57 protein-coding genes and 3 pseudogenes are annotated in these 50469 nt (G+C 55.3%); 34 read left to right on the forward strand and 26 right to left on the reverse strand.

The window, feature by feature from the left end:
* Window positions 1-100: 100 nt before the first annotated feature.
* Window positions 101-352 (reverse strand): winged helix-turn-helix domain-containing protein, encoded by a 252-nt coding sequence (locus tag EAO80_RS20795; RefSeq protein ID WP_122089733.1) that lies wholly within the window; start codon window positions 350-352, stop codon window positions 101-103.
* A 179-nt stretch (window positions 353-531) separates the two neighbouring features.
* On the opposite strand from EAO80_RS20795, the gene EAO80_RS09790 reads away from it, so the two are divergent.
* Together EAO80_RS09790 and EAO80_RS09795 are read left to right on the forward strand one after the other, a co-directional pair.
* The gene (locus tag EAO80_RS09790; RefSeq protein WP_122089734.1) at window positions 532-1005 is read left to right on the forward strand and encodes an SWIM zinc finger family protein; all 474 of its coding nucleotides are present in this window, start codon (window positions 532-534) and stop codon (window positions 1003-1005) included.
* A gap of 56 nt (window positions 1006-1061) precedes the next feature.
* A complete protein-coding gene (locus tag EAO80_RS09795) occupies window positions 1062-1646 on the forward strand; it encodes a SprT family zinc-dependent metalloprotease (protein ID WP_122089735.1) in 585 nt (194 codons plus the stop codon).
* A 125-nt stretch (window positions 1647-1771) separates the two neighbouring features.
* Here EAO80_RS09795 and EAO80_RS09800 read toward each other — a convergent pair whose 3' ends face one another.
* From EAO80_RS09800 to EAO80_RS09810, 3 genes are all read right to left on the reverse strand, one after another.
* The gene (locus EAO80_RS09800) at window positions 1772-2077 is read right to left on the reverse strand and encodes a cupredoxin domain-containing protein (RefSeq protein WP_245998554.1); all 306 of its coding nucleotides are present in this window, start codon (window positions 2075-2077) and stop codon (window positions 1772-1774) included.
* A 141-nt stretch (window positions 2078-2218) separates the two neighbouring features.
* Window positions 2219-3469: a ZIP family metal transporter gene (locus EAO80_RS09805; protein ID WP_122089737.1), complete on the reverse strand. Its 1251-nt coding sequence runs from the start codon at window positions 3467-3469 to the stop codon at window positions 2219-2221.
* A gap of 1 nt (window position 3470) precedes the next feature.
* The gene (locus EAO80_RS09810) at window positions 3471-4730 is read right to left on the reverse strand and encodes a multicopper oxidase domain-containing protein (protein ID WP_122089738.1); all 1260 of its coding nucleotides are present in this window, start codon (window positions 4728-4730) and stop codon (window positions 3471-3473) included.
* 589 nt (window positions 4731-5319) lie between these two features.
* Here EAO80_RS09810 and EAO80_RS09815 point away from each other — a divergent pair.
* Both EAO80_RS09815 and EAO80_RS09820 read left to right on the forward strand, forming a co-directional pair.
* Window positions 5320-5883 carry a plastocyanin/azurin family copper-binding protein gene (locus tag EAO80_RS09815; protein WP_122089739.1) on the forward strand — a complete coding sequence of 188 codons (564 nt, stop codon included), beginning with the start codon at window positions 5320-5322 and terminating at the stop codon, window positions 5881-5883.
* 404 nt (window positions 5884-6287) lie between these two features.
* Window positions 6288-6473 carry a DUF7333 family protein gene (locus tag EAO80_RS09820; protein ID WP_092635601.1) on the forward strand — a complete coding sequence of 62 codons (186 nt, stop codon included), beginning with the start codon at window positions 6288-6290 and terminating at the stop codon, window positions 6471-6473.
* A 204-nt stretch (window positions 6474-6677) separates the two neighbouring features.
* Here EAO80_RS09820 and EAO80_RS20010 read toward each other — a convergent pair.
* From EAO80_RS20010 to EAO80_RS09835, 4 genes and pseudogenes are all read right to left on the reverse strand, one after another.
* Window positions 6678-6926, reverse strand: a pseudogene (locus EAO80_RS20010) (multicopper oxidase domain-containing protein); the annotation flags it as partial.
* Window positions 6927-6950: 24 nt separating this feature from the next.
* Window positions 6951-7199 (reverse strand): annotated as a pseudogene (locus tag EAO80_RS09825) (disulfide bond formation protein B); the annotation flags it as partial.
* 52 nt (window positions 7200-7251) lie between these two features.
* Window positions 7252-8238, reverse strand: a complete 987-nt coding sequence (locus EAO80_RS09830) for a DsbA family protein (RefSeq protein WP_122089740.1) — start codon at window positions 8236-8238, stop codon at window positions 7252-7254.
* 105 nt (window positions 8239-8343) lie between these two features.
* Complete coding sequence (locus EAO80_RS09835) at window positions 8344-8859, reverse strand: COX15/CtaA family protein (RefSeq protein WP_122089741.1); 516 nt, start codon at window positions 8857-8859, stop codon at window positions 8344-8346.
* Window positions 8860-9031: 172 nt separating this feature from the next.
* On the opposite strand from EAO80_RS09835, the gene EAO80_RS09840 reads away from it, so the two are divergent.
* From EAO80_RS09840 to EAO80_RS09855, 4 genes are all read left to right on the forward strand, one after another.
* Complete coding sequence (locus tag EAO80_RS09840; protein ID WP_122089742.1) at window positions 9032-9994, forward strand: transcription initiation factor IIB; 963 nt, start codon at window positions 9032-9034, stop codon at window positions 9992-9994.
* 60 nt (window positions 9995-10054) lie between these two features.
* Entirely contained in the window at window positions 10055-10282 is a 228-nt protein-coding gene (locus tag EAO80_RS09845; RefSeq protein ID WP_122089743.1) for a transcriptional regulator, read from the forward strand.
* 151 nt (window positions 10283-10433) lie between these two features.
* Complete coding sequence (locus EAO80_RS09850) at window positions 10434-10811, forward strand: winged helix-turn-helix domain-containing protein (RefSeq protein ID WP_122089744.1); 378 nt, start codon at window positions 10434-10436, stop codon at window positions 10809-10811.
* Entirely contained in the window at window positions 10808-11086 is a 279-nt protein-coding gene (locus tag EAO80_RS09855) for a DUF7521 family protein (protein ID WP_122089745.1), read from the forward strand. Before EAO80_RS09850 ends, EAO80_RS09855 begins: the two co-directional genes overlap by 4 nt.
* Window positions 11087-11187: 101 nt before the next feature.
* Here the strand turns inward: EAO80_RS09855 and EAO80_RS20630 are convergent, their stop codons facing one another.
* Complete coding sequence (locus EAO80_RS20630) at window positions 11188-11487, reverse strand: heavy-metal-associated domain-containing protein (RefSeq protein WP_122089746.1); 300 nt, start codon at window positions 11485-11487, stop codon at window positions 11188-11190.
* Window positions 11488-11844: 357 nt separating this feature from the next.
* Between EAO80_RS20630 and EAO80_RS09865 the strand changes: the two genes are divergently transcribed.
* The 7 genes from EAO80_RS09865 (at window position 11845) to EAO80_RS09895 (ending at window position 17211) form a co-directional block, all read left to right on the forward strand.
* The gene (locus tag EAO80_RS09865) at window positions 11845-12120 is read left to right on the forward strand and encodes a hypothetical protein (RefSeq protein ID WP_122089747.1); all 276 of its coding nucleotides are present in this window, start codon (window positions 11845-11847) and stop codon (window positions 12118-12120) included.
* 97 nt (window positions 12121-12217) lie between these two features.
* On the forward strand, window positions 12218-12967 hold the full coding sequence (locus EAO80_RS09870) for a helix-turn-helix domain-containing protein (RefSeq protein ID WP_122089748.1): 750 nt from the start codon (window positions 12218-12220) through the stop codon (window positions 12965-12967).
* Window positions 12968-13038: 71 nt separating this feature from the next.
* A complete protein-coding gene (locus EAO80_RS09875; protein ID WP_122089749.1) occupies window positions 13039-14943 on the forward strand; it encodes a heavy metal translocating P-type ATPase in 1905 nt (634 codons plus the stop codon).
* Window positions 14944-14955: 12 nt separating this feature from the next.
* On the forward strand, window positions 14956-15687 hold the full coding sequence (locus EAO80_RS09880) for a type IV secretion system DNA-binding domain-containing protein (protein WP_122089750.1): 732 nt from the start codon (window positions 14956-14958) through the stop codon (window positions 15685-15687).
* A gap of 166 nt (window positions 15688-15853) precedes the next feature.
* The gene (locus tag EAO80_RS09885) at window positions 15854-16102 is read left to right on the forward strand and encodes an antitoxin VapB family protein (RefSeq protein WP_122089751.1); all 249 of its coding nucleotides are present in this window, start codon (window positions 15854-15856) and stop codon (window positions 16100-16102) included.
* Window positions 16099-16491: a PIN domain-containing protein gene (locus EAO80_RS09890; protein ID WP_122089752.1), complete on the forward strand. Its 393-nt coding sequence runs from the start codon at window positions 16099-16101 to the stop codon at window positions 16489-16491. Before EAO80_RS09885 ends, EAO80_RS09890 begins: the two co-directional genes overlap by 4 nt.
* A gap of 417 nt (window positions 16492-16908) precedes the next feature.
* On the forward strand, window positions 16909-17211 hold the full coding sequence (locus EAO80_RS09895) for a ribbon-helix-helix protein, CopG family (protein WP_122089753.1): 303 nt from the start codon (window positions 16909-16911) through the stop codon (window positions 17209-17211).
* 630 nt (window positions 17212-17841) lie between these two features.
* Here EAO80_RS09895 and EAO80_RS09900 read toward each other — a convergent pair.
* Together EAO80_RS09900 and EAO80_RS09905 are read right to left on the reverse strand one after the other, a co-directional pair.
* Entirely contained in the window at window positions 17842-19623 is a 1782-nt protein-coding gene (locus EAO80_RS09900) for a transposase (RefSeq protein ID WP_122089754.1), read from the reverse strand.
* Window positions 19616-19804 (reverse strand): hypothetical protein, encoded by a 189-nt coding sequence (locus tag EAO80_RS09905; protein WP_162993953.1) that lies wholly within the window; start codon window positions 19802-19804, stop codon window positions 19616-19618. The genes EAO80_RS09900 and EAO80_RS09905 overlap by 8 nt, the downstream gene beginning before the upstream one ends.
* Before the next feature lie 186 nt (window positions 19805-19990).
* On the opposite strand from EAO80_RS09905, the gene EAO80_RS09910 reads away from it, so the two are divergent.
* Window positions 19991-20461, forward strand: a complete 471-nt coding sequence (locus EAO80_RS09910) for a hypothetical protein (protein WP_122089756.1) — start codon at window positions 19991-19993, stop codon at window positions 20459-20461.
* Between the two features lie 585 nt (window positions 20462-21046).
* Here EAO80_RS09910 and EAO80_RS09920 read toward each other — a convergent pair.
* Complete coding sequence (locus tag EAO80_RS09920; RefSeq protein ID WP_049998757.1) at window positions 21047-21580, reverse strand: hypothetical protein; 534 nt, start codon at window positions 21578-21580, stop codon at window positions 21047-21049.
* Between the two features lie 18 nt (window positions 21581-21598).
* Window positions 21599-22183, reverse strand: a complete 585-nt coding sequence (locus tag EAO80_RS09925; RefSeq protein WP_005041100.1) for a DUF7437 domain-containing protein — start codon at window positions 22181-22183, stop codon at window positions 21599-21601.
* Between the two features lie 111 nt (window positions 22184-22294).
* Here EAO80_RS09925 and EAO80_RS09930 point away from each other — a divergent pair.
* The 7 genes and pseudogenes from EAO80_RS09930 to EAO80_RS09960 all read left to right on the forward strand — a co-directional run.
* Window positions 22295-22546: pseudogene (locus EAO80_RS09930) on the forward strand (glutathione-dependent formaldehyde dehydrogenase); the annotation flags it as partial.
* Window positions 22547-22703: 157 nt separating this feature from the next.
* Window positions 22704-23282 carry a type 1 glutamine amidotransferase domain-containing protein gene (locus EAO80_RS09935; RefSeq protein WP_049998759.1) on the forward strand — a complete coding sequence of 193 codons (579 nt, stop codon included), beginning with the start codon at window positions 22704-22706 and terminating at the stop codon, window positions 23280-23282.
* Between the two features lie 275 nt (window positions 23283-23557).
* The gene (locus EAO80_RS09940) at window positions 23558-24223 is read left to right on the forward strand and encodes a hypothetical protein (RefSeq protein WP_049998760.1); all 666 of its coding nucleotides are present in this window, start codon (window positions 23558-23560) and stop codon (window positions 24221-24223) included.
* Window positions 24224-24333: 110 nt separating this feature from the next.
* A complete protein-coding gene (locus EAO80_RS09945; protein ID WP_049998761.1) occupies window positions 24334-25293 on the forward strand; it encodes an NADPH:quinone reductase in 960 nt (319 codons plus the stop codon).
* A 253-nt stretch (window positions 25294-25546) separates the two neighbouring features.
* Window positions 25547-26686, forward strand: coding sequence for a zinc-dependent alcohol dehydrogenase (locus tag EAO80_RS09950; RefSeq protein ID WP_049998762.1), 1140 nt, complete (start codon window positions 25547-25549; stop codon window positions 26684-26686).
* Between the two features lie 117 nt (window positions 26687-26803).
* On the forward strand, window positions 26804-27559 hold the full coding sequence (locus EAO80_RS09955; RefSeq protein WP_049998819.1) for a TrkA C-terminal domain-containing protein: 756 nt from the start codon (window positions 26804-26806) through the stop codon (window positions 27557-27559).
* A gap of 285 nt (window positions 27560-27844) precedes the next feature.
* Window positions 27845-28728, forward strand: a protein-coding gene (locus EAO80_RS09960) for an IS1595 family transposase (RefSeq protein WP_122089757.1) whose coding sequence is annotated in 2 segments (ribosomal slippage) — window positions 27845-28307 and window positions 28307-28728 — 885 coding nt in all. Because the reading frame shifts where the segments join, the coding sequence is not laid out codon by codon here.
* Window positions 28729-28882: 154 nt separating this feature from the next.
* Here the strand turns inward: EAO80_RS09960 and EAO80_RS09965 are convergent.
* From EAO80_RS09965 to EAO80_RS09975, 3 genes are all read right to left on the reverse strand, one after another.
* Entirely contained in the window at window positions 28883-29335 is a 453-nt protein-coding gene (locus tag EAO80_RS09965) for a ferritin-like domain-containing protein (RefSeq protein ID WP_049998763.1), read from the reverse strand.
* 325 nt (window positions 29336-29660) lie between these two features.
* Window positions 29661-29927, reverse strand: a complete 267-nt coding sequence (locus EAO80_RS09970; RefSeq protein ID WP_237561208.1) for a DUF433 domain-containing protein — start codon at window positions 29925-29927, stop codon at window positions 29661-29663.
* A 109-nt stretch (window positions 29928-30036) separates the two neighbouring features.
* Window positions 30037-30342 carry a putative quinol monooxygenase gene (locus tag EAO80_RS09975; protein ID WP_005041122.1) on the reverse strand — a complete coding sequence of 102 codons (306 nt, stop codon included), beginning with the start codon at window positions 30340-30342 and terminating at the stop codon, window positions 30037-30039.
* Window positions 30343-30850: 508 nt separating this feature from the next.
* Between EAO80_RS09975 and EAO80_RS09980 the strand changes: the two genes are divergently transcribed.
* The 4 genes from EAO80_RS09980 (at window position 30851) to spt4 (ending at window position 35029) form a co-directional block, all read left to right on the forward strand.
* Window positions 30851-31828, forward strand: a complete 978-nt coding sequence (locus EAO80_RS09980) for a formate/nitrite transporter family protein (protein ID WP_049998764.1) — start codon at window positions 30851-30853, stop codon at window positions 31826-31828.
* A gap of 629 nt (window positions 31829-32457) precedes the next feature.
* Window positions 32458-33390 (forward strand): transposase, encoded by a 933-nt coding sequence (locus EAO80_RS09985; RefSeq protein WP_245998556.1) that lies wholly within the window; start codon window positions 32458-32460, stop codon window positions 33388-33390.
* Window positions 33391-33809: 419 nt separating this feature from the next.
* Window positions 33810-34832 carry a transcription initiation factor IIB gene (locus EAO80_RS09990; RefSeq protein ID WP_122089758.1) on the forward strand — a complete coding sequence of 341 codons (1023 nt, stop codon included), beginning with the start codon at window positions 33810-33812 and terminating at the stop codon, window positions 34830-34832.
* Complete coding sequence (gene spt4, locus EAO80_RS09995; RefSeq protein WP_122089759.1) at window positions 34832-35029, forward strand: transcription elongation factor subunit Spt4; 198 nt, start codon at window positions 34832-34834, stop codon at window positions 35027-35029. Before EAO80_RS09990 ends, spt4 begins: the two co-directional genes overlap by 1 nt.
* A 19-nt stretch (window positions 35030-35048) precedes the next feature.
* Here spt4 and EAO80_RS10000 read toward each other — a convergent pair whose 3' ends face one another.
* Together EAO80_RS10000 and EAO80_RS19690 are read right to left on the reverse strand one after the other, a co-directional pair.
* Entirely contained in the window at window positions 35049-35714 is a 666-nt protein-coding gene (locus EAO80_RS10000) for a DUF4396 domain-containing protein (protein ID WP_122089760.1), read from the reverse strand.
* 149 nt (window positions 35715-35863) lie between these two features.
* Window positions 35864-36007 (reverse strand): hypothetical protein, encoded by a 144-nt coding sequence (locus EAO80_RS19690; protein WP_162993954.1) that lies wholly within the window; start codon window positions 36005-36007, stop codon window positions 35864-35866.
* A 315-nt stretch (window positions 36008-36322) separates the two neighbouring features.
* Here EAO80_RS19690 and EAO80_RS10005 point away from each other — a divergent pair, with 315 nt between their 5' ends.
* From EAO80_RS10005 to EAO80_RS20015, 3 genes are all read left to right on the forward strand, one after another.
* On the forward strand, window positions 36323-37231 hold the full coding sequence (locus EAO80_RS10005) for a cation diffusion facilitator family transporter (RefSeq protein WP_122089761.1): 909 nt from the start codon (window positions 36323-36325) through the stop codon (window positions 37229-37231).
* 82 nt (window positions 37232-37313) lie between these two features.
* Window positions 37314-38990 carry a transposase gene (locus tag EAO80_RS10010; RefSeq protein ID WP_122089762.1) on the forward strand — a complete coding sequence of 559 codons (1677 nt, stop codon included), beginning with the start codon at window positions 37314-37316 and terminating at the stop codon, window positions 38988-38990.
* Between the two features lie 320 nt (window positions 38991-39310).
* Window positions 39311-39607 carry a hypothetical protein gene (locus tag EAO80_RS20015; RefSeq protein WP_211330674.1) on the forward strand — a complete coding sequence of 99 codons (297 nt, stop codon included), beginning with the start codon at window positions 39311-39313 and terminating at the stop codon, window positions 39605-39607.
* Between the two features lie 434 nt (window positions 39608-40041).
* Here the strand turns inward: EAO80_RS20015 and EAO80_RS10020 are convergent, their stop codons facing one another.
* The 3 genes from EAO80_RS10020 to EAO80_RS10030 all read right to left on the reverse strand — a co-directional run bounded on the left by EAO80_RS10020 (window position 40042) and on the right by EAO80_RS10030 (window position 42537).
* Window positions 40042-40668 (reverse strand): peptidase associated/transthyretin-like domain-containing protein, encoded by a 627-nt coding sequence (locus tag EAO80_RS10020; RefSeq protein WP_162993955.1) that lies wholly within the window; start codon window positions 40666-40668, stop codon window positions 40042-40044.
* Window positions 40665-41516, reverse strand: a complete 852-nt coding sequence (locus EAO80_RS10025) for a ParA family protein (RefSeq protein WP_122089764.1) — start codon at window positions 41514-41516, stop codon at window positions 40665-40667. The genes EAO80_RS10020 and EAO80_RS10025 overlap by 4 nt, the downstream gene beginning before the upstream one ends.
* Before the next feature lie 376 nt (window positions 41517-41892).
* Window positions 41893-42537, reverse strand: a complete 645-nt coding sequence (locus tag EAO80_RS10030; protein ID WP_122089765.1) for a hypothetical protein — start codon at window positions 42535-42537, stop codon at window positions 41893-41895.
* A 71-nt stretch (window positions 42538-42608) separates the two neighbouring features.
* Here EAO80_RS10030 and EAO80_RS10035 point away from each other — a divergent pair, with 71 nt between their 5' ends.
* The 3 genes from EAO80_RS10035 (at window position 42609) to EAO80_RS10045 (ending at window position 45853) form a co-directional block, all read left to right on the forward strand.
* The gene (locus EAO80_RS10035) at window positions 42609-43046 is read left to right on the forward strand and encodes a helix-turn-helix domain-containing protein (RefSeq protein WP_162993956.1); all 438 of its coding nucleotides are present in this window, start codon (window positions 42609-42611) and stop codon (window positions 43044-43046) included.
* A gap of 849 nt (window positions 43047-43895) precedes the next feature.
* Entirely contained in the window at window positions 43896-45197 is a 1302-nt protein-coding gene (locus EAO80_RS10040) for a Cdc6/Cdc18 family protein (protein ID WP_122089767.1), read from the forward strand.
* Window positions 45198-45541: 344 nt separating this feature from the next.
* Window positions 45542-45853, forward strand: a complete 312-nt coding sequence (locus EAO80_RS10045) for a hypothetical protein (protein WP_122089768.1) — start codon at window positions 45542-45544, stop codon at window positions 45851-45853.
* Between the two features lie 70 nt (window positions 45854-45923).
* Here EAO80_RS10045 and EAO80_RS10050 read toward each other — a convergent pair whose 3' ends face one another.
* The 5 genes from EAO80_RS10050 to EAO80_RS10075 form a co-directional block, all read right to left on the reverse strand.
* Window positions 45924-46355: a TRAM domain-containing protein gene (locus tag EAO80_RS10050; protein WP_122089769.1), complete on the reverse strand. Its 432-nt coding sequence runs from the start codon at window positions 46353-46355 to the stop codon at window positions 45924-45926.
* A 505-nt stretch (window positions 46356-46860) separates the two neighbouring features.
* Entirely contained in the window at window positions 46861-47151 is a 291-nt protein-coding gene (locus EAO80_RS10060) for a PadR family transcriptional regulator (protein ID WP_122089771.1), read from the reverse strand.
* A 158-nt stretch (window positions 47152-47309) separates the two neighbouring features.
* Window positions 47310-47663 carry a PadR family transcriptional regulator gene (locus tag EAO80_RS10065; RefSeq protein ID WP_122089822.1) on the reverse strand — a complete coding sequence of 118 codons (354 nt, stop codon included), beginning with the start codon at window positions 47661-47663 and terminating at the stop codon, window positions 47310-47312.
* A gap of 390 nt (window positions 47664-48053) precedes the next feature.
* Window positions 48054-48236: a hypothetical protein gene (locus EAO80_RS10070; protein WP_122089772.1), complete on the reverse strand. Its 183-nt coding sequence runs from the start codon at window positions 48234-48236 to the stop codon at window positions 48054-48056.
* Between the two features lie 393 nt (window positions 48237-48629).
* The gene (locus EAO80_RS10075; RefSeq protein WP_162993957.1) at window positions 48630-49418 is read right to left on the reverse strand and encodes a hypothetical protein; all 789 of its coding nucleotides are present in this window, start codon (window positions 49416-49418) and stop codon (window positions 48630-48632) included.
* Window positions 49419-49640: 222 nt separating this feature from the next.
* Here EAO80_RS10075 and EAO80_RS20020 point away from each other — a divergent pair.
* Window positions 49641-50469, forward strand: an 829-nt coding sequence (locus tag EAO80_RS20020; protein WP_211330675.1) for a hypothetical protein, incomplete at its 3' end; no start/stop codon positions are given.

The following is a 50469-nucleotide window of genomic DNA, read 5'->3' on the forward strand; positions in this document are numbered from 1 at the left end:
CGGGAGATTTTCGACATGGATCATCGGCAATCTTCCGCTTCAATTCCTTTGAACTAACGGACGAATCCGACGCCGTCTAGTGATTCACCAGAGCCGACTGTTATGATATCGGCTCTTCCGACTTGTCGGTATCGGGCGGAAGAAACCAGACGAGTGATGCTCCGATCTTTTTGCGCCTGACTCGCCCAGCTTCATCGAGCTTTCGCAATCGTTGATCCGCATTCTGTCGTGTGACACCGAGTTCGTTTGCGACCTCGCTTGTCGCCGCTGGTTCATGAGCATGGACTGCAGCCACGAACTCATCATCGCTGTTGGATGGGGTAAATTGGCCGCCTGGTGTTCGATTACTCATACCGATTGCTATGTGAGTCCCTCACTTCAACCTATGGCTACCAAAGCAATCCGGTGGTTTTATACTAGTTGCTATTATAGCAATAGGTAGAAACAGACTCGCTCCTTGGGGCACTTCGAAGTTAGAAGGATGCCCGCCTGCGCCAACAGGCGAGCTGGTCTGTTTCAGCCCAACAGACCATGTGCACGAATACAATCGACGCACTTGAGTTCGACGCATCGACCAGAAAACGCGCCCAGTACGAAGCCTTCGACTTTGAACTCGACGCACCCGGTCTCGTGACCATTCGCAATGAGAGCCACGAGAATGCCGACGAGCACAGCTATCGCGTCAACGTCGAGGACGGGGTTCCGGTCGCTTGCGAGTGTCCTGCAGATACGTATCACGATGGGGCCTGTAAACACCGCGTTGCGGTTGCGATTCGTGAGCCTGTGCTCAAGGCTGCAAGCGACTACGAGAGGAGTGAAAAGCAGGAAGTTGCGACCGACGGCGGGACGACTGTCGAGCATTCGGGGATCGGTGAGCGCTACACAGAGACTCGCCCGAGCGATTGTGACTGCCTACCGACGTTTGAGGATCTTCCCTGCTGGCCATGCTATCGTGAGGGATTCCGCACGCCGAATCCACTTTTGGAGGCTGATACCGAGGACTAACGCAGCGTCCGGTAGTTGAATCGCTCGCTAGCGAACACGAAGTCACTAGTTGATCAATGAAGCAAGCGCAATTGACCGATGACGACTGGACTGCTGCGGTAACTGAGAGCCACTCAGCGCCCGCTCAGAATGAGGAGAACAACAGAAGTAGTGAGAGTCGTCCAGCCACAAAAGCGACACTGTGCGAGTGCGCAGCGACCCATGCTAGTGAGGTGGCGGCCGAGCACTTTCCGGAACTACCCATCGAAGCTATCGACTGGGAAACCTCAACGCGGATGCAGCGCTCAGCCGGTGTCGCAATCTACGACCAGCAGAGTGAGCAGATCACGATTCGGCTCTCGTGGGATGCGTACGAGGCGTATGGATGGGAGCAGTTTTCCCGAGTCGTTCGCCATGAGTTGATTCACGCATGGCAGTATCACGAGTATGGAGAGGCCGACCACGGATCGACGTTTCGCCAGTGGATTGAACCGCTGGAGACGGATCGTCACTGTGAGCAGTACGCTGAACCGAACTACTGGGTCATTTGTGAAGCATGTGAAAGTCGTGATCCGCGATATCGCTGCTCGAAGGTTGTGAAACACCCCGAGAAGTATTCGTGTAGGCAATGTGGTGGGGAGATCAGTGTTGAGAAGGTGTAGTACGCGTTCGTTTGGCCTTATGCAACATCTCGTCTTCACCGAGCGCTGATGTTGCACAAAGTGATCGAAATGGTCGTAAAGATCTCTCGTATGACCCCCATAGAAATAAGAAATAGGTTGTTCGATCACTTCACTCGAACTGTCCCGACCATCCCAGAACCCTCATGTGGGATACAAAAGTATCCGTACGTTCCAGGTTGATCGAACGTGTGCTTGTAGTTCTCGCCCGGAGCGATAAGCCCCTCACTGATGCGGTTCCTCGCAACACGCTCTGACTCGAACCCCCCACTTGCGAAGTAGGCGGCCTCGTCTGGAATCTCTTCCTCATAGGCAGTGACTGTGTGCTCAATGTCGCTTTCGTTCGTCCACGTTACCGTCTCCCCAGTTTCGATCGTCGCAGTCTTCGGCTCAAACGTGAGATTATCGGGCATCGTGACGGGCTGAGCCGTCGATGACTGCCCAGTAAGGCAACCAGCGGTACTGAGAGTCGCTAGGGTCGCAGTGGAAAGTCGCAAAACCGTCCGTCGATCGTAGAATTCGAGTGACATTGTAACAGAAATGGATGGTACCTATTAGAGCGCCACGAAGAGGTCGGTCACGTACATAACGCTGAGACCGAGCAGGAATGCAAGCAGATTCGTGGCGCTGGCCACGCGACCACCTGCATCCCGAACCATTCGTGTAATCTCCCAGTCGACCTGCAGGATTGCACCAACCCCGATTGCGAGGAAGAAGGCACCGATCGTCGGTGAGTATGCGAGACTACCGATCCAGCCACCGAGGATCACGGGTGCGCCGGCGATGACGCCGAGCGCGGCAAAGTGCTTAAGTGACGGGCGTTTTCCGCGGGCGACCGGCGCAACAACAGCCGGACCTTCCGTCACGTTGTGGAGCATGAACCCGATCACGAGGAATGCGCCGAGCGACACGCGCCCGAGTGCAAACGAACTCCCAATCGCCAACCCCTCCGCGAGGTTGTGCAGACCGATCCCTACCGCGACCAGATAGGCGATCCAGAGACCGCTACTCGCTCGGCTATCACCAGCGGCGACACGGCCCTCACGCCACGCACTGATCGCCTGGACTAGGAGGAGTGCGCCGAAGATTCCGAACACGACCAAAAGATTCCCCTCATACGCGCCTGGAACCCGCTCGGCGAGTTCGAACGCCTCGAACCCGGCGTCGAACGCCAAGAAGCCCAGTACGCCGGCTGCAAATAAGAGAACAGCATGCAGCCAGCGATCGCTCATCGTCTTGATATAGGGGAACCAGAGCATTCCCAATGCGACCGGGATCACCCCGACGAACAGCCCGATTACTGCAAGCGTCCCGAGAAGACTGAGGCTAAAGCCGGGTGACTGACTCGGAGCGACAATCGTGTTGTGGAACGTCGATCCGTCAGACAAAACGAGGGCAACTTCGAGATCCCACCCTGGATTCCAGTGATACGGAATCTCGATCTGTGCGCTTTCCATCGGAGCGAGTGTTTGATCACCGCCGGCCCCTTCGACCTGGAAATTCCAGTAGGCTTCATCGACGAGGACCTGTGAAATCGTCACGGATTCCGGCCCGTTATTCGTCACGTGAAGCACGACTGTTTCGTCGCTCGGAAGTGTCGTGTGCGTGACCGTCACGTCCGGAAGCGGTTCACCGCTCTGAACACCGGCGAGCGGTGACGTGAACGCGAACACACCCAAAACGAGCGCGAGTAATACGATCGGGAGTAACGCGCTGACCCATCGCGGTAGTCCGAGGGGTTGTGTAATCTCGTTCTTGGCTGGGACACCACCGTCAGTCGTCGAATTTTGTCTTTTGTCCGCCATGTTAGACCACCTCGAAGAAGCTCATCCAGCCGAGTTCGGCAAACTCCGACTGATGCGCGTGAAACATGTACAGCCCAGGCTCGTGGTCGGAGTAATCGATCTCGAGGATGCCGCGCTGGGCTTGGCACTGCATGATCGTATCTACAGTCTTGAACGTCGGTGTCAGCGTCGTCCCGTGGTCATAATAGTCGAAAAACTGCGAGTGTGTGTGGAACGAATTGATGAGATCGAACTCCGTCGCATTGGAGAGATACACGCGCTGAAGTTCGTTCTTGTCGATCTGGATAGGGCGTTTCGTCTCTCCCGCCGTCCAGTTGCCGTTACCGTCGGTGTCACCAACTCCGTATCCAAACGCCCGTGTATTCGCCGCGTAGACCTCATTGCCGCCGTCGAAGTTAGTGTCGAACGAGTTCATCACCATTACCATCTCGTTGACAGCGTCGTTTTCGGCGTACTCGTGATTCCGGCTCCTCGCCTCTTCGACGAGTTGCGTCCGAAAGTCGTCGGTAATTGGCCCGGGATAGTTGATGTAATCGCGTGGGTTCTCCCTGACGCGTTCGGGGTCCGGATCGACGATGATTGTGCCGTAGAGTCCTCGATGGATGTGTTCTTTCAGCGGGAGCGAGTGGCAATGATAGAAGTGCGTGCCGGCGGGCTGGGCGATCCACTCATAGGTGAAGGATTCACCCGTGTTGAGTACTCCGGGGCCGTTCTGAGGGATCCCATCCATTCGCGGGTTGAGATTCTTCAGGTGCGGATGAATCGTATGAGCGTGCCGCCCGAAGTTCGTGAACTTGACGCGGATCAGATCACCCTCAATGGCGCGGATCGTCGGGCCCGGCACCTGGCCGTTGTACGCCCACGCCTGGAACTCGACGCCCGGCGCGATGGTGATCGTTGTGTCGACGGCAGTGAACTCGAACTCCCGTACGGTTCGGCCATCCTCCTCGTAGATTTGCTGAGGGACGTTATCCTGCCCGCTGTCCCCAGTATTGAACGCGGTGAGGAACTCGTGCGGGTCGAAATCTAAATCCCGGTATTCGCCCACCGCACCGAAACTGCCGTGTTCATCCTCGTCCTGGTGGTCGGACGAAGCACTTGTTCGAGTACTCCCGAGCCCGACTGCTGCACTTCCGGCGACACCGAGACCGCCGAGTACTGTGCGACGACTGACGCTCGTTTCACCAGTGAGTGATTCGACCAGTCGCTGTTCGAGTCGTTCTGTGACGTCCGCTGCACTGTCGTAATCTATCGATGGCATGATCTCCTCCCCTGGTCACGCCTTCGGATACCCATATGCACTAGTTGACCGCCCCAATATATAAATTAGACTTATCTAATCTTAGATTGAGTCTAAACTAATACTGTGGTAGGGACTTTCAAGCTTCTCAGCTAGGACTCCGTGCTTCGTTGGTGTGAACTGTTAGTCGGTAGGTCGGTCAGCCGTGTTTTGGTGTTCCTGCCCCGCAGCAGCCTCTGATCGGAGGGTTGCTGCGTGCTAGATCCGTCGGTTGAGATACTGCCGTTTGAGGATACCAGTTCGATCGCGGCCCTAGTCACCCAGAGCGATTCAGCTCGCCATCAGTCTGAAGAGTTCTCTGGCGACGCTAGGAACAGACACTTCCTTTGATGACTCGTCTGCAACACTCCCGCAGGAAGGGTAGTTGTTGAATGGTCATCTTCCTTGCCGGCGGTCGCGGCTTCACTTGACGTGAGATGCCGAGATGATTAGCCGAGCTACACCAACGGAGCATCTCTAACTGGGGGCCTCAGTACTTCAAATACGACCGGTATCCTACTCAGTGGGAATCCGCCGTTTCCCCTTATGTTGGGGTCTTTGATAAAGCGGTATGGAGCGTCGACAGATTCTCAAGACAGCTGGAATTCTCGCTACAGGTGGCGTAACTGGTCTCGCCGGATGCAGTAGTTCGGGGAACGGAGATGGTGGCGGTGAGCCGACCGCGACTGAAACGCAGGAGACAGCTGGTGGGTCAGGAGACTCGAATACCGTCATGATGGTCACCGAAGGGAGCGAGTACTATTTCGATCCCATCGGTCTGTTCATCGAATCCGGGGAGACAGTCACGTTCGAAATCCAGAGTGGGAGTCACTCGGCAACGGCCTACAAAGAGGGAACAAGCACAGCATCAGTTACCCGTATTCCTGAGAGCGCAGAACCGTTCAACAGCGAAACGCTGAGTGAACAGGGCGCAACGTTCGATCACACGTTCGAGACTACGGGGACGTACGATTATTTCTGTATCCCGCACAAGTCCCTGGGGATGGTCGGTCGTATCGTCGTTGGAGAACCCGGCGGTCCCGCGGAGGGAAGTATGCCACCGGACGGAGACGTTCCCGAAAGCCAGACCATCGTCGATCAAAGCAGTGTGTCCTATAGCTCGTTCTCTGGGTAGGCAACCGCGTACATTGCGAATTGCGGGATCCGGAGTCGCTTGTGCACTACATGGCCGACATTGACTGTGCTTCGGACCTACAGTATGGAGACATCCGCTGGCGATGACACTCGCACAAGACTCGTGGCCGACATATACGCCAGGAACCATACCCAACGATGAGGTTGGAAACTAATCCTCAGCAAGGATTTTCCCGAGGTCTTGCGGTTAACGGAATCTGTTGAAGTAGTGAGGCTCTAGCAGGATTGGCAAATACATGTTGCCGATCCAGAGAATCTATACGGCACCCGATTACTGCCGGTTTCCAGTAAATCTACAGAGGAAATAAGGCGAGTGCCTCGTGGCTTGGCCCCGAGGCGGTTCACTTTGTTAACGGTTTTGTCTATCCGGTCACAACAGTACATATGGAATTCGACTTCGTGCGCTCGGTGGCTCCCCTCGTCGTAATTGTCGCCGTCGCAGCGATTGCGCTCACGACAGTGATGACCTCCTCGACAGTCTTCATGATGGTTCTGCCCTCGATGATTGTCTTCTCGGTCATCGCGTTCTTCTTCGGGATGAAACACGGCGAGTTCCGCGCCAGTCCGTAACAGGCCGACCTAGTAGCCGAAATCCACCGGGTTGCGGTCCATGCTAGCCCCCAGCTGTGTTGATTCCGATTCATTTCGATGACCGATCGCAGTCCTAGCGACGACTGTTTCAGCGGGACAGTGTCGAACCAACAGGAATCCACCAGAGCCGGTTAACCACTATCGTTCAGTTAGATCCAGTCCTGGTCGTCGTGTAGAGCGTCTCTACGCGGAGTAGCCGGCGTACTCCATAGGCTGGTTGAAGATGTCCGTATCCATGACGGACCGATAGACCACTCCAGTAAGCATCCCACCGGGATAGAACGTGCCGTTCATCACGTGGTTGACCTTGTGGCAGTGCATCAAGTAGATACGGGGGTCTGCATCGGCAGTAAATTCGATCGTGTGTCGTTCAGCAGGGGCAACGTTCGTGACGTCCATGTCGTGTCGGGCAGCCTCCGGAATCGTGAGTCCGAGCACCGGAGCCTGCCACTGGACGACTGTACAGGAGCCAGCAAAGGTGCATGAGGCCGTCGTTGCTTGGAGTACGGAGTGATAGCCCGCGATTGATGCTCCCACCACGGATAGTGGCACGACTATTCGCCAGATTCTGTTGTGACTCTCGAGGGCGGCAACGCCGAGAACGACGACAAGCGAATACATGGGGATACGTTGGTACCAGCAGAGGGTACACGGAACGAGACCGAGGCCGAGACTGAACCAGAGGCTTCCGAGGGTCGCAACCGCTGCGACGCCTGCCCCGCCTGCAAGCTAAAATCGTCCATCGGACATCCATGACTCAGTTTGATCCAGCTGCATCTTCGATCAACTGTCTTGTTCGCTCTTCGTTTCCGAGTGGATTGACCGTCGTGCCATCGATGAGGAGCGTCGGTGTGGCGTCGACACCGGAATCGTTCGCAGCCCTGTCGGTCGCCCGAAGCGCGTCGTCGTACTGGTTTTCTTGGATCGCCGTGCGGATCGACGCTGTCTCGGAGACGCCTGCTGCCTGAGCAAACTCGACCAGCCTCTCGGCGGTCGCCCACTGGTTGCTCTCGGGTGGTTGATTCCGGAACACGTATTCGTGAAAAGACCAGTACGAGGCTGGATCAGTGTTCCAGACGGCTAATCCAGCCTGACCGGCTGCCGGTGCATCGGGGCCCAAAAATGGGTCGCCATCGATATATGCGAGAGTGCGGAACTCGAGCGCGATTGTTCCTGGTTCCACGTAGTCCGTTACGAGCTGTGAGAGCATCTCCGTACTGAACTGGGCACAGTACAGACACTTCCAGCTCCCGAAGTACGTGACCGTGATATCGGCATCGGCGGAGCCCATCGTTGCATACCGGAAGTCACTAGGCGAGTCGGGAATCGAGGCAGTGGCGACGGCACCCGCATCATCTCCAGCATTCGCGCCGACATCCGGTTCAGTACCCGTATTGTCGGACAGGGCGGTGGCGCCGATTACGAGACCGGCAGTAGTGGCACCACCGCCGGCGAGGAGGAGTTGTCGGCGGGTCAGTCCTCCGATAGCAGCTCCGACACCTCCCTCGGAGAACCGCTCTGAGAACGTGAGTGAATCGACGGCTACGTCCGCCCGTTTGTAGTCCACACGTGAGAGGTCGTCGGGATGCGCGGCGAGCCAGTGTTTGTACAGTTGCTCGTCGGTTTCGCCATCAAGCTGGTCACCACAATAATGGCAGGCGCTGTGAGCGTTCCATGTGTGGTCACGCGCTGCTCCAGCTGTTTCGAAGTGATCTGTACAGATCGGGCAGGTATGGGCAGTCATTCGTAATCACTACTCCAGGTGGCAAATTTCATAGGCTCCGTGTTCTGCTCTCGTAGTGAGCTGAATCGTCGGTATCTGTGGCATTGTTTTATACGCAAGGTGTCATCAGCGGAGGAGATATGCGACAAGGCAGGTCGTCAGGAGACAGAGTAGAATGAGAATTGCCACGCCGAGATGGGTCGTCACGATGATCGGTTGGAGATCTTCCGTGACGGTCAGTCCTCCGAGGATAACCTGTAACGGAAGGAAGACGAGAGCGGCCGTGGCTGACCATTTGACAACCGGGGTATTACGGTGTGTTACCCACGCTCCGAGGGTCGTGCCGGCGATCAGAATCCCGGCCGTCATCGCCAGTCCGCGATGAGCCCACTCTGCGAAAATTTGGAGTGCAGAGTATGGCGAGTTAGCAATGATATCGGGCTGGAGGAACGGAACCCACGTCCCGTAGCAGGTCGGCCAATCCGGACAGGAAAGTCCAGCACCGATCGCACTGGTATAGGCTCCGAGAAGCATCACAATGTACGTCAGAAGTACCGTGAAACCGGCGATATGCCTATACCTGACCGGAGGCTTTGAAATCGTGGCTCGCAAGTCGTGCCAGCGGAGTCGGGCTTGAGACATAATATTGGGTAGGGCCTCTGACTTGCGGTGTGACGAGTTGATGTCTTGGAGACAAAGTGTTAGGCCGGATTCCCATTAAGTGGGACACCGCCAGCTATTCATTGAGGAGCCGTCCCATACCATTGTTAAGAAGACCCACGGCTTGTAGGGAAAACCCCTATACGCCGATAGTATGATGTTTCAAGAACATACCCAGGAACGGTCGATAGATGAAAGAGATCGTGAAGAGAAGTTTACCAACGACAACACCTGTCCCGAGTGTCAGGGTCATATTACCCGGAACAGCGACAGCGGTGAGGCGACCTGCGAAAGCTGTGGGTTGGTTTTTGAAAACGACCCAATCGACCACGGCCCGGAGTGGCGTGCATTCACGTCGGACGAACGCGATAAAAAGAGTCGGGTCGGTGCTCCGACGACGCAGCTGATGCACGATAAGGGCCTGAGTACGACTATCGGCTGGCAGGATAAGGATGCCTACGGACAGGCTATCTCCGGTCGCAAACGCGCTCAATTACAGCGTCTCCGGACGTGGGACGAGCGGCTCCGGACGAAGGATGCCCACGAGCGGAATCTCAAGCAAGCGCTCGGGGAGATCAGCCGCATGGCTTCCGCTCTGGGACTTCCGGAATCGGTTCGAGAAACTGCAGGCGTCCTGTACCGGCGTGCTGTAGAGAAGAATCTCCTCCCCGGTCGCTCAATCGAGGGTATGTCGACGGCGTCGTTGTACGCGGCTGCCCGACAGCACGGAATGCCACGGCCGCTGACTGAGTTCGCCGATGTCAGCCGTGTCGAGAAAATCCGGATCCAGCGAGCGTACCAATATCTGTCCCGAGAACTTGGGCTGGAGATCAAGCCGGAGGATCCCCGGCAATATCTCCCACAATTCGCGTCATCGCTTGATGTGAGCGACGAAGCACAACGGCGCTCTCGAGAACTGCTTGAGGTAGCTACAGATAATGCCGTCCACAGTGGGAAGAGTCCAGCCGGGTTAGCGGCCGCCGCTCTGTATGCTGCGACCCACCTCACGAATGAGCAGCTCACACAGGAGACAGTGAGTGAGGTCGCCCACGTCAGTCGAATCACGATCCGAAATCGATACCAAGAGCTTCTCGAGGTGTACGCGCAGCATGACTGACTGGATAGCCCCTGCCGGGCGAAATACAGCTACAGATGTACCAATGACACGTTATCTACTATGAGCGAGTTCTCAATACAGACCGAGATCGAAGTATTGGAGGTGCTCGTTGACGAGTCACCTTGCCATGTGATAGAGATCACTAACGCCGTCGATGGACACCCGATCACCATTGACCAAACGTGTTCTCACCTCCATAGTGAGGGCTGTATTGTTCCAGTGGGTAGAGGTCTCTACGAGATCACAGACGCAGGCGAACAACGACTCGAAATTCAGCACGATTCATAACTGCTTCACAACTGTGTCACCATGTCTCCCCTCTTTCGATGGATCGGCCGTCATGACTCTGGAACCACGATCCCGGCTGAATTCGTGGGACCGATGGGATGCCTCTCCAACAATCGGACGCCATATCCCGAGAACCACGTATTATCGAATAATGGGAGATAATTCAGTGTCGTCCGAGGACACTTTGGAGGTACAGGATGTCCTTGATGCGCTGGATGATCCCGCGTGTCGGGCTATTCTCCGAGAAACTATCGAACCAATGACTGCGAACGAACTCCTCGACGCATGTGACATCCCCAAGTCGACGCTGTATCGAAAATTAGAACTCCTCAGTTCCGCTACCCTCGTTCGAGAACAGGAGACGATCAACCCCGGAGGTGGACGGGTTACCTACTACGAGCGATCGTTCGAGGACGTCACAATCTCTATGGACGACACAGGTACGTTTTCGGTGAGTGTTGATCGGCCGCCGCAATCGACCGATGAACGGCTTGCCGATATCTGGTCGATGATGGGGGATGAAGTATGAACGGCGTCATCACGGCGATTGCAGTCGTCAAGTTTGTAATCCTGCTTCTCGGTGGCGGGATTACCCATATTGCATTTAAAGCCTATCGACGTACGGGTGAGGACTCGCTACACGTCCTTGGTGTCGGGTTCGGTATCATCACACTCGGAGCAATTCTGACTGGCGTGGCCAATCAGTTCTTTTCTGTCGGATTGGCACTTGGCGTGCTCATCAACAGTCTATTCGTCGCCCTTGGCCTCGCGGTCATCATGTACTCGCTGTATATCCAGAAATGAACTGTTCCGACTGTTGCTGTTCCTGATCTCAGTCGAGGTAGCTATCTCCTTTCTACGTAGGTCAGAACGAAATTACGTCAAGGACGCCGACGGCCACGACACTAATGTAAACGAGGTAGAGTAATTTCGGCTTGTGTCGTCAGATTGTCTTCGTATGAGACGGTTAGCACTCCAGAAGTCACCTGTGGCTCGACGTCATTGATACCGTCGAGCTTCTGGACACTGTTCTTGACTTTGCCGGCACAGGACGGACAGTCCATTTCGGAGACGGTAAACCGGGCAACGTTGCCTTGATCTAGTGATATGCTACTAGATCCTTCATTCTGATGCTCGTCGTGGTGGTGATCGTATGAGCGGGAGTCCTGACCAGAGGTGTCTGGATCCCGCTGAGACGAAGTCATTACCGAGAGCTAGATCCTGCTATTTTATTAAACCAGCTGCCACAATCGCCCAGTTAGTACATCATATTTAGTAATTTATCCGCGATAAGTCATTAACTCGTTCGTTGCTGTATGGATTCGCTGGTTAAGGAATAGTCTCGAGCATAGGAGGCTACAAGCAGCTGTCGACCGTTTGTTGACTCAATCCGAACGATAGCAGGGAGGATAGGGTATTGGGCAAAGGTTGCGGCGCAGGTTCGTTATCAATATCATGAAATAGCGTGCGGTCGGCGATGGCTTGCTCTGTCTCTCAATTCCAAGTTGGAATAAAACAACTGAAGCTCTATCACATTGTCTTGTTAAAAACAGCAATGAGATATGGAAGACGAAAAAGAACGTGTCTGGTTAGTTGAACGGACGTATTCTGACGATGAGCAGAATCTGATCATTCTCATCTACGCGACTCCCGATGGAGAGCGCTACTTCAGAAAAGAACGCGCTCTTCCGAGCTTTACTGATATGCGTGATACGACAGCTGCAGTGGACGTTGATCCTGACAATTTAGGTACTGTTGGTGATGAGAACGAGCGAGAACAGTATGCTGCTGAAGCCAGCCGAGTAGCTGAAAACCACGATCCTGACGATCCGATCTAATGTCCTCCTTGTCTCTAATCCGTATTTAGAGGAGTGATAAAGGCCAAACGGAGTAGGATTCCATTGTATTTTATTGCTGGTTATCCTACCGCGGAGTATGAGAGAACTCGTTTTCGCCCTCGAGTACGACGCTGAGAGAAACACGCTTGCGGATACGCTTGTCGACTTCCCTGACGCTTTGGTGAGGTCGTTATCGCTTCATGCGACAGCGGATAGCCTCTGGCGTGTTGATCACGCAACTGGCTCACCGACGGCTCTCTCTGCAATCGAAGATGCATTTCTTGCGTCCGACTATTATGCAGACTGTCTCGCCACAGAACCATGTGGTGCAGATTCCGAAACGCAAATCCTTGATCGAACAGATGATACAGTAGTCCTCTATACGTGCTGGCAACGCACGTCAATCTGCACGTCCATCCCTCATCTCGCACTTGAGTATCTCGGTGACGGATTATTATTCGAAACGCGGCACAAACAGCGCCGTCACACATGGCGAATCATCCATTCGGAAGACGCTGACATTCACGGCTTCTTCGATGCATTACGTGGAGAACTCGCTCCAGATATCGACATGGATATCGTTCGACTCACGGGCCTTTCCTCATCACCGGCGAGTAACTCCACCACTGACGAAGGGATTTTGTCCCGTGAGCAGCATGAGGCACTGACCGCTGCTGTCGAACACGGGTATTACGAGGCGCCTCGAGAAATCGATCTTGGAGAGCTCGCTGAGAAACTCGATGTGCCCCGTTCAACACTCACGTATCGGGTGCGGCGTGCTGAGGCACAGATCGCAAAGCAGTTTCTCGAAAACGGATCAGTAGCAGATCCGCTCTCCACTGCGTAATTGGCATACTCTAACTTTTGTTAGAATATTCCAAATCAAGTCTTATTCTGGCGGTTACCCTTTATACTACTATGAGCAATTCAGATGACGAGGAAGGTAGCCATGCGCAGTGGAGTGGGCCGTGGTATCTCTTTCCTCCAATTCGGAATGCACTTATCGCAGCTGTTATAGCAATCCTCACATTCGGTCTCAGTCTCTTCGATTTCCTTCCGCTGCTGGTTGAGAATAGTCTATACGCGGTAGCAATGCTACTCGGGGGATTCCACTGGCTACAAGAAGGATTTGAGGAATTGATTGACGAGTATGAAATCGGTATTGAGATTCTGATGTTAGCTGCGGCAGGTGGGGCGGTAGCTCTCGGATTGTGGGAGGAAGCCGCGTTCCTTGTCATTCTCTACGGCGCTGCAGAAGGTGTTGAGGAATACACGTTCGCACGGACCCGTGCCTCGATCCGAAGTCTGCTCGATCTCGCCCCCGAAGAGGCGCGACTCATCACGAACGGGAGCACGCAGATGATCCCAGCACGGGAGCTCGACATCGGGGATCTGTTTCGTGTCAAACCTGGCGAATCCATCCCGACTGACGGGCAGATCGTCGATGGCCGCTCCACGGTCGATCAGGCGGCGGTCACCGGCGAATCCGCCGCTGTTGATAAACAAGAGGGGGATCAGGTATTTGCCGGGACGGTTAATCAGGAAGGGGTCCTCGATATTGAAGCGACGACACCCTTCGAGGATAACACCCTCTCGAAGATGATCCATCTCGTTGAGGAGGCACAGGAAGAAAAAGGGAAATCGCAGTTGTTCATCGAGAAGTTCGGCGGCGTCTACTCACCGATTGTACTTCTAGTTGCCCTCGGACTCATGATAGCGCCCTTCGTTGTTGGTCTCCAGTCCGTCTGGGCGAGACGCGCTATCGTTCTGCTCGTCGCAGCTGCACCCTGTGCCTTGGTTATGTCCACGCCGATTGCGATTGCGTCCGGTATCGGGCGAGCAGGTCGAGAAGGCGTGCTCGTCAAGGGTGGTATCCATCTCGAAAACCTCGGGAAAATCGAAGCTATTGCCTTCGATAAAACGGGGACTCTCACTCGAGGCGAGCCAGTAGTCACGGATGTCGTTGCGTTTGAGGGAACCGAAGACGACGTTCTCAGGCAAGCAGCAAGTGTCGAACAATACTCTGAGCATCATCTCGGCGAAGCAATCATGAACGCCGCGGCTGAGCGCGGGCTTGAACAGACCGAGGTATCTGAGTTTAGTTCAATCACCGGGTACGGGGCACAAGCCCAGCTCATGGAGGAAACCGTCTACGTTGGAAAGCCAGGGCTGTTCGACCGGTTCGACCTCGACATAGAGGAGATTCAGGAAGCCGAAAACCTTCAAAGCGAAGGGAAGACTGTCGTCCTTGTTGGAACGCCGAATCGAATTATCGGGGTGATTGCGCTCCGGGATGAGCCACGGCCAGAAGCAAAGGACGTCATCGATGACCTTCATGAGATGGATGTTGATGTTCTTATGCTTACTGGCGATAACGAGGAAACGGCGCAGGCAATCGCAGCAGAACTCGGGATTGACGATGTCCGGGCGGATCTAAAACCGGAAGAGAAGGTCGAAGCTGTCAAAGAACTCACTGCGAAATACGAAGCGGTCGCGATGGTCGGCGACGGGATCAACGACGCACCAGCGCTGGCCCAAGCGACCGTTGGGATCGCTATGGGGACCGCAGGAACAGATGCAGCGATTGAGGCTGCCGACATTGCATTGATGGCTGACGACATCACGAAGGTCACGTACGCACTTCAACTCGGGAAGCGAGCACAGGAGATTAGTCGCGAGAACATCGTGTTTTCCTTGCTCGTGTTAGCCGCGCTCATTCCCGCTGCGCTGCTCGGTGTAATCGGGATCGCCATCGCAGTCGTCGCGCACGAGGGCTCTGAACTGCTGGCGATTGGGAACGGTCTTCGGGTGAGACGAGGGTGATGGAGCAGGAGTATGACTGAGAGCGTCCTCAAATTGCTGTACGACGTGCGCACGGCCAGAAAACACGCCCCCAGTGCAATTTTAAAGCGGCAATGCGACCGTCTCGCCGAGATGGTGGCGTTCGCGCGAGCTAACTCACCCTACTATCGTGAGCTGTATCGGGGCTTTGCCGAATCGGGCGAGTTCTCGATTCGAGAGTACATGCAGGATCCAGACGGCCGCGTGCTCGGTTACCCGACGCGACAGTCGGGGACGATCGCGCCCGTGTTCCGCTACCTAATCGACCAAGCGATCATGCACGGGATGGACGACCCCGACCGGTCGGCGTACTACCTCCTCGACGAGATCGAGCACTTGGACGCGACGATCAAGCGCCTCGGCGAGCTGATCAACGTCGGCCGGGGCAATCAGTGTCAAGCGATTCTCTCGCTCCAGTCCGTGGCACAACTCGAGGATACATACGGGAAGGAACGCGCCCACGCGCTGCTGTCGGGCATGGTCACGGTGATCGGGCTTCGAGTGGCCGACGAGGAGAGCGTCGACTTTCTCCGCGAGACTGTCGGAACATCCTTCGAACAGTACACCCGGAATTCAGGCGACAGTCGTACGCCCAACGAGAGCGAGGAGAAAGAGGAATATTGCTTCGCGAAGGGCGACCTCCGGAACTTCGACCCTGGTGAGGCCGTGATCTGCCGCCAGGGGAAGGGCTGGGTCCACGGTCGGATCAAGATGCTCGAGGAGTAGGCCGTTCTCGAAAGGAGCCCCATGGCAGGGAATTTTCGCGGTGCTGTGCAGGCGCGTGAGGCTAATCCGGGACCAAACCACTCCATGGGATCTATGTCAACAGCGCTGAGTGTCATCCAAAACGGGCGAAAGATTCAGGTACGTCAACGTACAATGTCAACGCAGGATGGGCATTGCCGACAAACAAATTCGGGTCAGTGAAGCGGTGAAACGTGAGATCGAGCGCCGTCGACGGGAGGGGGAGAGTTACAACGACGTCCTCGAACGAACGTTTGCTACTCGCCCTTCAACTGATCGCGACCTGTTCGCTGGCTTTGGGATACTATCCGACGAGGAAGCTGACCGGGTCCGTGAGAACGTCGATCAGAGTAGAAAGAAATCGAAAGAACGCATGCGCCGCATAGACATCGAATGAAGGTTCTGGACGCGACGTTTCTGATCGACTATCTCAGTGGCGTCGAAACCACCCGTGAGTACCTTCAAAAGCATAGCGAGGAGGTGTTCATCCATCCCGTCCCTGCATACGCCGAAGCGCTTGTCGGAGTCGGAAACGGCCCCAAAGACAGCAATATTGATGAAGTGCGTGACTCCTTATCGTGGGGGGAAGTATACAGCGTGGATAAGCAGACGGCAGTGACCGCGGCAGCGATCGCTGATGAAGTCGGACCAGAAGGACCGTATCTTGCAGGAATGGACGCGTTGATTGCAGCGGTTGGGCGCGAGCTTGACGCACCAGTCGTCAGCGCTGATAGTGACCTCACCCACCCCGCGATGGCCAAGGTCATCGCTGTCGAAGAATACTGATTCTCATCCGTTCGAAGAGCATGAGGAGACATCTCTTTGAGCCTCATTCCCGATAAAATTCGAATAATGGCACAGAATCACGCCGATTGACCGATGACTAACGACGAACTCGCGGAAGTGAGCGAAGCGATCCGTGAGCAGCGCGATGACTATCTCGCAAGTGAAGGTGTCGACGTGAGTACGTAGGACGAGAATGTTGACGCTCTCACCCGTGGAGCTGATCGCGACGCTGCTGATTCCGACTAACGACGCTTCTACTTCAGCTCTCGTGAACAGAACAATCAGTACCGAAGCGTTAGCGACCGTACCTTGTGCAACATCGGCCGTACCTATAAAGACGGTTGTTGTACAAGGTGTGAAGGGGCGCAAGCCAAACGGCTGACAGAGCTACTTGTATACGGCTTCCAAGCGGCGGTCATGGAAGCGATTACGATCCGTCTCAAGGAAAGTACCCTCAAATCGCTCGACAGTGAGGCGGACGAACACAGGCGTATACGAGGCGAGCACATCCGCGAAATGATCCGAGCACGGGACGAGTACGAGGCGAAGCTCGCCGAATACGAGGACGAGATCGAGAAACTGAAACAAGAGAACGAACGGATCCGTCGCGAGAAGCGTCTGATCCTCGAGCAGCGAGAAGAGAACCACGAACTCCAGCGCTACGTCGAAGACGAACTCAGTTACCGAGAAGCGGGACTCGGGACCCGCGTCAAATGGTAGTTGTTCGGAAAAAGAGAAGATTAGCCCCCAGTGACCGATTCGGGGGACGCGTTCGTATTGGCAGGATCAGAGTCCCGATACAGTTCCGCTCGATTGAGGATCCGCCCGACAGTCGATTGGGGGATGCCGGCGAAGCGTGCGCGCTCGACCGTTGCTCTCGCCCTTCTCGATTCACTCGGGGATTTTCTTCAAGTATTTTCATGATACATATACGGGAATAATGCGATATGTTTATATATTTTTGAGTAACAAAACAAGATAATGTGGCTAAAATCGCTAATCAGTGATATTATCGCAGTCATCATGCTTTTTCTTGTACTGGTCTCTGTAGGAGTAATTGGGCTTATTATAATTGGGCCTAGTGCGTAAGCGGTATTGTCATTGTATTAATATATATTCGAGTTGACGGAGCTATCTAAGATCATAGATTTCGCAGCTGGCTGAACTACAACCGAAAACGGCGAAAACATACAGATTACTAGTCTTGATAGTGCGTAAATTACTCTACGGTCATATCGAGCGGAGTGAATCAGCCTCCGACCTGTTTACGGACTGAAAATCAGAGAAAATAACGATACAGCGTAGCGACGCCACTGCCGAAAACTCGAACCCAGCCGCGAAATCCGGTCGTCAGCCGACCGTTCGCAGGAAGGTCCCGATGAATCTGGCGAACGTCCGGCTACCGATCTCGGGATCGTCCCGAATCGGAATATCGAGTTTCCGCTTGAGCAGGTAATCGGTGAGCCGCCAGAGATTGTAGATCAACGTCGCGAACACGAAGTTCACGAACCGGACGCAGTAGTCCATCGACGACGTTCGCGGCATGAAATCCTTGATCGCCTTGTATTCGATCTCGATGTCCCACCGACGCCGATACTTGTTCACCACGCTGTCCACCTCGTCCGTTTCGACTCGCTGATTCGTGGCGAACATCGCGTATTCCCCGTCCTCGTTCCGCGACGGGACGTAGATGATGTTCAGCTCGTGACTTCGTTCGCCGTCGCTCGACTCCACGCCGTGTTCGACGGCGACGTTCGCTTCCGGATCCGATTCGAGATTGTCGAGGTATGGGATGTCTTGCTTGTACTCCTTTTTCGGCGTGATATACGTGACGTCGTGCTCATCGACCGTGTTGAACACGGCGTGACCGTAGAACTCGCGGTCGAACAGCACGGTATCGATATCGACGAACTCCTGAGCCTTCGTCAGCAGTCGATCAACGAGGTGGGCGAGTTCGTATGTCACCGCGTCTTCGGACTCCCAGCCGGAACATTCCTTGACGGGTTCGACGCCAAGGATGATCGGGACGTTGTCGCCGACGAGGGTGATCGTCGCGTATTTGAACCCGTATCGAGCCTCCTTCGGACCACTCCCGTCGTCGTCATCGGCCTGCTTGTTGTCGCCTTTCAGGTATCCGCTCGCCATCTTCGGGAACGCCTCGTTCGGAATCCTTTCCTCACGATCTTCCCATGGCGGAACGTAGATCCGCTCGTAGGTCATGTCGATAGCGGCGATCGTCTCCCGGTCGGCGAACGGCGTGTCGCCGTTGATTGCCGAAATCGTGTTTCGCGTCGAGAGATCGAATGCGGTGACAGCTGCATCGCGGATTGCAGCGATGTCGGGCAGCTCTTCGGCGTCGGTCAGGTAGTCGTCGAGTCCCGCCTGTAGCGCTTCTTCCTTGGGCGTACCGAACTTTTTGATGGCTCTCAGGATGGTCTTTCCGTCGGGCGTGTAGTCGTCGTCGGTGAGCCACCCGATCTCCCCTTCGGAGTTGGCAGAGCCGGTAGTCGCGCACATCCGCGCCAGCACGTCGAATATCTCTTCGTCGAGATATTCCTTGTTGTCGGCTCGACTCGTCTCGAAGTGTGGAAGGACGGTCTGGCGCGCGAACCGCACGGTCTGATGGGTGGCCTGACGCTTGCGCTCTCGTTTCGACGGCCCTTTGTCGGCATCATCGTCGGACTCCAGGAGGCTGGGTGCGAGTTCTTCGACGATGGCGTTGCGGTCGTCGGCTTCGCGTGCGATCGCCTCGGCAGCGATATCGAGCACTCGCTTGGTTTCGGGCGTGAATCGCTCGCTTTCGGTTTCCGAAAGCGTCTGCTGGCGTGGGACGCCGTCGGTGAACTCGAACCGAATCCGGAGATAGGGCTGTCGCTGTATTCGAGCGGTGACTGTTTCTTGCGAGAAGCCGCGCACGCGGCGGTAGAGGTACACCTTGATCATCTGCTCGAACCCGTATTTGCCCCGGTTCTCGTCATACGGGTCCTCGCCGATCGTCAGCGGGACCGTCGCGTTCGTGATCGCCCGACTGAGGTTGTCCACACCGTCGTCGAATTGTTCCTCGACACGCTCGATGAGCATCTCGACGGCCCGAGCGGCGAGGTTAGGAGGGGTTTCAGAGGATTCACTCATCCGTCGTGAGGCTCCCACACCGCTCGGCGGCGGTACTGTAACTCGTCGCGCTGGCACGGACGGTCAGGCGAGTGTGTTCAAAGGGGACGATGGCTCGTCCGCTCGACTGCTGTGAAAATTTGATCGGATGAGACGGGCGTGTGTTGGACGAGAGCTCGGGAGTGAGTGGCGTATCGGTCATGGTGGCGAGCGGGTGTTTTCGGCGATACTCGCGTGGTGGTCGGTACGAGGGCGAATCGTCGAGCACGACGGACTGAGACGCTCATCTGCGCCGCTGTCGTTGCATCGACGTATTGTTTAACTCGAACAACTGTGCGTATTCCTTCGTCACATATAAACCTTCGCAAACAGATGTTCGATTCAAACAATGGCCGAGAACGAGTCCGCTCATGAGATCAGCGCCGAGGTTGCTGACCTCCTACAACGGAAGGGAACTCTCGAAATCATCGTCCGGATCGGTGAAGAGGACTTCCTGCGCCACACTGACCTCCGCAGGGAACTGCTGATGAGTTCCAGCACGATTCAAAAACGGCTCAAGGCCGGTCGGGAACACGGTCTCTGGGACCAGCGACTCGAAGAATGGGGCGACGTTACCGCCAAGGTCTACGCGCTCACTCCGTTGGGTGATTCGCTCTACGTACGCGCTAATGAGCACGAACTCGTCGAGTTGTATCAATCACGCCGGGAAATCGTCCGGACGATTCAGAATCGGGAACGCAGAGTCGTGCTGGAGTCATCACCGGCTGATGCGAACTGGATATCGAACATTACGATGGAAGAACACGATGCCCAGCACGTCCAGAAATTCCTTCAGCAATTTTCGGACACCGAATCATGATAAGAAGATGCAAAAAACCACCAATATCTGACGGAGGCAGAAACAATAGATTAGACGACAAGGGAAATAGCGAAAAATCCTCGACTCCGTCCAAGCTCACGCCGATTAGCCCAACACCGACTGTTTGTGAGAGGTGCTCTGGATAACAGCAAGTTAAGTCCACGGAGCACCTCTTGGCTGGTATGTCCAGAGCCAGCCGGAAAATCGACCGTGACCCTGAGAAACCCCCTCGGGGAGCGAGTGGTACAGGGGCTCCAGATGGGTTCACTATCCCCGAGCGGTTCGTCGCCCGCGTTGTGAATATCGATTTGAGTTCGACCGAGAGTACTGATCGTTCAAGACGCAACTCCTCCGTCCCGCGGAATCCAGAGAAACCGGCACCGGACGAAAGCGGTGCGTGGAACAAACGCGGGTTCAGGACTGTTGATCGAATCGTCAACTGGATCGTCACCGGCGATCCAGATATGCCGTAGCGTCCGTTTCTGAGTCCGTCATCACAGAGCGGTGAATCACCTCGGCGCGTCGTTCTCGGAGTACGCTTAGTAGCCCTGTCGCTACGGGTCGCTGCTGCTCCAGAATCGGCTTCTACGACGTGATCTCCTCGATGAGTTCAAAGCCGTCAACGACCTCGATCTGGCCGTCGAATCCGGCGTCTTCGACAGCAGCAACGCTTCCCTCTCCGGCATGGGTGTCGGTCGTGACGAGGTAGATATACGCCGCCTCATCGGCGTCGAGAAGCTGGACGGCAACACCGGCGAGCGCTGTATCGGCTTTTTCGATGGTATCCTCGTTACGGTTCGAGGCCCGCGCGATGTAGCCGCGAACGCCGTCCATGACCGTCGCGACTGTGGGATTCGCGTAGTCGAGGGGATCAGCGACCCGGACCCAGCCAGCATCGATGGCAGTGTTGATCGGTGTTTCGTCGGGTGTACTTCGCTCGGGAGCCCCACCCAGCTCATCGTAGACGCGGTGGGGGATAACGAACGTCCTGTCGTGCCGTTGTGCGAAGCGGGCCAGTGCGGTATACTTATCGTTCTGCTGGCGTCCACACGCGATGAACAGGCCGGTATCGGCGATCCACGCCGAACTCCCGGCGTTGGCCGTGTCGAGTTCCGTCATCCGAGGATGAGTTCTCGTTTACCCGTCCTCGCGGGGTGGGTTGTCTCGCGCGTTCCGGATCCGATCGAAGTATGGATCGTGCTCTTGCATGTCGAGGACGACCTCTCGGAGAGCGTGCAGGACAGCGATCCCGAACGCAGGCTGGAGACCGAGTTCGCGAGCAGCAACGCGTTCGGACATTGTGCCCTCTGTATATGGAATCGCATAGGTGAGTGCGGCGGCGAGCTTGCCGATGCCATGCTTTTCGACGAGGAGGCTGAGATCCGGGTCTCGGGGGGCCCGGCCGATCGCGTCGATGAGTGTCGGGGTGATAGTGTACTCATCCTCGTCAAGAATCGTCGTGAGCACGACAGACAGCGCGGTGTAGGTATGGGTTTTCTGTGTCTCATCGCGGGTGAGCACGCCCAGTTCAACGAGCGACGCGGCGTCGGAGTAGGCCGTCGTTCGCGGAATGCCGAGGTCCGCGACGATCTCATCGATAGTCACGTCGTCGCTCCGAAGAACGTGTGTATAGAGACGGGCGAGGCGCGGCTCGTCGAGAAGATCTGCGACCGCGATGAACCCGTCGACGGCGCGTTCGGGATCGCCTTTGGCTGTCGACATACAATACATGATTCGTGTATTGAGTAATAACCCTTGGGGTGAGAGCTTCGGAGCACACCAGAAGGACCTCAGGGCGGTGTCGAATCCTTAGTAGTCACCGAAGTGCCGCCGATTCCCGGCGTCTATGTCGATTCCATGGACGACTTCCCGGCAGGTCCGCTGATGAACAAAGCCCTGACGGTGAATACGGGTCAAACACACGTTCAGCGCTACCTCGACCCGCTGTTGGAGCGTATCGAGGCCGGCGATATCGACCCGTCATTCGCCGTCACCCACGAGGAGCCACTGCAGAAGGGACCCGAGATGTACGAGACCTTCCGCGACAAGGACGACGACTGCATCAAGGTTGTGCTGACACCTTGATGAAGGGAAAACGACGATTCGATACATGAAAACCCGGTCAGTCAAGCGGCGTAGCGAACCGCCGATTCGGCGCTCCTCAAAGAACGAATTCCGGCGTTGCAAAATCAGGCGTTCGTTTTATTGAGAACGTATGCGTCGGTAGGGATGAGGACAAACAATGACAGATTCACTCGAAGGCAAGAGCGTCGCGGTCTTTCTCGCACCGATGGGCACAGAAGAGGTCGAATTCACCGACCCAAAAGAAGCCGTCGAGGACGCCGGGGCGAGCGTCGATGTGGTCGGAGCCGAGACCGGCGACGTCGAAACCGTCAACGGCGACATCAATCCCGGTGGCTTATACGAGGTCGAGAGGACGTTTTCCGAGGTCTCCGTCGAGGACTACGACGGTCTCGTGGTTCCGGGCGGTTGTGTGGGCGCGGACCAGCTCCGGGCCGACGACGACGCGGTGGGGTTCGTCCACGACTTTTTCGAGACCGAGAAACCGTTGTGTGTCATCTGTCACGGTCCGTGGACGTTGGTCGAGGCCGACGTGGTGGATGGCCGGACGCTGACCTCCTTTCACAGCCTCGAAACCGACATCCGCAACGCGGGCGGCGAGTGGGTCGATGAGGAAGTCGTCGTGGACGAGGGGCTGGTGACCAGCCGCAACCCCAACGACCTCGATGCCTTCTGTGACAAAGTGGTCGAGGAAATCGAAGAAGGCCCACACGAGGACCGCGAGACCGAAGACGTTTGAATCGGTGAAAACGAGCGCCGACCGACGAATTCTTCGGCACGTTCGGCCGGGTCTGGAACGCTTGCCTAAGTTAACACTGCTGCTCAGTGTAGCAGTAATCGCAGGTTGCAGCTTGCTGGCTGATTCTAAAGGTTAAAGACAGTCCCGGTGAGTACACCGTCCGCATTTGGTGATGATCGGGTTTCTGTGCGCTGTCACGCATCGATGCGAGTACGAAGCTATCGACCCGCCGACGCAGACCGGAGGTTCAATACTATCCCGGTCCCACGGCGAGTATGGGAGCACCCGACCGCGAACCGGAGGTGAGCGACGAGGCGATCCTGACGGTGTTCGTTCGGCGCGACGAATCCGACCTACACGCCCGTGAGGTGGCCGAGGACCTGCCGATGGAGCGCGACGACCTGAACGACCGCCTCGACGACCTCTACGAGCGCAGCCTCCTCGACAGCGAGGGCGTTCCGGGCGGGACGGTGTGGTCCATCGCGCCCGGCGTCGAAGACGACCTCTCGCCCTCTGACGAAGCAACCGAAACGAGTGTCGAGGCGCAGGCCGCAAGCGACACCGACCTCGAAACGTCGTCGCGCCGGACGGATACTCAGTCTGGAGGTGTGGGGATGGGAGAGGACGAATCGGTCGGGGATGCGGAGGAACCGACCACGGACCTGATCGCAGCAATCGACTTGCCGGGGACGCCCGACAAACAGGAGGACCGGCGCGCGGCGCTCCGGGCGGCGTATCGCTACCTTCGGGAGGGTGCCACCGCCCAGAAGGAGGACATCACGACGGAGGTGTTTCCCGACAACCCCGCTGGCTACGAAACCCCGGACGACGGCTGGTGGCAACAAGTCGTCCGTCCGGGCTTGGTTGCGCTGCCGGACGTAGAACAACAGGACGACGAATGGCGATTCGTCGGCGACGAGGAAGACGAAGAGCGCATCTGATAACAAGTCGTGTTTCTCTGAAACGAAAATCCCAGCAGAATCGCTGACGGAGAGGATCGTGGACCGGGTACCTCGACCGTTTTTATCCGCTGCCACCGAACCCGCCACGTATGCGAGCCGTTCGGTATCACGAGCACGGCGGGCCGGATGTACTGCAAGTGGACGAAATCGACCGACCGACCCCCGAGGAAAATGAGGTTCTCGTGGAGGTTCGGGCCGCGAGCGTCAACGCGGTCGATGCGAGGTTTCGGTCGGGAAGCTACGGCGACGTGTCGCTCCCGGCGATTCCCGGCGGCGACGCGGCAGGGGTCGTCGCGGAGGTAGGCGATGGAGTCGAGGAATTCGCGGCTGGCGACCGGGTTTTCGCCGGCGGGATGGGACACGGTGAGGGTGGGACCTTCGCCGAATACGCCACGATTCCAGCAATGAAGGTGGCACATCTCCCCGAAAGCGTCTCGTTCGAGGTTGGTGGTGCAATCCCGAACGTGGGCGTGACCGCGTGGATGGCGTTCGTGGAACACGCGGGTCTCAAACCCACCGAATACTGTCTCGTCCACGGCGGGAACGGCGGCGTCGGGCACGCCGCTGTCCAGTTGAGTGCGGCGATGGGTGCTGACGTGCTCGCAACCGCTGGCTCTGCGGAACTGCGCGAACAGGTCCGCGACCTCGGCGCAGTCGCGGCGTTCGACTACGACAGCGAGACGCTCGCAGATGAAATCCACGAGGCGACCGATGGCGAGGGCGTTGACGTGATTCTCGACCATCGCCTCGATGACTACCTCGGTCTCGATTTGACTGTTGCTGCCCAGAATGGACGCATCATCACCATCACGGGCGGCATTCCGGCGGTTGAGGACGCGCCGCTGCAAGCAAAGGAACCCACCATCAAAGGGATGGCCATCGCCAACACGCCTGATCGCCAGCCCGTTCTCCGTCGCATCGCGCGCCTCGTGGAACGCGGCGACCTGAACCCTGAAATCGCCGAGACCTACGATTTCGAGGGGGCCGGCGAGGCCCACCGCGCCGTCACCGAGGGCGGCTACGTCGGCAAACTCGTCGTCCGTCCGTAATTCAGGGATTTCGTGGTTGGTGAACGATGTCTCCCGTTGTTCGACCGGACTGCTTTCCGTTTCCGAACTGAGAACACGATCTGAAGTTCGATGGTGTGTACGAACGAAGCACCCCCTTGCAAGTTCAGGCCCTCTCTTTAGGTGACACCTGTGTGTTCTTCGATAACGAGGGCCATACAATGGAGGACATACGCACGAAACGAAGACGGCAGGGAGTGGAGACTCCGAGGAACGAGAGAAACGGGGGAAGCCAATGAGAGCACTGGCGTGGCACGGCGAAGAGGACGTTCGCGTCGATGACGTTCCCGAACCCGAGATCGAGAACCCGACCGACGCGATAATCGATGTTACAGCGACCGCCATCTGTGGCTCGGACCTCCACCTGTATGATGGGTATATGCCGTCGATGCAAGAGGGCGACGTGCTGGGTCACGAGCCGATGGGTGAAGTAATCGAAGTCGGCAGCGATGTCGAAACCATAGAAGAAGGCGACCGCGTGGTCGTCCCCTTTACGATTAGCTGTGGCTCGTGTTGGTTCTGCGAGAACGACCTCTACTCACTCTGTGACGAGTCGAATCCAAACGCGGAGATGGCCCGCGAGAATATGGGCCACTCACCGGCCGGGTTGTTCGGGTACTCGCATATGCTGGGCGGTTTTGCAGGCGGACAGGCCGAGCAGTTGCGCGTGCCGTATGCGGATGTCGGTCCGGTCAAAATCGATTCGGACCTGCCCGACGAGCAGGTACTCTTCCTTTCGGATATTTTCCCGACGGGGTACATGGGTGCCGAAAACGCCGATATCGACGAGGGTGATACCGTTGCGGTCTGGGGCTGTGGACCAGTCGGACAGTTCGCCATCCAGAGTGCTCACATGCTCGGCGCTGACAGGGTAGTGGCCATCGACCGCGTGCCCGAACGGCTGGAGATGGCACGCGAACACGGCGAGGCCGAAACCATCGACTACGAGGACGAAGACGTCTACGACCGTCTGATGGACATGACCGGAAATCGGGGGCCGGACGGGTGCATCGACGCGGTCGGGTCGGAGGCCCACGGTCTCGACGGGGATTATAGTGGGATGGACCGACCATACGTGCTCCAGCAGGCGGTCAAGTCCTGTCGCAAGGGTGGTACGCTCTCGATGCCGGGCGTCTATATCGACATGATGGACGACTTCCCGATCGGCCCGCTAATGAACAAAGCTATAACGGTGAAAACGGGCCAAACCCACGTCCAACGCTACCTCGACCCGCTGTTGGAGCGCATCGAGGCCGGCGATATCGACCCGTCGTTCGTCATCACTCACGAGGAGCCACTGGAGAACGGTCCCGACCTCTACGAGACCTTCCGTGACAAGGAGGACGACTGCATCAAGGTGGTGTTGACACCATAAGGGCGTCCGGTACACACCCGGTGGTCGATGCCACGGGAGCGAACGCGCCCATCGACGCCGAATGTGGCGATGGACGAGACGGATACCGTCATATCGATAGACCACCACTGTCACACGATGGTCGCACTCTACCCCATCCTATCGCTCCTCATCGTGTTCGCGCTCTCGGCGCTGATCGTCCGGATCGGGTCGATCGCGTTCAGGATGACCGGGATGTCGTCGGACGTCGCCTCGTTTCAAGCCGCGTCGGCGTACTCGGGCGCGGGATTCACGACCGACGAGGCGGAAGTCATCACGGAATCACTCGGACGCCGGAAGATCGCTCAACGGCTCATCCGCCTCGGAAGCGTCGGCATCATCAGCGGTATCGCCTCGCTCACGCTCTCGTTTACCGGTAGCGGGAACAACAACATCGGGACGATTGCACTCATCGTCGGTGGCGCTGTCGTGGTCTACCTGTTCGCGCGCAGTCGATGGGTCGAACGAGTCACCACACCCCTCATCGAGCGGACGCTCGCCCGCACGACAGACCTGCGTCTGCGTGATTATACGCAGGTGCTCGGGCTACGGAACGGTTATCGCGTCGCCGAGATCGACGTCGATGCGGAGGACTGGCTCACCGCGGGGTCGATAGCCGAGTTGGACCTCCCCGCCGAAGGCGTGCTCCCGCTGGCCGTCGAGCGCGCCGACGGCACGTATATCGGCGTGCCGGGGCCCGATGTGGAAAAACAGCCTGACGACACACTCGTATTGTTCGGACAGGAAGACCGATTACAGGAACTCTCGGGCCGTCACGAGACCGACACTCAAGCGCGCGAGGACGCGGTCGAAGACCACCAAGACCGCCTCGAAGCGCGTGATCAATCTGCATGACCGAGGTTCCAGAATCGTCTTGTCCAACGCAAACGAGACTCGTCCCTACCGCTTCCGTCCGTCCGCCACAGGTTGGGGGGAACTGTATGACTAAGAGGAGTAATCCCCGAACGATGAACAGGTGCGGGCGTGACCTACTACCGGACTGTGAAGACGCCTCCTCAAGCGAGACCTACCGCGAACAGGGGGACTCGGGACTCGATTTTTCACGATCACGAAAACAGTCTACGCTCATCCCGGTAGACCGTAACATCAATTCTGCTGGCGATCACATGGCGGTCAACGATGGACGAGGAGTCAGCTCAGGTCTTCCTTCCACCGCGTGAGCGATGCTTCGAGCGTCTCCGTCTCGCCCGATTCGGCGAGACGGTGACGTGTGTCCACTGCGAGAAAGATGCTGTCGTCAAGCGGGGTACGACCGGCAAAGACGCCCAGCAATACTGGTGTAAGGCGTGCGAGACCTACTTCAACGACCTCACGAACACGATCTTCGGCCAGCATCGCTTCGGCCTCGAAGAGATGTTCTACACCGTCAAGGAGATGCGATCTGAGCCGACTGCTCAGATCGCTCGGGACCTCGATCGAGACTACGAAGCTGTCCTCAACTTCGTCCACAAAGTCCAGGACGTGAGCGGTGAGATCGACGAGTTCGACCTCTACGGCGTATGCGAAGCCGACGAGGTCTACGTCACAGCTGGTGAGAAAGGGCTCGAAGACGAGGACGGGAGTCCGCGCTCGCGCGGACTCTCAAAAAAGGACGCGGGACCTTCGCAGCAGACAAACCGCCAGTCTTGACACTCGTCCGTCGTTCCGACGGACGAGTTCGGTTTCTCGTCTGTAAGGATCTGCAAAACGCCGATGAAGATATCGCCGAGTACGGCGACGGAAGCGTGATCCTTTGCACCGACGGCTACACGATCTACGACGACATCGAGGACAAGGAGGGAGTGGACGGCCATCTGGCCGTCACTCACTCCGACACCTACGTCATTGGTGATGCTCACACGAACACTTGCGAGAACCGCCATAGCTTCCTTCGCCAGTGGCTGGCGAAGTTTAGAGGGGTCTCGAAGCACCATCTCCAGAAATACCTCGGCTTCCTCGGACTGAAACTCAACTCACCGAACGACTGGTTCGAGAAACTGCTGTGTTACGATGTATCGGGATGAGCGACAGTCTATCTCAACTACTGATGCTCTTACTCAATCTGGAGTCGTTCCTAACTATCCTCCAACAGTAGTCATCATAACGATTCACGAAGCATTTTATCCCCTGAACGATATTGTTGTCACCCACGAGACAGGATGGTCATGTAATCGTCACTTAATCGTAGCCTTTCCGGAAACTGCGAAACTCGCTCCGATGGGATTCCTCGTCGCTGAGGATATCAATGGCGAGGTCTTCGGTGACCGGGTCGTCCGCCTCTCTGGCAGCTTCCATGAGCGACCGATACGTATCGATTGCGTCTTCTTCGTACTCGATCACCCCGTCGATGACCGAGAGCACGTCAGCCGTGTCTTCCGGTGGTTGGAGTGCCTCTTGTTCCGGCTCAAATTCGAATGAAGCCGGGGGCTGGGCATCGAGTTCCTTCAGTCGGTTCCCGATTCGCTCAGCGTGAATGAGTTCTTCCTGCTTCGCGTCGGCTCGGAGGCTCTCTTTGACCTCTTCTGCGCTGACCCCGTCGAGGATGGTCGCGTTCGTCAGGTAATTCATCACTGTCTCGATCTCGTCGTTGTAGGCGCTTCGGAGCAGCCCTATCACCTGTTCGTTTGTCATACGCTGTCGCTACTCAATGCAGAATCTTATAGATATGGGGTCCGTGCCCCATCTAAGTCGAGTGTTGATCTGCGGGTGAGCCAATCGTCTTTGAGAAGTGGAAAATCGCAGTAATTCGAGCAGCGAGTAGAATTCACTCACAGTGGTCCGTGATCAGTGAGACTCGTCAGGGACCGTTGGCTTCGGTGACCGCCTCGTCTGGGATTCGACCGTGCTTGCCATCAGTCCGGGTGTGACGGGCGCACGCCGGCTTTAAATAGTCGAAACGGGACAGGATACACCATTCACTCCTTGTGCGCTTCTCGTTCGAGTTCGGCCAGCGTTTTCATCCCGCGCTCCCGTGCGGCACGTATCTGCTCTCGGCGGCGGCGACGCACCTTGGCCATCTCGCGGGGTTCTCGTGGTAGTACGTCAGCGCGCGATACACGTCCGCGATGTCGAGGTCATAGCGGTCGGCGACGGTCTTCGCCGACAGGTCGCCCTTCTCGACCCAGCCTGCGACCTGTCGGACGCTGATGCGACGGCCCTCGATGCGCGGTTCGCCGCCCATCACGTCCTCGCCTTTCACGATGCGGGCGGTCTGCTGTGCCATCCCGTCGGTCGTTACGGTCCCGCCGGGATTAAAACTTCGCGCGGGGAAAGGATCGTCCGAATCGACCGGGGAACTCGACAGCGGGAGGTTCGAGTTCCGGTCCCTCGAATCAGGGAAGCTTCGCTTCCAGAACCTCGACTTCCTCTATCTGGGGCGGTTCCGCGAGGAGTTCGTCCGCGTTTTCCTCCAGCGCACCGGCGATCTCGCCCGAGAGGTGGGCTTCCCGGCCGGATTCGTCCGGGAAAGTATCGAAGATACCGAACGTCGATTCGCCCATCCGGAGCGCGAACCACGTGGTGGTGTCGGGTTCGTCCTCGGCCAGCGGGAGCGCCGAGCGAAGGAACTCCTCGACATCCGACTCTTTTCCGGACTGTGCCTCCATTCGAATGAGCAGCGCCACGTTCGCATCGGTCATGGTGTCGATTTACCTGTGGCGTTCTGAGTTGATAAAGCCACGGGGAGCGGGACCTCTGTGAGGGGTACTGAACCGAGGTGTGTAGACGGCGCAAGCTCAGCCTGCTGTGAGCAAATGGAAGCAGAATGGAGAGATACGTCGTTTCAGGTCCAACGAGCGAAGAAACCACGGTTTTGGCGACAGCCGTCGGCAGCTAGCGACGGCTGTCACTGGTGTCATCCAAAGGATATAGTCGGGATGATGATATTTCAGAGGAATTAGTCACCACTCAGTTAGCCCTAACCCGCATGCACGTGATAACGGAACGCTATACGTCCGAGCGCCGGAAGCCGTCCTCGCCCGCCGCACATAAACTTCATACTGCCACGTATTGTCACCCATATTCGGGGAGAGACATTATGGTACCACCATTTCATCTCGGTCCGGAATCCCGGACTATTCACGTCCGACGAGCGGACCCGACTCCGAATACAGTCGAACCGCGGCAGTTGCTGTCTGGAGTGCGTTCATGAGCGACGAACCCGAGGACTCGCCACCAGTCGTCCGGGACCGGGCTGCGTCCGGCGTCCCGACAGCGGGCTGGGCACTCGGTGATCGCTTCTCGTGGGATGAAATCCATCAACGGCTGCTCGCGTTCGCCGACGAGGAGATCGACAACACGCTCTCGGAACTGTTATTCAGCGGCTTCACAGCCGGCTTCGCGATCGTCTTGACGTTCATCGGCTACACGGTCGGGACCGCGACGTTCCCGAACAATAGATTCCTCGCCGCGGTGCTGTATCCGATCGGGTTCATGTATATTATTCTCGGACGGTACGAACTGTACACCGAGACCACTCTCCCACCGGTCAAGCTAGTGCTAACCCGGTTGGCCAGTCTCCCCTTGCTGTTACGCATGTGGAGCGTCGTCCTGCTGGCGAATGTCATCGGTGCCGCGTTCGGCGCGTTCATCCTCGCAAACACGCACGTACTTACGCCGGCAGAGATGGAGGTCGGAGCCGAATTCCTCCAGCACGGCCTCGAACTGGGCTGGTGGGACCTGTTCTTCAAGGCCCTGTTCGCGGGGTGGCTTGTTGCTGGCGTGGTGTGGCTCCATACGGCTACGCGAGACACAATCTCGCGTGTCGTAATCACTTATCTCGTCTTCTTCACGATTCCCGTTCTTAACCTGTACCACGTCGTGAGTTCGGGCGCTGAAGCACTCTTCGTCGTGTTCCTCAAGACGCCGAGTCCGGGGGTACTCACCCTGATTTATGAGTTCTGGCTTCCGATCTTGCTTGGCAACACGACTGGTGGCGTCGTATTGGTCGCGCTCGCGAGCTACGCGCAAGCCGAGAAACGCCGGTATCCGGAGATTCGGGTTCTGTCGACCCGGGAGATGCTATTTAGTTTGAAAGGCGGTCGCCCGTTCGAAACGCCGAGGCCGGGCATCCAGTTACCGGAAAACGGTGGTGGACCCGAGGAGGAATCCGACACAACCAGGTGACGTTGTAGTGTGTACAACCTGCAAATCCCCATTAAGTGGGGTGGCGCTGAATATGCGCGCTGTATTCACCTATGGAAACGCTGCTGGCTGACCAATCCACCGCTGACGACAAAATAATTACGCCCCCCGGTGCAGTCCCGCGGTCCCGGCCGACCGGCGGGGCGGCACGACTCTGTGGGGCGATCGCTGTCGGGCGATAGCAGTCGCTTCACGACGGCCTCGACCGGCCACTGTGGGCCGCCCGCTCGGCGGCCCGCAGCTCCCTCGTCGCCGCGGTTACACCGCGATCGTCGCTGTCGAGTTGCTCGCTCCGGTGACTCGGGACGCCAGTGCGTGAAGCAGAGATGCACCTATACGGGCTTTCCCGGATGCCGCGCGGAGTGGTCTGCGGAAGTTTTGAACACTTGAGTGAAGAGGAGGATCACCACCGCTTCATTCCAGCGCAGTCTAACGATTCTTATGAGGTTCGTCGGTGTCCTAGGAGGGGTTCAAATGTTTCGCTGATCACTCCGCCCGTGCGGGTGCAGCGCTATCTGTGTCCGATCTGCAGTGGAACTTTCTCACCGAGCCTCTTGTACGTCGAAGACGGCCACAAGTATCCGTCCGAGGTCAAGCGATTAGGACGCGTCGTGAATGCGTTCACCGACGCGTCTCTCGAAAACCTCCAGGACATCTGTACCGTTCACTTTGGTGTCCGTCCGTCCGATCAGCAGCTGTGTAACTGGATCACGGAAAATACGAGGGAGATCGTCGAGAACGATCTCCCGCAGTATTCGGGTGTGTACACCTACGATGAGCAGTATCTCCGCATTGACGGTGAGCGTGCCTATCGATTCGTTCTCTACGACGATCTGATGGATGCGCCGGTCGGCGAATGCGTCGCCGACCGGCTTACCAAGGACGCCGTTCGTGACTTTCTCACGGAACTCCTTGACGACAAGCCCGCCTACGTAATCACCACCGACGGCCGTGACGAGTACGCCGAGATCGTCGAAGACGACATCGGCGCGTTCCACCATCGGTGTCACTTTCATTTCCTGCGAAATGGTGAGAAGAAGCTCCGGAACGCCGTGTTCCGGAGCATCCGCCATTCGGACGCGGAGAAACTTCACGCTGCAATCGTCTGGAGCGAATTCAAGAGTGTATTCGCTGCTCCCTCGTATACAGCGGCTCTGCGGCGGTTCGAGGCAGTGCTCGACAAGGTCGAGCATCTGCCGTCAGCGATACGGACATACGTCGAGGAGGTGATGGAGAACTTCGACAAGTTCCTGGTGCATCTCCGGGATGAGTGGGTCCCGAGCACAACCAACAACTGTGAACGCTACTTCGGGCACACGAAACCGACGCTTCATCCGCGTCGGTTTCGTTCGATCGAGGGCGCTCGCTCCTTCCTGAAGACGCAGATGACCGTGCGGACGGTCAAACACGGGTTGGTTTCCAGAGAGACATCGCTCGCGCTGGCGCGCGAGCTCTTTCCCGCCCTTGATTTGGACGAGGTAACGGACCTGTTCACGGAGACGAAGCAGCGCTATCTCTGGAGCCGCGATCTCGAAGCTGGCTGAACACGATTCGGCCGCGCTGGCCGCTCCATTCGGAGCGGCAGCGCTCGCATACATTGAATATCACAGGCTAATCTGATTGGATATAAGTACATCTAAGTAATTTATGCTAACTAAGTAGGTAATTACGTCTCAGCCACGCCGACAATATCTCAGATAATTGTTTGAAAGAATCCGGTTTCGGCGTCAATCAACACCAGGCTTGGGAGGGTCGGGTCCGTGAGTTCCTTTCGATTGAGGTCTGGAGCGCGAGACGCTTCAGCGAAACGGCCGAAATCGGCGAGTATAACGTATCTATAAGCCGATTTCGTCGTGCTTCAGACGAGGGTTTAAATAGCTTCGGTTCCTACATACTGATGTAGCAGCTCGTTGTATCGCCGTCGCAACCGACCCATTGAGTATCCGCTCACTCATACGTTATCTTGGAAGGCAACACAACCCTCATCCGTACGCACGAATCGAACGAACAAATCACTGCAGACACGCGCGAAGAAACCACCGACGAAACCGAACGGGTCTGTCCCGAGTGCGGTGGCCGACTGGTCAACGACGCCGAACACGGCGAGACCACCTGCGCTGAGTGTGGTCTCGTTGTCAAGGAGGACGAGATCGATCACGGCCCCGAGTGGCGCGCGTTCGACTCGGCCGAACGCGATCGCAAGAAACGCACCGGCGCACCCACGACGAAGCTGATGCACGACAAGGGGCTGTCGAGCCAGATCGGCTGGCAGGACAAGGACGCCTACGGCAATGCCCTGAGTTCGCGCAAGCGTCAGCAGATGAGTCGCCTCCGCACGTGGGACGAACGCTTTCGGACCCGCAACTCGAAGGAACGCAACCTCAAGCAGGCGCTCGCCGAAATCGAACGCATGGGAAGCGCGCTCGGCGTCCCGAAGGACGCCCGCGAGACCGCGAGCGTCATCTACCGCCGCGCACTTTCGGAGGACCTCTTGCCGGGGCGCTCTATCGAGGGCGTCTCGACCGCCGCGCTTTACGCCGCGATTCGCCAGATGGGGCTTCCCCGAAGTGTCGAGGAGGTCAGCGCAGTGTCGCGCGTCGATGAAATGGAGTTCAAGCGTGCCTACCGTTATATCAATCAAGAGCTCAGCCTCGAAATCGGCCCGCCCGCTCCCGATCAGTACCTGCCGCGGTTTGCGTCTGATCTCGGTGTGAGCGACGAGACCGAAGGCCGTGCTCGTGAACTCATTCGAACGGTGATGGAGGAAGGAGCACACTCCGGTAAGAGTCCCGTTGGCCTCGCTGGTGCTGCGCTGTACGCTGCTGGTATCCTGACGAACAACCGACTGACGCAGGACGAAGTCAGCGAGGTGGTCGGCGTCAGCACCGTCACGATCCGGAATCGATATCAAGAGCTACTCGAAGTCGAAGGGAAGCGTCAGCAGGCCGAGCAGCGAGAATACACCGAGACGGAGGCAGCAGCCTAATGACGGATCGACGCATTGCCTGTCGGGAGTGTCACAGCCTCTACGAGGCGAGCGTACAAGCCTGTCCCGTCTGTGGCTCGTCGCGCCTCACCGACGACTGGGCGGGCTGTATCATCGTTGCCCACCCGAACCAAAGCGATGTCGCAGGGGCGATGGACGTCACCCAGCCAGGGACGTACACGCTGAAGGTTCGATAACAGTACCAAAATCGGTGTCTTATGACGCCATGCTTGCCGGATTTGCCATCCCTTCTTTCACACCCCATTTGATGAGGAGGACGTTGACTGGGTAGGCTGCGATCAACCCCATCGAAAGCGAAAACACGAGCGCACTCCAGAAGAGAGTATCCCCCATTGTGGCTTCGCCCGCCAACCAGAGATCAGTACTGATTGCAACGACCTCCATCACGGCGATGCTGCCCGTCTCCGAGTAAAAGGCGTCAGCCATCGCCTCTCGGAATCCGACACCCTCTTGGAGCAACGGACCGACGGTCATCGCGTAACCGGCCACGTACGCGAGCGCGAACGTTAACAGTGCGGTGGGAACGTTTCCGAGGGTCAGCAGGCCTACGGCAATGACGACACCAGTTATCTCGCCGGCACCACATCCGGAATAACAGTGACTCACCGAGCGAAAGCCTCGCCGCCACAGCGAGTCGTGGGTGATCTGTGACCGGCCCGAGTACCAGTACACTCCGATACCGATCGGCCCGGAGTATAGGACTGTAAATCCCCAGACGTACTTCATCAAGCTTCCCAACATGGGGTTGTTCGTTCGAAGGTCCCACACAAGTACGGATAGTGACCCGAGAACCAACACCCCCCATGCGAGGAGAAACGCTGGGTTCGTGAGGATGCGTTCGAGCGCCTGTTCGAGCGTCATAGACTGACTACATCGGCGATTCTTTTGTATGGTCGGACGGGTTTCGCCCGAACCCGTCGTCGAAACCGATCCTGACAAAAGGCTTGATTCAACAATGGATGAGTGAATTATGAGTGGTCGTATAGCATAAATATTTGATGATTGATGACTCAGCCTTCGCGGCTCATGACCGACCGACAGGCGTGGTGATCGCTGTCTCGGCCGCTCTCACGTTCTCGAACTGGTTCCTCGCCGAGTTCAACCGTCTCCTCGACCTGTGTGTAGACGAGCACCGCCGCGACGGCCGCAAGCAAGAGCCAGCGGATTGGGCTATCGAGGACGATCAGCGTTTTCTATGAGATGGACTGCCCGATACGGAGGGCTAGCCAACATCTGACTTATCAGCAAACAGGTGGTTTGTAGAAATCCAAACGCCGAATCTCTGTAAGATCATTCTCTGCAGAAGTTGAGACTGCCTGTCTGAATGCATATGTAGGCCCAGTCGTCTGAGGGGCCTCTTGATTACTCGATGATTCTCAGTGCCCCGAGCAAAGTTTAGATTGAATCAAAAAACCAATTATACGCGGCTAATGAGGCTTCTTATGGGGAAGTAGCAGTATTACCATACCATGGCAGACTCACGCGTGGCCTTTCTCAAAGTCTCTTGGGCCAACGTTCTATTAAATGCCCTCAAAATCGGTGTTGAGGGCACACTTGGACTGCTCACCGGGAGCCTCGCACTCACCGCTGACGCAGCGCACTCCGTCGCTGACCTTCTCGCAAGCGGTGTTGTCTTGATTTGGGGCCGATCCGCCTTCGACGATGCTGATGACTCACATCCGCACGGACACAATCGGTTCGAGCCGCTCTCTGCGCTCTTCGTTGGTGGCGTCCTCGTTCTGCTCGGACTCAAACTGTTGTACGATGCAGGTCACTCGATCCTGACTGGAGTCTCTGCTGAGTACAGTATTTGGCTCGTACTCGGACTCCTGTTCGCACTCGGTGATATGTATCTCTGTTACTGGTATACGCAATACAAGAATCAAGAACTCCAGTTACCGAGTCTTCGAGCGCTTGCCGCTGACAGCCTCAATGATCTCTATACAACAGGTGCAGCCCTTGTGGGCGTCCTGGGTATGGCTGTCGGCTACCCAATTTTCGACCCGATTGCGGGCGGCATTGTGAGTCTGCTCGTCATCCACCAAGGAGTGGAGATTTCCCGGGAGAATATTCAGTACCTTGCCGATAGTGCACCTCCTGAATCAGAACAGGAAGCGATCAAACAGCAGATTCGAGAGCACTCTGCCGTACATGGGATTCACGATTTCGTCGCGTACTACTCTGGGCACATGGTCGAGGTCGAGTTCCACGCTGAAGTAGATCAAGAGCTGAATGTGGTCGAAGCACACGAGCTTGAATCAGATCTTCGCCAGCGCGTCCGTGAGGTCGAATCAGTTTCAGACGTCCACGTCCATCTTGATCCGGCTGGACTCGGCGAATGGAAAGACGCCGATGATTCGGCAACTTCGCCCGCATGAACTGTTCTCGATACTACAAACTACAGTTCTTCTGTTGGGCAGTTAGACGGACTCTTGCCCATATCGCGGCTATGACCTCGTAGTGACTGGGACGAGTGAATCCCAGCGTAGTGTGTTTCGCCGGATCGCACGCCGGCAGCACATTGAGTGGCCCAAATATAACTCCACGCCGCTATACGATCGTACCTCACTTGGTGGATTAGAATCGGACGTTCGAGTTGTCTCAAGTGTCTGGTTTACGCACCCGGACCACGACTCGATTGAAGAGTTCGTCTGCGAACTTCCGCTGGCCTACTTTCGCTTCGAGGCCCACGATTGCTACGAAAACTCGACACGCTACGAGATGGATACCCTCTTTCGCATGTTCGTGCTGAAAGAACTCCACGGGTGGGAGCACGAAACAGAACTCCTGGAGTACCTTGAGAGCCGGACCACACTCTGCGAACGTCTAGAGTTGGGAACGGTTCCCGATCAATCGACGCTCTGGCGGACCTGGAACAAACGCTTCACGCGAGATCTCCGGGACACGGTCCGGACAGCGGCTCGCACGATCCTCATCAAAGCGGAAAACGCGGATATCGCTGTGCCACGCGAACCAGACCGAAACCTCCCGACTCGAGGCCACGACGCCGCTGAATCGGACCCGGACGACCAGGCCATCCTCAACAAGACAGGGACGATTACCAAGCACGTCAGTCACGTCGTGTTCCCCGCGTTCTCCCTCAACCGTGGCGAGGGCTGTGAGATTCCCGAGAACGCCTACTGGGGCTTACAGACCTACTTAGGACTCCGTGAGAACTTGGCCGCCAACGAGGGGGCTCGCAGCTTCATCCACGAGTCGACGCGTGATCGAACACCACTCGGGCACGGTCATCGCGACCAGATTCGTAATCTCTCTATCGAGCAGATTCGCGAGATGTACCGACAGGCGGTCCGACAGCTCATCAACCAGCTCGCAGAGACAGAGGAGTTCTTCCGCGCAGGGATCGTCGCTATCGACATTACCGAGGCCGATCCCTTCACCGGCGACCGGAGTGGCCACGAGGATGAGATCATCGGGACAAAGGAGAAGACCGACGAGTACGCGTACCAGTGGGCGACAGTCCAGCTGGTCGGTAACGCTGTCCCACTCGTCCTTGATGCCCGCCCGGTACGGAAAGGCGAGTCACGACTAGAAATCGTGGAGGATTTGCTGGATTCGGCTGAAGAGCTCGTTCACGTCGATAACGTGCTGATGGACCGGGAGTTCGATAGCCAGCACGTCCTGGAGATGATTAGCCAGCGCGGGCTCTCCTACGTCGTGCCGAAACGGATGCAGACCAGCGAGAAAGCCCAGGCGAAGCGATTGCTCCAGCGTGACCGGGACCGATACGAGACCGACCGGAAGCTCCACCTCGGGAAGAACGAGTGGCACGAGACGACGCTAATCTACCGTCGGAAAGAGGACTCAGAGCACGACGATCATCGACAGTACTCGGTGTTCATGACGAATTGCGGGAGCGGACACCTTACGGAGTACGGCTACAGGTGGGAAATCGAAAGCGGCTATAGATCGATAAAGCGGTTCATGGCGGCGACGACGTCGAAGGATTTCGGGCTACGGTTCTTCTACTTCGCATTCGCCTGCCTGTTGTACTCGATCTGGCGGGCTGTCGATCTGCTCGTGCAGGTTGAGTTGACTGGTGAGTACGAACATTCACCGATCGTAACAGCCGACAACACGCTGACGCTGCTGAAGAAGGAGACTGGAATCGGGTAGAGAGACACTCTGTCTGGGTTAGCGCGCTGTCTGAGTGGCTACACTAATGGACGTCTCGAAAATCTGCCCATACGGTTGGGAGTGTGACAATAATGGCTGCTTGGAGAGTGATCCGGAGCAGTTTTCGCTGACCGAATCGTCCAAATTCACGCATCACAGCCCTGCTAAACCCGCTGTAGTCTCAACTTCCCAGGTTCCGTAGTTCGTATAGCATAATGTAGTTTATAGGACGCACAAACGGGTATAGAAGCATTGTAGTGCATGAGTTCGGGCGATTCAGCACTGACGCAATTCACTTTTGATTATATCACAAGTCAACAGTGGATACTGGCACCATCGAGCCCTCCACTCATCCAACCACATGCCAGACCCACAATCCCAGGGTTCAACCACTACAGAAGGCCCTTCAACCCTCCAAGAAGGAACTCACGCAGTTCCTCAAGACCAAAGCCAAAGGCGACGATTCAGGAAACTATCGGCGCAACGCCAAGCGTGTCATCACTCAATGGATCGACTGGCTCAACCAGCGAGACATCGAGAGCTTCGAGCAGCTCGACGAAACCGTTCTCGCCCTACGCAGAGCACCTTCGTCGACGTGTCGCCGCAAACGAAGCTGAGACGACCGACGGTGGTATCGCCCGCTCAACTGCCTAGACCTACTACACCACGACATCGGCCTTCCTTGGGTGGGCTTCCAAATGGGGCTATCTCCAAGAAAACTACGCACGAGCCGGGCTCGCTCAGGAATCGATGCCCGAGCGATCCGCCTCCCAGCAATCCCAACAGCAGTTCTGGACCCCAGAGCAACGAACACAGATTCTCAACTACGTCAATAAACACGCTCGCGATGCCATCGACGAGAAAGATCTTGACACCGACGTCGAAGCTCGAGGCCTCGTTGAAATCAATACAAAAGATGGAGGAGCGACGACGATATCTCAGCAATTTTGGATAGCGGTCCACTCTTACTTAATACGGGCACGACGGGACTGAAATAGCACGCACCTACATTAGATCCTAAGAAAGGTTTCAAGCAGTAGTTTAGCGTCTTTCACCCATACTTCTCAGTTACTTTCTGAGTGAGCGCTTCTTGAATATCCTCGTTCTGGATAACAAGCTCAACAATCGTTCGCTCATACTCTTTTTTCGAAAGTTCGAGATTTTCATCGAGTTCAATGCGCTTCATGATCCGGAACAGCTCATCTCGGTCGCTCTCAGTCATGTGCATCTGCACCCGCTTGAACTGCCACGTAAGTTCGCCAGCGCTGTTCGGGGCATGTTTTTTACAGTATTTGCCCTCATCAGCGTCGTTGCTACACCGTTTCTTTGAACGGGTTTCCGCTTGACAGCGGTCCCACTCACGGTCAAGTGCGATAGTTACAGATTCATCCGCATCATCAATGACGATCTCTCTTGTTGTAGATTGATGATTTGCTGCTTGGACACGAGTTGAGTATTCTCCAGGGCCTAGTTCGAATGAGTCTCCAGACTGTCTTTCGATCCCATCCACCGTTACAGTTGCATCATCGATAACGTCGCCATTCTCGCCAACGACCTGTGCTGTGAGGGAGTACTGATCAGACTGCTGATCAGGATTGTCGAATCGACGTCCCATTCGTTCACGACGGCTCGAGGATCGATCACGAATCTCTTCACTTTTTGCGTCACGGTTACTCATCGAACTACCTCCTGTGATGCGATTGATTTGAGAGACTCAGCAACCTTGAGGAAGACTTCAGCTTGGTCGCATTTTTCGTCGTGCTGAAAAATTGAGACGCCATTATTCCAGGCTCTTTTGATAGCAACTCGTTCGCGCACTTCGTAGATTGGGCAGATTCCATCGTATGTGGTGTCAAACCAGTCAATCATACCTTGCTGTTCTTTGTCAAGGGGATAACTGACTTTGTTAATGACGACGGCTTGTTCAAGAACTTGGACGTCGTACTCATACTCAAGCGTGTCAATTTGATCGTTTAATAGCTCGAGAGCCCGTATGCTGGTGTCTTCTGCTTCGACAGGAATGAGTAGGTTTTGGGTTGCGAGCAACACGTTGTCGGTGATGTGGCCCAGAGATGGGGGAGTATCGATAAGGAGATAATCATACTGTTTCTCGAGGAACTCGAGAAGTTGAGAAAGGCGTTCACGTCCGCGCATCGCAGTGACGAGGTCTTGTTCTAGAGAGAACATATCGATATTGGAGGGTACGATATCGAATTCAGGATGGTCAGTAAGGACAATTTCGTCGAGATGGTATTGCCCTTCTTGGGGGTCAAAATCACGCGGATTAACCATTGCATTGTATAGGCTGGGGGGTTGTTTGTCGTAGGCGTCGTCGAGACCAACACCACTGGTGAGATGACCCTGTGGATCGGCGTCAATGAGAAGGACGTCGTAACCGAGCTGGTTGAGTGCTCCTGAAATATTTGCAGTGAGTGTCGATTTTCCGACACCACCTTTCTGGTTGCAGACTGCAATTCTAGTCGCGTCTTGATCATCCGTGAGCGGAGTATGGTTGTTTTGGCTCATGGGTATTAGTCGGTAGCAGGTGTATTGAGATGATTGCGTGTATCACTAGTACTAACCTAGTAGAGAGTTAGGTGTGTATTGATACACTCAGTACACTGCACCATATACAGTGGGACAGTCGAGAAGGATATAAATTTTCGTGGTACATCTGGCAGACATACGTCAGACAAATAGATAAGATGTATTGATACACACGATACTATCAATACTATTTGTAGTATCGATACACCCAGTAGTCACAGTACACAGTATATTTGCGTATGTCCATCAAGCTCCTCGATTCACCGCTAAGCCGTGATGGAGGATCAGATCCATGATTGGCATGGTTAGGAAAAAGATCAAAAGCAAGTTCCAGAAAAACTCGATTAAGCACGATTCAGGGTATTCTTGTGGTACAGATTTCCAGTGCGTCTTCACTATCCCAGACGAGCAATCGTTGTTCTTCACTCAAGAGATCAAAGATCCCAATCTGCATCCAGCTGAAAGGGTATTTCCGAGTCGTCTCTCTAATCCCATTATTCGGATAGGCGAGCTTGCAAACATACGTCTTAGCGAAATAGTCGTCAATAGCAGCGAAATAACCCATCTCAACCAGGAAGCCGCCACAACGGTGCTCAGCGACACCAACAAGATACGTAGCAAAATCTGCAATGAGACGAAACTTTGGATAAGAATGCTCCCACTCTTCGGCAACATCTTTCATCAGTACAGCTCGAGCGCCAGAGCGGTTGTCGAGTTGATTACGGATCGTTTCGAGACGCAACTCTGCGTCGTCAGCGTAGCTCCCCAAGACAAAGTATGAGTCGTCAGTAGTACGGATTTCATTGAGCTTAGAGACAGCTGAGAGAATAGCCTCAAAATCGTCATAAGTGAATTCGAGGCCACGGTAATGAGCCTGTGCTTGTTCTTGTATTTCGGCACGGATTTCAGTCGATGTAGGCGCCATCTGTTGATGATCAATTTTCAGTGGCAAGGCATAAAGAGTGGGCAGATCGCCGTGAATCGTTGGCTCAGCTAGCACTATGCCAGCTAGAGAGAAGCATTTCGGTGTTCGCCGAAATGCCTATAGCAAGAGAGAGAGTATATGGAGATATGAGCCAGCCAGAATCCGAACGAGGATCTGAACGGAGTAGCGGAGATATGCTGGTCGAGGACTTAGATACTCGGCGAGAGATGCTTGATATAGCGACTCAAAAAACCCGGTTCACGCTTCTTCAAGGGATTGTGAGCCACCCAGTAGAGCTCCCATCGCTGCGTGAGCTAGAGCTGCTGAATCCGAGTTTAGGTAGAACAACGATTCATGAGCATTTAGGGAAACTCATTGATGCCGGAGTGATCGAGCAAGTCGAGAACAAAGAGACAATGAATAATCCGAACGTGCCCTCGAAGTTCTATGGGTTGACCAAAGAGGGACAGAACGTGTTAGAAGGGACTGGGCTCTTTGACGCTGCTACTACGCTCAAGCATTACTACAACAAGATCCAGAAGACAGACGAACACAATCGCTACGAATCTGCACCCCGACCTTGATCTCTTTTGGGGGCCTGCAAAGTACGGTCTTAGATAACCATACTTACAGCAGATATGAACACTCGAAAGAGTGGTGTACAGTCGAAGCAGTGGATCTCCAATAGGGATACAGAGGGTCAAATCGGTCGGCCTGAAATTCCATCGTAGGATCCTATCTTGTTCACAGGGTGGAGGAGATCAAGGAGTCGTTGTATAGATTTCACGGATTCCATAGGGAGGCTACTAGGACCAGTTGTTCGAGTGTTTCCAGTGTCCAATTAGTATTTAAATCACTCCCTCTCCAGTTTTCGACTGTCTACTCAGGAGAGAGTGTACTCCCTCAAAACATAACAAGAAGATATAATATAGCGGTAGTTTTATGTGGTCTCTGCAGCAACCGAACCCGTAGTGGGAACAGAGCGAGGTTGAAGAATGCTATCTTCAACCGAGTCACAGAAAGTTCATCATCTGGCTATGGAGGATCGTGTGTGGGAACAGTCGAAGTCTGGAGGGAGAGTGTATCTTAAATAGTTTAAATAGTGCTGGGAACAGATGAGACAGTCGAAGTAGTGGTATCATGTAGTTACCTCTTGCCTGAGTAGAGTCCTATCTATTCTGGAGATTGTGCTATAGAGTTAACCAACACCTCTGCCACGACAACCAACTGTTGGTTAATTCTTTCTAGCGGATTGATTCGGATCTTCCTCTTTGATAGCGGTTAGTAGGCTACATACCTCAATACAGTCGAAGTAGTGGTGTTCACTGGAACCATCGGATAACACTGGAAGTACTGGTCATCACTCGAAACACCCGAGGGTATGGTTTTAAGTATCCTCTCACACAAAGAGGGTAATAACTTACTGCATCATCATGCCCACGTTCAAACCGGAACGCAGTATTTTCAAAAACCATGATGTCCTCGACGAAGAATGGACACCTAAAGAGATCCAAGGACGTGACGAGGAAATAGACCAATACACTCAGTGCCTCCAGCCCGTAATCAACGGATGGCAGCCGAAAAACGTATTCCTCTATGGTAAAACCGGTGTCGGAAAAACAGTCGTCACAGAAAGCCTTCTTTCTGATCTCGAACGGGACGCACAAGAATGGGACGTCGACCTTACCGTTGTCAAGATTACCTGCTCAAACCAAACGACTAGCTACCAAGTAGCAATACGTCTCCTGAACGAACTATACCTCCAACGGGGTAAAGCAACTATCGCCGAAACAGGATACGCTCAACAGGACGTCTTCAACAAACTCTGGGGGGAACTCGACGATATTGGGGGAACTATCCTGCTTGTTCTCGACGAGATCGATAACGTCGAAGACCCAGACGATATCCTCTATCAAATCCCTCGAGCACGCAAAAACAAAAATATAGAGAATGCAAGACTCGGGATTATCGCTATCGCTAATGACTATTCCTTCACAGAGAATCTTTCCCCGAAAGCGAAATCAACACTCCGAGAAACAGAATTGCACTTCTCCGCGTACGACTCAAATGAGCTGAAAGCCATTCTCAACCACCGCGCTACAAAAGCCTTCCATGATAGCGCTATTGACGAAGACGTAATCCCGTTGTGTGCAGCGATAGCCGCTAATCAAGCCGGCGATGCCCGTATGGCGATGGATCTTCTTCTAGCAGCGGGTGAAGCTGCAGTGAACGATGGTGCTGATGCCGTAACGACTGACTATATTCGTGATGCTGAAGAGCGGATGGAGAGCGATTGGATTTTAGAAGCACTCAAGGGCGTTTCAACCCAGGAGCACCTCGCATTAGCGAGCGTCATCTCGAAAGCCTGTGAAGGTGAATCTCCAGTGCGAACCTCTGAACTCTATCAGCGATACGAATCGCTCTGCATCGATATGAACCGTGACCCGCTGAGTCAAAAAGCAACACGAGACAATCTGAACGAACTAGCATTCCAAAATGTACTGAACAAGTACGAACAGAACAAGGGTCAGGAAGGAGGCCGATACTTCGAATTCGAACTGGATACAGATTTAGAAGCAATGCTGGCAGCCGCCGGCGAAGTTGACTCCATCGTCTTTGACGATGCATTCCTGAATAAGTGGGTCAAACGAGGACTACAAACGCAGAGTATCAATGAAGATCATCTCAAGCTTCTCGACCAAGCTGCAGTTGAAGATTTATCATATTGGTCCTAATCTCTCCTATAGATTCACAGATTGTCTGTATCCTCTGCTATTGCTCAATTTGTAATGTCTACAATGTAATTAGGTGCCTATAGTTCACAAATACAGAATTTCTGGAGAGTCAGCGGCTATTGCGTGCCAAAACAATACAGTACCGCGTTGCTGGAATCCCTCAATTGGTGACAAGTTTTAGAAGTCGTGCTGAATACAGAGCGCGCCTTTCGCAGGAAGCTAACTCGAGAATGAATCAGACGAGGGTCCTTTGACCCAGATAGCTCCCTGCTCGTGATTCTCTCTGCAGTGACGATCTCTCAGCCACAATGCTCTATACGAACGGCTGCTGATCTTTCGGTAATATGAATGATGAGGAGTGGTCACCAGTCCAGTATCGATTTACACAGCTCGTTGACCTTCTCGCAGCGTTCGAGCAGGCCGGGATTGAACACTTAGAAGTCTCGGACGAGCGCACGATCGTGATCTATAGCCACACTATCTTTGACCTCGAAGTCGACGACGGGAGCTTAGCGGAGACTCAACTCATTACCGTCGACGTCTTTGATGTTTCGTCCAAGCACGCTACTACTGATGACCCCGATCCAGTAACGCTCACCGAACCAGTGATCGACGAGCTTGTGGCTACTGTGCGTGTCGACTGGGAGCGCCGCTGAGCGCTCTCCTAGTCGGTCGTGTACTCGTAGACGATTACATCCCAAGCGAGAGGTACTCGACGATGTGGCGCTACTCTCGCCGCTCGATGATGCTCGCAAACGCGACGTTCGACTGGACGGTGTCGATCTCGACCGTGACCTCCTCGTCACGTTTAGCGTCCTCGACGATCACGACGAATCCCCGTTCGACACGAGTGATTCCATCCCCTTGATCGCCGAGTGTATCGATCGTCACCGTTCGAATCTCGCCTTCTTCGACCGGCGGTTCCGACTGATCCGGCGTCGACGAAGACGCTGACGCGTTGAAGGATGACGCTGTGTCGCGATCGTCGTCTGTTGCATTCTCGGTCGCAGCCGGAAGCACGGCGACCTGATAGACTGCTCCTGGATCGACCGCCGCGTGATCGACCAACTCACGGGGAATCTCGATCTGCAGTCGTCCCTCTCTCTCAGCCGCCCGACATGTGATCAGTGCTTGCAGCCGGTCTGGAATCGAAACCATTGATAGTTGACCTCTGTAGGCGACGACACGTAATTCCACGGAACTTATTTCGGCAACTGTGTCTGCTACAGCGCGTTCTTTGCTGTATGTCTCCATTATCTCGCTCTCTACAATGTCGACTAATCAGTCTGCAGATACTTCTCTCACTGAGCAACTTCAGGCGCTTCGCGATGATGCTCCTCAGCGCTATGGCCTACTTGAACGCTATGTAGAAGTCTTTAGACACACGCTCAAACAATCGACCCGAAACTACATCTCGGCAAAGCAGTTGTATTCGACGTGGGAGGATCCGCCGTTCCCGCCACAGACTCTGGGCCAACTCCTGAGTACGATTGCCGATCTCGGAATTCTACGGGTCCACATGCATCGGAGCAATCGGAATCGATACGACCTCACCGCGTACGATCAGACGCGGGTAGACCAGCTTGCAGTGATCGTCACTAACGAGACGGAGTCTGCGACCCGGTAGCGCCACTCGGCGTCACTCGAACTGAGAGCCCCCTCATTAGGCTGCTTTTAGCGTATCACGGAGGTACTGTTGTTCCCACTCCCGACGTGCGTCGAGCTCTCGCTGGCCACGCGCCGTGAGTGTGTAGAGATTTGTCCGCCGGTCCATCTGTGACTTCTCGACGAATCCTTTGTTGACGAGCGTATCGAGGTTGGGGTACAGCCGGCCGTGATGAATCTCTTTGTCGTAGTATCCTTCGAGTTCGTCTTTGAGTCCGAGGCCGTGTGGATCGTCTAATCCTTTGATGACGTAGAGTAAATCCCGCTGGAAGCCGGTGAGATCGTACATATCTATAGATTGTCTACCAGCCTTGTCAACGTATTGCATGATATACACTCCGAGCGTGTCTGATTTAACACTCAGATCGACGCACGCCGACGAAAATAGTGACTCCACTCCGCCGTCCGAACAGCGGTGCTGCCCTCTCTAATTGATACGGACGCAGACTACTCAACGAGCGCTTCGATATCGCTGGCCCGGTCGTCGTCAGTGATGAGCTTTGAGACACGCCAGTTGAGTTCGCCGAGCAGGAGGTCATACCCCTCATCGGTGAGTTCGTACTGGTTCGTGCGTTTATCGAGTTCGCTTTTCGCGACGAACCCTCGCTTGACGAGGTCATCGAGGTTGGGGTAGAGTCGCCCGTGATTGACCTCTGTCCCGTAGTAATCCTCGAGTTCGCGTTTGATCGCGAGTCCGTACTGGGGTTCCTCAGCAAGGACGGTGAGGATGTTCTGCTGGAAGGCGGTCAACTTGGATGCGGTACGCTCCTCTCTGGCTGCTGTCGATTGTGCCTCAGACATCTTTTCGAGGAAGAGTGTCATCTATAATAACTGCTTGGGAATCGTTCGGGTTTCGGATAGAGCGATCACTGATGAAATGCGCTCATAACTGATGAGGTGCCAGTTTTGAGTGGGGTACGCGAATTCCGGCAGCCAGTAGTCTAGTTGTATTCACACGGGCGGCTCGCAAGCGTCTCATCGATTCATCTACACCCTCTCTGCGGGGTCTGGTGAGTGCGATTCGATGGATGGCATCGGTTCGATTGGTGGACGAAGATCCCACGGGTACATCTCGAACGAGAGGTCCTGAGTCTCGAGCGCGACCTTATAGAGGACCTCACAGCCACATATACACCGTCTGGGGTCATTGTCGAGGACGATCGCAGGCCCGATACGGGGGTGAATTTGCCTTCAGCACATCGTTTCAGCCAGTTCCTGATCGTTAAGGTCCCAGTAGTGCGCAATGTCTCCGAGAAGCGCATCGATCGTATCACAGTCGTAGCACCGGCAATTCTCGTGTGTTGCGTCATTGAGTGCGTGGACGATCAGTAGCCAGTCTTCGAACAGCCATTCGTCGGGAGTTCCAGCGGGCATACGTCTGGGTGGGCCTGTCTTCTGGTATAACGCTTGGAGGGTCTGGGTTGGTAGTCGAACGTGAGCAGTAATCGAGTGGAAGTACGCGTGGAAATCGGACCTTGGGGTAAAGGGCCGACAGCAATCTCTGTCGACGGCAGGTACTCCGTCGACAGACGTGATACGGAGTGGCGCGGTTTAACTCCAGTGTTTTATTTCAGTTGTGCCTTGTGCAACCGTAGTCTGCTAGATGATTGTTGCACAAGGTAAGAGCTTCTCTGTAGTGAGTGCTACTGGCTTGATTACGGATACTACCCCTCTCAGATAGAGCTGCGATTTCTTTGCTTTGAGCCTTCTGTCGAATAGACTCTCTGAGTAACGCGATAGTAGAAATACAGATAGACGGTGTCTTCGTTAGTAGAACGATTCGCTGACTGATGCAACGCCATATTCAGCTGTTGTTGACTGTTCGGCAACGACCTCACCATCTTGGAGAATTTGGATTGTGAGTTCATCACTTGAGTCGTCCTGCTTTTGGGCATTTGCTGATATGACCATTGGATCTCCGTCAATCTCGATTTCCTCAGTGCCACTGCCATCAACGGACCGCGACGATCCCTCGCTCCCGACCGCACCAGACCACTCACCGTCGTAATCCACACGGATACTAAACGATCCGTCTGTGCTCTCTGCTTGGTCCGACTCTTGGGTTGCCTCCTGTTGTTCGTCTTCTTGGTTTGTTTCTGAGTTATCCGTTTCTTGGCTCGTATCCTGTTCTTCAGCTTCTTCAGCGCTATCCGTCTCTTGACTAGTATCCTGCTCGTTGGCTTCTTCTTCAGCATTTTCTTCAGCCTCTTCCTCGAGTTCCTCGTCATCAGCAGGCCCGTCTGGTTCAGGGGCCGAATTGCCGGCCGTTGCCGAATCAGTACCAGTAGTAGTATCGTCAGCTGGCAATACAGCACCAATGATGCCTAACGCGACAAAGGCTATGACGAAAATCGCGATTGCGGAGACTACGCCGCCGCCGTTTGAAATGCCAGGAATGCCAGAGAGTTCATCAGCGATTCCATTTCGATTCGTGAAAACGACATAAGCCAGCACGAACGGGATCAGATAAATGAAAAAGAGGTATAGAAGACCCACAATAATATTCCGTATCGTACTTCCTGGCTTCATTCCTGGAACGTATTCTGTAAACGCCACAGATATTCAAAACGACTGTTACAGTTAAGGGTTGATATATGAGTAATTCTGTACTAATGTAAACTCTACAAATGATTTTGAGAGTTTATGTTCCAAGTGTGAAGCGTATTCTCTTTTGCATTCGCTGAGGAACAGCGACTCACCTTCCGTTGAATCAGAGCCAGTACTGTAACCTTGGAGGAATCGTCGGATCTTTTCATCGCTGTCTCTAACGCTTCGATCATGGACCGTGATATTGCAGGACAGGTGAGAGATGTGTGGGATACGTATCACGCGAATTTCTCGGACGTTGAATCCGTGAGTGCCGGCGGGTTTCCTCCAGATGAACTCGATACCGCTCGTAGAGAACGGATCCCGATTCTCCTCGAAACGCTGAGTGACTTCGTTGATGGGAATCTCGCACTTGGGGAATTCAAATCAGAAATAGATGGCCAGAACAAGCGACACCGCCTCTGGGGTTTCAAAGGAATGAATGGGATGATGTTTTTCAATATGCTCTATAACTCCTCGGGGGAAGCTCGCGAACAGGAGCTTGCCGAGTTACTCCGGACCGTCCTGCAGGAACCACAGGATGACTCCGAGATTGAAGCACAGATACGGACGCTTGAACAGTACGTCGAGGAATTGAGAGCGGACGTTGATAATCTTCGAAGTGCGCCGCGACTCGGTTCGATTCCGTACTTTCTCTCCTACTTTTGGCAGTTGCAGAATCCGGATACGCACCCGATCTACTACACCTCAATGCGGCGGGCACTGTCGGACTTAGCGATCTGGGAGCCAACAGAGGATCTTGCAGAGACGTACCTTCAGTTCCGCGCACTGAACGAACGAATGCGCGATATCCTTACTGAGTATACTGGCGAGGATATCCATCTCTGGGATATTGAACATGCCTTTTACTACTGGCAACACCGCGAAGAGGCGGAGGTGGAGGCGACTACGGAACCGGAGCCAACTAGTGAACCAGAGTCTGAGACGGTAGCTGTAGCCGAACCAGCCGAGACACTGCCGAGTAGTTATATCCCACCGATCGTCTCGATCCTCCCCGACT

This window comes from Halalkalicoccus subterraneus (genome assembly GCF_003697815.1).
GTDB lineage: Archaea > Halobacteriota > Halobacteria > Halobacteriales > Halalkalicoccaceae > Halalkalicoccus > Halalkalicoccus subterraneus.

Coding starts and splice junctions, on each gene's coding strand:
- EAO80_RS09955 (WP_049998819.1), top strand. CDS start 26,804: ATGGTCGCACTCTACCCCATCCTATCGCTCCTCATCGTGTTCGCGCTC.
- EAO80_RS09980 (WP_049998764.1), top strand. CDS start 30,851: ATGAGCGACGAACCCGAGGACTCGCCACCAGTCGTCCGGGACCGGGCT.
- EAO80_RS09970 (WP_237561208.1), bottom strand. CDS start 29,927: ATGGCACAGCAGACCGCCCGCATCGTGAAAGGCGAGGACGTGATGGGC.
- EAO80_RS09880 (WP_122089750.1), top strand. CDS start 14,956: ATGACTGAGAGCGTCCTCAAATTGCTGTACGACGTGCGCACGGCCAGA.
- EAO80_RS09885 (WP_122089751.1), top strand. CDS start 15,854: ATGGGCATTGCCGACAAACAAATTCGGGTCAGTGAAGCGGTGAAACGT.
- EAO80_RS10070 (WP_122089772.1), bottom strand. CDS start 48,236: ATGCCCGCTGGAACTCCCGACGAATGGCTGTTCGAAGACTGGCTACTG.
- EAO80_RS10045 (WP_122089768.1), top strand. CDS start 45,542: ATGAATGATGAGGAGTGGTCACCAGTCCAGTATCGATTTACACAGCTC.
- EAO80_RS09925 (WP_005041100.1), bottom strand. CDS start 22,183: ATGTCGACAGCCAAAGGCGATCCCGAACGCGCCGTCGACGGGTTCATC.
- EAO80_RS09945 (WP_049998761.1), top strand. CDS start 24,334: ATGCGAGCCGTTCGGTATCACGAGCACGGCGGGCCGGATGTACTGCAA.
- EAO80_RS09950 (WP_049998762.1), top strand. CDS start 25,547: ATGAGAGCACTGGCGTGGCACGGCGAAGAGGACGTTCGCGTCGATGAC.
- EAO80_RS09855 (WP_122089745.1), top strand. CDS start 10,808: ATGAACGGCGTCATCACGGCGATTGCAGTCGTCAAGTTTGTAATCCTG.
- EAO80_RS09975 (WP_005041122.1), bottom strand. CDS start 30,342: ATGACCGATGCGAACGTGGCGCTGCTCATTCGAATGGAGGCACAGTCC.
- EAO80_RS10065 (WP_122089822.1), bottom strand. CDS start 47,663: ATGTCTGAGGCACAATCGACAGCAGCCAGAGAGGAGCGTACCGCATCC.
- EAO80_RS09830 (WP_122089740.1), bottom strand. CDS start 8,238: ATGACTGCCCATACCTGCCCGATCTGTACAGATCACTTCGAAACAGCT.
- EAO80_RS09920 (WP_049998757.1), bottom strand. CDS start 21,580: ATGACGGAACTCGACACGGCCAACGCCGGGAGTTCGGCGTGGATCGCC.
- EAO80_RS09935 (WP_049998759.1), top strand. CDS start 22,704: ATGACAGATTCACTCGAAGGCAAGAGCGTCGCGGTCTTTCTCGCACCG.
- EAO80_RS10035 (WP_162993956.1), top strand. CDS start 42,609: ATGAGCCAGCCAGAATCCGAACGAGGATCTGAACGGAGTAGCGGAGAT.
- EAO80_RS09820 (WP_092635601.1), top strand. CDS start 6,288: ATGGAATTCGACTTCGTGCGCTCGGTGGCTCCCCTCGTCGTAATTGTC.
- EAO80_RS09795 (WP_122089735.1), top strand. CDS start 1,062: ATGAAGCAAGCGCAATTGACCGATGACGACTGGACTGCTGCGGTAACT.
- EAO80_RS10025 (WP_122089764.1), bottom strand. CDS start 41,516: ATGAGCCAAAACAACCATACTCCGCTCACGGATGATCAAGACGCGACT.
- EAO80_RS09875 (WP_122089749.1), top strand. CDS start 13,039: ATGAGCAATTCAGATGACGAGGAAGGTAGCCATGCGCAGTGGAGTGGG.
- EAO80_RS09900 (WP_122089754.1), bottom strand. CDS start 19,623: ATGAGTGAATCCTCTGAAACCCCTCCTAACCTCGCCGCTCGGGCCGTC.
- EAO80_RS09870 (WP_122089748.1), top strand. CDS start 12,218: ATGAGAGAACTCGTTTTCGCCCTCGAGTACGACGCTGAGAGAAACACG.
- EAO80_RS09810 (WP_122089738.1), bottom strand. CDS start 4,730: ATGCCATCGATAGATTACGACAGTGCAGCGGACGTCACAGAACGACTC.
- EAO80_RS09910 (WP_122089756.1), top strand. CDS start 19,991: ATGGCCGAGAACGAGTCCGCTCATGAGATCAGCGCCGAGGTTGCTGAC.
- spt4 (WP_122089759.1), top strand. CDS start 34,832: ATGACGGATCGACGCATTGCCTGTCGGGAGTGTCACAGCCTCTACGAG.
- EAO80_RS09805 (WP_122089737.1), bottom strand. CDS start 3,469: ATGGCGGACAAAAGACAAAATTCGACGACTGACGGTGGTGTCCCAGCC.
- EAO80_RS20630 (WP_122089746.1), bottom strand. CDS start 11,487: ATGACTTCGTCTCAGCGGGATCCAGACACCTCTGGTCAGGACTCCCGC.
- EAO80_RS09940 (WP_049998760.1), top strand. CDS start 23,558: ATGGGAGCACCCGACCGCGAACCGGAGGTGAGCGACGAGGCGATCCTG.
- EAO80_RS09850 (WP_122089744.1), top strand. CDS start 10,434: ATGGGAGATAATTCAGTGTCGTCCGAGGACACTTTGGAGGTACAGGAT.
- EAO80_RS10060 (WP_122089771.1), bottom strand. CDS start 47,151: ATGTACGATCTCACCGGCTTCCAGCGGGATTTACTCTACGTCATCAAA.
- EAO80_RS09800 (WP_245998554.1), bottom strand. CDS start 2,077: ATGCCCGATAATCTCACGTTTGAGCCGAAGACTGCGACGATCGAAACT.
- EAO80_RS20795 (WP_122089733.1), bottom strand. CDS start 352: ATGAGTAATCGAACACCAGGCGGCCAATTTACCCCATCCAACAGCGAT.
- EAO80_RS10040 (WP_122089767.1), top strand. CDS start 43,896: ATGCCCACGTTCAAACCGGAACGCAGTATTTTCAAAAACCATGATGTC.
- EAO80_RS09845 (WP_122089743.1), top strand. CDS start 10,055: ATGAGCGAGTTCTCAATACAGACCGAGATCGAAGTATTGGAGGTGCTC.
- EAO80_RS09815 (WP_122089739.1), top strand. CDS start 5,320: ATGGAGCGTCGACAGATTCTCAAGACAGCTGGAATTCTCGCTACAGGT.
- EAO80_RS09890 (WP_122089752.1), top strand. CDS start 16,099: ATGAAGGTTCTGGACGCGACGTTTCTGATCGACTATCTCAGTGGCGTC.
- EAO80_RS09840 (WP_122089742.1), top strand. CDS start 9,032: ATGATGTTTCAAGAACATACCCAGGAACGGTCGATAGATGAAAGAGAT.
- EAO80_RS10005 (WP_122089761.1), top strand. CDS start 36,323: ATGGCAGACTCACGCGTGGCCTTTCTCAAAGTCTCTTGGGCCAACGTT.
- EAO80_RS10050 (WP_122089769.1), bottom strand. CDS start 46,355: ATGGTTTCGATTCCAGACCGGCTGCAAGCACTGATCACATGTCGGGCG.
- EAO80_RS09965 (WP_049998763.1), bottom strand. CDS start 29,335: ATGACAAACGAACAGGTGATAGGGCTGCTCCGAAGCGCCTACAACGAC.
- EAO80_RS10000 (WP_122089760.1), bottom strand. CDS start 35,714: ATGACGCTCGAACAGGCGCTCGAACGCATCCTCACGAACCCAGCGTTT.
- EAO80_RS09905 (WP_162993953.1), bottom strand. CDS start 19,804: ATGACCGATACGCCACTCACTCCCGAGCTCTCGTCCAACACACGCCCG.
- EAO80_RS09835 (WP_122089741.1), bottom strand. CDS start 8,859: ATGTCTCAAGCCCGACTCCGCTGGCACGACTTGCGAGCCACGATTTCA.
- EAO80_RS09790 (WP_122089734.1), top strand. CDS start 532: ATGTGCACGAATACAATCGACGCACTTGAGTTCGACGCATCGACCAGA.
- EAO80_RS10020 (WP_162993955.1), bottom strand. CDS start 40,668: ATGAGTAACCGTGACGCAAAAAGTGAAGAGATTCGTGATCGATCCTCG.
- EAO80_RS09865 (WP_122089747.1), top strand. CDS start 11,845: ATGGAAGACGAAAAAGAACGTGTCTGGTTAGTTGAACGGACGTATTCT.
- EAO80_RS09895 (WP_122089753.1), top strand. CDS start 16,909: ATGGAAGCGATTACGATCCGTCTCAAGGAAAGTACCCTCAAATCGCTC.